The 52035-nt window shown below is 53.1% G+C and carries 74 protein-coding genes (1 of these 74 only partly in view); 59 read left to right on the top strand and 15 right to left on the bottom strand.

Features of this window, described 5'->3' with window-relative positions:
* Together LC417_RS18135 and crp are read right to left on the bottom strand one after the other, a co-directional pair.
* Nucleotides 1–1195: the 5' portion of a YccS/YhfK family putative transporter gene (locus LC417_RS18135; protein ID WP_010253083.1), read on the bottom strand. The gene continues 881 nt to the left of window position 1, outside the view; the window shows 1195 of its 2076 coding nt (coding positions 1–1195); its start codon is at nt 1193–1195; the stop codon falls past the left edge of the window.
* A gap of 57 nt (nt 1196–1252) precedes the next feature.
* The gene (crp, locus tag LC417_RS18130) at nt 1253–1885 is read right to left on the bottom strand and encodes a cAMP-activated global transcriptional regulator CRP (RefSeq protein WP_003852956.1); all 633 of its coding nucleotides are present in this window, start codon (nt 1883–1885) and stop codon (nt 1253–1255) included.
* A 303-nt stretch (nt 1886–2188) separates the two neighbouring features.
* Here crp and LC417_RS18125 point away from each other — a divergent pair, with 303 nt between their 5' ends.
* Complete coding sequence (locus LC417_RS18125) at nt 2189–2593, top strand: OsmC family protein (protein WP_010253071.1); 405 nt, start codon at nt 2189–2191, stop codon at nt 2591–2593.
* A gap of 343 nt (nt 2594–2936) precedes the next feature.
* Here the strand turns inward: LC417_RS18125 and LC417_RS18120 are convergent, their stop codons facing one another.
* From LC417_RS18120 to LC417_RS18110, 3 genes are all read right to left on the bottom strand, one after another.
* Nucleotides 2937–3806, bottom strand: a complete 870-nt coding sequence (locus tag LC417_RS18120; protein WP_010253068.1) for a phosphoribulokinase — start codon at nt 3804–3806, stop codon at nt 2937–2939.
* 61 nt (nt 3807–3867) lie between these two features.
* Nucleotides 3868–4086 carry a YheU family protein gene (locus LC417_RS18115; RefSeq protein WP_010253066.1) on the bottom strand — a complete coding sequence of 73 codons (219 nt, stop codon included), beginning with the start codon at nt 4084–4086 and terminating at the stop codon, nt 3868–3870.
* A gap of 4 nt (nt 4087–4090) precedes the next feature.
* On the bottom strand, nt 4091–5107 hold the full coding sequence (locus LC417_RS18110) for a hydrolase (protein WP_031593717.1): 1017 nt from the start codon (nt 5105–5107) through the stop codon (nt 4091–4093).
* Between the two features lie 57 nt (nt 5108–5164).
* On the opposite strand from LC417_RS18110, the gene LC417_RS18105 reads away from it, so the two are divergent.
* On the top strand, nt 5165–5767 hold the full coding sequence (locus tag LC417_RS18105; protein WP_010671578.1) for a LysE family translocator: 603 nt from the start codon (nt 5165–5167) through the stop codon (nt 5765–5767).
* A gap of 1 nt (nt 5768) precedes the next feature.
* On the opposite strand, the gene LC417_RS18100 is transcribed toward LC417_RS18105, so the two are convergent.
* A complete protein-coding gene (locus LC417_RS18100; RefSeq protein WP_031593718.1) occupies nt 5769–6749 on the bottom strand; it encodes a LacI family DNA-binding transcriptional regulator in 981 nt (326 codons plus the stop codon).
* 236 nt (nt 6750–6985) lie between these two features.
* Here LC417_RS18100 and tauA point away from each other — a divergent pair, with 236 nt between their 5' ends.
* Genes tauA through tauD form a run of 4 tightly spaced genes read left to right on the top strand, consistent with a single transcriptional unit; the run spans nt 6986 to nt 10400 of the window.
* A complete protein-coding gene (gene tauA, locus LC417_RS18095; RefSeq protein ID WP_223566206.1) occupies nt 6986–7963 on the top strand; it encodes a taurine ABC transporter substrate-binding protein in 978 nt (325 codons plus the stop codon).
* Between the two features lie 9 nt (nt 7964–7972).
* Entirely contained in the window at nt 7973–8740 is a 768-nt protein-coding gene (gene tauB / locus LC417_RS18090; RefSeq protein ID WP_010253049.1) for a taurine ABC transporter ATP-binding subunit, read from the top strand.
* Nucleotides 8737–9564 (top strand): taurine ABC transporter permease TauC, encoded by an 828-nt coding sequence (gene tauC, locus LC417_RS18085; protein ID WP_010253046.1) that lies wholly within the window; start codon nt 8737–8739, stop codon nt 9562–9564. Before tauB ends, tauC begins: the two co-directional genes overlap by 4 nt.
* Nucleotides 9561–10400: a taurine dioxygenase gene (tauD, locus tag LC417_RS18080; protein ID WP_033785674.1), complete on the top strand. Its 840-nt coding sequence runs from the start codon at nt 9561–9563 to the stop codon at nt 10398–10400. The genes tauC and tauD overlap by 4 nt, the downstream gene beginning before the upstream one ends.
* Nucleotides 10401–10432: 32 nt before the next feature.
* Here tauD and LC417_RS18075 read toward each other — a convergent pair whose 3' ends face one another.
* Nucleotides 10433–12337, bottom strand: a complete 1905-nt coding sequence (locus tag LC417_RS18075) for an ABC transporter ATP-binding protein (RefSeq protein WP_010671582.1) — start codon at nt 12335–12337, stop codon at nt 10433–10435.
* A 112-nt stretch (nt 12338–12449) separates the two neighbouring features.
* Here LC417_RS18075 and kefG point away from each other — a divergent pair, with 112 nt between their 5' ends.
* The 4 genes from kefG (at nt 12450) to slyD (ending at nt 15789) form a co-directional block, all read left to right on the top strand.
* On the top strand, nt 12450–13001 hold the full coding sequence (kefG, locus tag LC417_RS18070) for a glutathione-regulated potassium-efflux system ancillary protein KefG (RefSeq protein ID WP_010253037.1): 552 nt from the start codon (nt 12450–12452) through the stop codon (nt 12999–13001).
* Nucleotides 13002–14807: a glutathione-regulated potassium-efflux system protein KefB gene (gene kefB / locus LC417_RS18065; RefSeq protein ID WP_010253035.1), complete on the top strand. Its 1806-nt coding sequence runs from the start codon at nt 13002–13004 to the stop codon at nt 14805–14807. It begins immediately after the preceding gene.
* Between the two features lie 23 nt (nt 14808–14830).
* On the top strand, nt 14831–15025 hold the full coding sequence (locus tag LC417_RS18060) for a YheV family putative zinc ribbon protein (protein ID WP_010253033.1): 195 nt from the start codon (nt 14831–14833) through the stop codon (nt 15023–15025).
* 197 nt (nt 15026–15222) lie between these two features.
* Nucleotides 15223–15789, top strand: coding sequence for a peptidylprolyl isomerase (gene slyD, locus LC417_RS18055; RefSeq protein WP_010671583.1), 567 nt, complete (start codon nt 15223–15225; stop codon nt 15787–15789).
* 95 nt (nt 15790–15884) lie between these two features.
* Here slyD and LC417_RS18050 read toward each other — a convergent pair whose 3' ends face one another.
* On the bottom strand, nt 15885–16103 hold the full coding sequence (locus LC417_RS18050; RefSeq protein ID WP_010253031.1) for a SlyX family protein: 219 nt from the start codon (nt 16101–16103) through the stop codon (nt 15885–15887).
* A 269-nt stretch (nt 16104–16372) separates the two neighbouring features.
* On the opposite strand from LC417_RS18050, the gene fkpA reads away from it, so the two are divergent.
* The 11 genes from fkpA to bfr all read left to right on the top strand — a co-directional run bounded on the left by fkpA (nt 16373) and on the right by bfr (nt 24613).
* The gene (gene fkpA, locus LC417_RS18045) at nt 16373–17218 is read left to right on the top strand and encodes an FKBP-type peptidyl-prolyl cis-trans isomerase (RefSeq protein ID WP_010253030.1); all 846 of its coding nucleotides are present in this window, start codon (nt 16373–16375) and stop codon (nt 17216–17218) included.
* Between the two features lie 166 nt (nt 17219–17384).
* Nucleotides 17385–18107 carry a transcriptional regulator gene (locus tag LC417_RS18040; protein WP_010253029.1) on the top strand — a complete coding sequence of 241 codons (723 nt, stop codon included), beginning with the start codon at nt 17385–17387 and terminating at the stop codon, nt 18105–18107.
* The gene (gene tusD / locus LC417_RS18035) at nt 18107–18493 is read left to right on the top strand and encodes a sulfurtransferase complex subunit TusD (protein WP_010671584.1); all 387 of its coding nucleotides are present in this window, start codon (nt 18107–18109) and stop codon (nt 18491–18493) included. Before LC417_RS18040 ends, tusD begins: the two co-directional genes overlap by 1 nt.
* Complete coding sequence (tusC, locus tag LC417_RS18030) at nt 18493–18852, top strand: sulfurtransferase complex subunit TusC (protein WP_010253027.1); 360 nt, start codon at nt 18493–18495, stop codon at nt 18850–18852. Before tusD ends, tusC begins: the two co-directional genes overlap by 1 nt.
* A 9-nt stretch (nt 18853–18861) precedes the next feature.
* Nucleotides 18862–19149, top strand: coding sequence for a sulfurtransferase complex subunit TusB (tusB, locus tag LC417_RS18025; protein ID WP_033768100.1), 288 nt, complete (start codon nt 18862–18864; stop codon nt 19147–19149).
* 124 nt (nt 19150–19273) lie between these two features.
* Entirely contained in the window at nt 19274–19648 is a 375-nt protein-coding gene (gene rpsL / locus LC417_RS18020) for a 30S ribosomal protein S12 (RefSeq protein WP_003852912.1), read from the top strand.
* Nucleotides 19649–19744: 96 nt separating this feature from the next.
* Nucleotides 19745–20215, top strand: a complete 471-nt coding sequence (gene rpsG / locus LC417_RS18015) for a 30S ribosomal protein S7 (protein ID WP_003852909.1) — start codon at nt 19745–19747, stop codon at nt 20213–20215.
* A 90-nt stretch (nt 20216–20305) separates the two neighbouring features.
* Nucleotides 20306–22420: an elongation factor G gene (gene fusA / locus LC417_RS18010; RefSeq protein ID WP_010253020.1), complete on the top strand. Its 2115-nt coding sequence runs from the start codon at nt 20306–20308 to the stop codon at nt 22418–22420.
* 68 nt (nt 22421–22488) lie between these two features.
* The gene (gene tuf / locus LC417_RS18005; protein ID WP_010253018.1) at nt 22489–23673 is read left to right on the top strand and encodes an elongation factor Tu; all 1185 of its coding nucleotides are present in this window, start codon (nt 22489–22491) and stop codon (nt 23671–23673) included.
* A 171-nt stretch (nt 23674–23844) separates the two neighbouring features.
* Nucleotides 23845–24039 (top strand): bacterioferritin-associated ferredoxin, encoded by a 195-nt coding sequence (bfd, locus tag LC417_RS18000; RefSeq protein WP_010671585.1) that lies wholly within the window; start codon nt 23845–23847, stop codon nt 24037–24039.
* Between the two features lie 100 nt (nt 24040–24139).
* Complete coding sequence (bfr, locus tag LC417_RS17995) at nt 24140–24613, top strand: bacterioferritin (protein ID WP_010253012.1); 474 nt, start codon at nt 24140–24142, stop codon at nt 24611–24613.
* Here bfr and LC417_RS17990 read toward each other — a convergent pair.
* Nucleotides 24600–25373, bottom strand: coding sequence for an A24 family peptidase (locus LC417_RS17990; protein ID WP_122890136.1), 774 nt, complete (start codon nt 25371–25373; stop codon nt 24600–24602). The genes bfr and LC417_RS17990 overlap by 14 nt on opposite strands.
* 393 nt (nt 25374–25766) lie before the next feature.
* On the opposite strand from LC417_RS17990, the gene rpsJ reads away from it, so the two are divergent.
* From rpsJ to LC417_RS17830, 32 genes are all read left to right on the top strand, one after another.
* A complete protein-coding gene (gene rpsJ / locus LC417_RS17985; RefSeq protein ID WP_001181005.1) occupies nt 25767–26078 on the top strand; it encodes a 30S ribosomal protein S10 in 312 nt (103 codons plus the stop codon).
* 32 nt (nt 26079–26110) lie between these two features.
* Nucleotides 26111–26740 (top strand): 50S ribosomal protein L3, encoded by a 630-nt coding sequence (gene rplC / locus LC417_RS17980; protein WP_003850712.1) that lies wholly within the window; start codon nt 26111–26113, stop codon nt 26738–26740.
* A gap of 10 nt (nt 26741–26750) precedes the next feature.
* On the top strand, nt 26751–27356 hold the full coding sequence (gene rplD / locus LC417_RS17975; protein ID WP_003850711.1) for a 50S ribosomal protein L4: 606 nt from the start codon (nt 26751–26753) through the stop codon (nt 27354–27356).
* Nucleotides 27353–27655 (top strand): 50S ribosomal protein L23, encoded by a 303-nt coding sequence (gene rplW / locus LC417_RS17970; RefSeq protein ID WP_003850708.1) that lies wholly within the window; start codon nt 27353–27355, stop codon nt 27653–27655. The genes rplD and rplW overlap by 4 nt, the downstream gene beginning before the upstream one ends.
* Before the next feature lie 17 nt (nt 27656–27672).
* Nucleotides 27673–28494: a 50S ribosomal protein L2 gene (rplB, locus tag LC417_RS17965; protein ID WP_008927137.1), complete on the top strand. Its 822-nt coding sequence runs from the start codon at nt 27673–27675 to the stop codon at nt 28492–28494.
* Between the two features lie 16 nt (nt 28495–28510).
* A complete protein-coding gene (rpsS, locus tag LC417_RS17960) occupies nt 28511–28789 on the top strand; it encodes a 30S ribosomal protein S19 (protein WP_001138115.1) in 279 nt (92 codons plus the stop codon).
* A 13-nt stretch (nt 28790–28802) separates the two neighbouring features.
* Nucleotides 28803–29135, top strand: coding sequence for a 50S ribosomal protein L22 (rplV, locus tag LC417_RS17955; protein WP_008927136.1), 333 nt, complete (start codon nt 28803–28805; stop codon nt 29133–29135).
* A 17-nt stretch (nt 29136–29152) separates the two neighbouring features.
* On the top strand, nt 29153–29851 hold the full coding sequence (rpsC, locus tag LC417_RS17950; protein WP_009087585.1) for a 30S ribosomal protein S3: 699 nt from the start codon (nt 29153–29155) through the stop codon (nt 29849–29851).
* Between the two features lie 12 nt (nt 29852–29863).
* Nucleotides 29864–30274 carry a 50S ribosomal protein L16 gene (gene rplP / locus LC417_RS17945; protein WP_008927134.1) on the top strand — a complete coding sequence of 137 codons (411 nt, stop codon included), beginning with the start codon at nt 29864–29866 and terminating at the stop codon, nt 30272–30274.
* Nucleotides 30274–30465: a 50S ribosomal protein L29 gene (gene rpmC, locus LC417_RS17940; protein WP_003850146.1), complete on the top strand. Its 192-nt coding sequence runs from the start codon at nt 30274–30276 to the stop codon at nt 30463–30465. Before rplP ends, rpmC begins: the two co-directional genes overlap by 1 nt.
* Entirely contained in the window at nt 30465–30719 is a 255-nt protein-coding gene (rpsQ, locus tag LC417_RS17935) for a 30S ribosomal protein S17 (RefSeq protein ID WP_003850147.1), read from the top strand. Before rpmC ends, rpsQ begins: the two co-directional genes overlap by 1 nt.
* Nucleotides 30720–31077: 358 nt before the next feature.
* Entirely contained in the window at nt 31078–32430 is a 1353-nt protein-coding gene (locus LC417_RS17930) for an 8-oxoguanine deaminase (protein ID WP_010252814.1), read from the top strand.
* A 248-nt stretch (nt 32431–32678) separates the two neighbouring features.
* Complete coding sequence (gene rplN, locus LC417_RS17925) at nt 32679–33050, top strand: 50S ribosomal protein L14 (protein ID WP_006120590.1); 372 nt, start codon at nt 32679–32681, stop codon at nt 33048–33050.
* 10 nt (nt 33051–33060) lie between these two features.
* On the top strand, nt 33061–33375 hold the full coding sequence (rplX, locus tag LC417_RS17920) for a 50S ribosomal protein L24 (RefSeq protein WP_003850150.1): 315 nt from the start codon (nt 33061–33063) through the stop codon (nt 33373–33375).
* A 14-nt stretch (nt 33376–33389) separates the two neighbouring features.
* A complete protein-coding gene (gene rplE / locus LC417_RS17915; RefSeq protein WP_003850155.1) occupies nt 33390–33929 on the top strand; it encodes a 50S ribosomal protein L5 in 540 nt (179 codons plus the stop codon).
* Nucleotides 33930–33943: 14 nt separating this feature from the next.
* Entirely contained in the window at nt 33944–34249 is a 306-nt protein-coding gene (gene rpsN / locus LC417_RS17910) for a 30S ribosomal protein S14 (protein ID WP_008927132.1), read from the top strand.
* Nucleotides 34250–34281: 32 nt separating this feature from the next.
* Entirely contained in the window at nt 34282–34674 is a 393-nt protein-coding gene (gene rpsH, locus LC417_RS17905) for a 30S ribosomal protein S8 (RefSeq protein WP_003850158.1), read from the top strand.
* Nucleotides 34675–34687: 13 nt separating this feature from the next.
* Entirely contained in the window at nt 34688–35221 is a 534-nt protein-coding gene (gene rplF, locus LC417_RS17900; protein ID WP_003850161.1) for a 50S ribosomal protein L6, read from the top strand.
* A 9-nt stretch (nt 35222–35230) separates the two neighbouring features.
* Nucleotides 35231–35584, top strand: a complete 354-nt coding sequence (gene rplR, locus LC417_RS17895; protein WP_003850163.1) for a 50S ribosomal protein L18 — start codon at nt 35231–35233, stop codon at nt 35582–35584.
* 14 nt (nt 35585–35598) lie between these two features.
* The gene (rpsE, locus tag LC417_RS17890) at nt 35599–36099 is read left to right on the top strand and encodes a 30S ribosomal protein S5 (RefSeq protein ID WP_003850164.1); all 501 of its coding nucleotides are present in this window, start codon (nt 35599–35601) and stop codon (nt 36097–36099) included.
* A 5-nt stretch (nt 36100–36104) separates the two neighbouring features.
* Nucleotides 36105–36284, top strand: a complete 180-nt coding sequence (gene rpmD / locus LC417_RS17885) for a 50S ribosomal protein L30 (RefSeq protein WP_003850166.1) — start codon at nt 36105–36107, stop codon at nt 36282–36284.
* 3 nt (nt 36285–36287) lie between these two features.
* Nucleotides 36288–36722: a 50S ribosomal protein L15 gene (gene rplO, locus LC417_RS17880; RefSeq protein ID WP_003850168.1), complete on the top strand. Its 435-nt coding sequence runs from the start codon at nt 36288–36290 to the stop codon at nt 36720–36722.
* A gap of 7 nt (nt 36723–36729) precedes the next feature.
* On the top strand, nt 36730–38061 hold the full coding sequence (secY, locus tag LC417_RS17875; protein WP_003850175.1) for a preprotein translocase subunit SecY: 1332 nt from the start codon (nt 36730–36732) through the stop codon (nt 38059–38061).
* 32 nt (nt 38062–38093) lie between these two features.
* Nucleotides 38094–38210 carry a 50S ribosomal protein L36 gene (rpmJ, locus tag LC417_RS17870; RefSeq protein ID WP_010252805.1) on the top strand — a complete coding sequence of 39 codons (117 nt, stop codon included), beginning with the start codon at nt 38094–38096 and terminating at the stop codon, nt 38208–38210.
* A 146-nt stretch (nt 38211–38356) separates the two neighbouring features.
* Entirely contained in the window at nt 38357–38713 is a 357-nt protein-coding gene (rpsM, locus tag LC417_RS17865; protein ID WP_003850176.1) for a 30S ribosomal protein S13, read from the top strand.
* A 16-nt stretch (nt 38714–38729) separates the two neighbouring features.
* Nucleotides 38730–39119 carry a 30S ribosomal protein S11 gene (gene rpsK / locus LC417_RS17860; protein ID WP_004160563.1) on the top strand — a complete coding sequence of 130 codons (390 nt, stop codon included), beginning with the start codon at nt 38730–38732 and terminating at the stop codon, nt 39117–39119.
* Nucleotides 39120–39152: 33 nt separating this feature from the next.
* Complete coding sequence (gene rpsD / locus LC417_RS17855; protein WP_008927131.1) at nt 39153–39773, top strand: 30S ribosomal protein S4; 621 nt, start codon at nt 39153–39155, stop codon at nt 39771–39773.
* A gap of 25 nt (nt 39774–39798) precedes the next feature.
* On the top strand, nt 39799–40788 hold the full coding sequence (locus LC417_RS17850; protein ID WP_003850179.1) for a DNA-directed RNA polymerase subunit alpha: 990 nt from the start codon (nt 39799–39801) through the stop codon (nt 40786–40788).
* 40 nt (nt 40789–40828) lie between these two features.
* Entirely contained in the window at nt 40829–41215 is a 387-nt protein-coding gene (rplQ, locus tag LC417_RS17845) for a 50S ribosomal protein L17 (RefSeq protein WP_003850180.1), read from the top strand.
* A gap of 96 nt (nt 41216–41311) precedes the next feature.
* Entirely contained in the window at nt 41312–41683 is a 372-nt protein-coding gene (locus LC417_RS17840; protein WP_223566205.1) for a DUF1992 domain-containing protein, read from the top strand.
* Nucleotides 41684–42100: a Zn(2+)-responsive transcriptional regulator gene (zntR, locus tag LC417_RS17835; protein ID WP_010252765.1), complete on the top strand. Its 417-nt coding sequence runs from the start codon at nt 41684–41686 to the stop codon at nt 42098–42100.
* Nucleotides 42101–42159: 59 nt separating this feature from the next.
* On the top strand, nt 42160–42393 hold the full coding sequence (locus tag LC417_RS17830; RefSeq protein WP_010252762.1) for an alternative ribosome-rescue factor A: 234 nt from the start codon (nt 42160–42162) through the stop codon (nt 42391–42393).
* Here LC417_RS17830 and mscL read toward each other — a convergent pair whose 3' ends face one another.
* The 5 genes from mscL to def form a co-directional block, all read right to left on the bottom strand.
* Nucleotides 42394–42804 carry a large-conductance mechanosensitive channel protein MscL gene (gene mscL, locus LC417_RS17825; RefSeq protein WP_022625142.1) on the bottom strand — a complete coding sequence of 137 codons (411 nt, stop codon included), beginning with the start codon at nt 42802–42804 and terminating at the stop codon, nt 42394–42396.
* A 124-nt stretch (nt 42805–42928) separates the two neighbouring features.
* Nucleotides 42929–44305 carry a Trk system potassium transporter TrkA gene (gene trkA, locus LC417_RS17820; RefSeq protein WP_010252756.1) on the bottom strand — a complete coding sequence of 459 codons (1377 nt, stop codon included), beginning with the start codon at nt 44303–44305 and terminating at the stop codon, nt 42929–42931.
* Nucleotides 44306–44323: 18 nt separating this feature from the next.
* Nucleotides 44324–45625 (bottom strand): 16S rRNA (cytosine(967)-C(5))-methyltransferase RsmB, encoded by a 1302-nt coding sequence (gene rsmB, locus LC417_RS17815; protein ID WP_223566204.1) that lies wholly within the window; start codon nt 45623–45625, stop codon nt 44324–44326.
* Nucleotides 45626–45674: 49 nt separating this feature from the next.
* Complete coding sequence (gene fmt, locus LC417_RS17810; RefSeq protein WP_061704332.1) at nt 45675–46619, bottom strand: methionyl-tRNA formyltransferase; 945 nt, start codon at nt 46617–46619, stop codon at nt 45675–45677.
* A gap of 20 nt (nt 46620–46639) precedes the next feature.
* On the bottom strand, nt 46640–47152 hold the full coding sequence (gene def / locus LC417_RS17805; RefSeq protein WP_010252747.1) for a peptide deformylase: 513 nt from the start codon (nt 47150–47152) through the stop codon (nt 46640–46642).
* Nucleotides 47153–47267: 115 nt separating this feature from the next.
* On the opposite strand from def, the gene dprA reads away from it, so the two are divergent.
* Genes dprA through LC417_RS17775 form a run of 6 tightly spaced genes read left to right on the top strand, consistent with a single transcriptional unit; the run spans nt 47268 to nt 51062 of the window.
* Nucleotides 47268–48392 carry a DNA-protecting protein DprA gene (gene dprA / locus LC417_RS17800; RefSeq protein ID WP_033772964.1) on the top strand — a complete coding sequence of 375 codons (1125 nt, stop codon included), beginning with the start codon at nt 47268–47270 and terminating at the stop codon, nt 48390–48392.
* Nucleotides 48364–48837 carry a DUF494 family protein Smg gene (smg, locus tag LC417_RS17795; RefSeq protein ID WP_010252741.1) on the top strand — a complete coding sequence of 158 codons (474 nt, stop codon included), beginning with the start codon at nt 48364–48366 and terminating at the stop codon, nt 48835–48837. Before dprA ends, smg begins: the two co-directional genes overlap by 29 nt.
* 24 nt (nt 48838–48861) lie before the next feature.
* The gene (locus LC417_RS17790) at nt 48862–49410 is read left to right on the top strand and encodes a topoisomerase DNA-binding C4 zinc finger domain-containing protein (RefSeq protein WP_010252738.1); all 549 of its coding nucleotides are present in this window, start codon (nt 48862–48864) and stop codon (nt 49408–49410) included.
* 3 nt (nt 49411–49413) lie between these two features.
* On the top strand, nt 49414–49986 hold the full coding sequence (tsaC, locus tag LC417_RS17785; protein WP_010252735.1) for an L-threonylcarbamoyladenylate synthase type 1 TsaC: 573 nt from the start codon (nt 49414–49416) through the stop codon (nt 49984–49986).
* A gap of 3 nt (nt 49987–49989) precedes the next feature.
* Nucleotides 49990–50808 carry a shikimate dehydrogenase gene (gene aroE, locus LC417_RS17780; RefSeq protein ID WP_010671594.1) on the top strand — a complete coding sequence of 273 codons (819 nt, stop codon included), beginning with the start codon at nt 49990–49992 and terminating at the stop codon, nt 50806–50808.
* Entirely contained in the window at nt 50805–51062 is a 258-nt protein-coding gene (locus LC417_RS17775; RefSeq protein ID WP_045139580.1) for a DUF1488 domain-containing protein, read from the top strand. Before aroE ends, LC417_RS17775 begins: the two co-directional genes overlap by 4 nt.
* Here LC417_RS17775 and LC417_RS17770 read toward each other — a convergent pair.
* On the bottom strand, nt 51029–51583 hold the full coding sequence (locus LC417_RS17770) for a gamma carbonic anhydrase family protein (protein ID WP_223564769.1): 555 nt from the start codon (nt 51581–51583) through the stop codon (nt 51029–51031). The two genes, LC417_RS17775 and LC417_RS17770, sit on opposite strands and share 34 nt — an antisense overlap.
* Nucleotides 51584–52035: the final 452 nt, after the last annotated feature.

The following is a 52035-nucleotide window of genomic DNA, read 5'->3' as shown; positions in this document are numbered from 1 at the left end:
CGAACATGATGGTCATCAGGATCCAGTAGGGTTTGGGGATGTTGAAGAACAGCGCCAGCGCGCTGCCCAGCATCAGCATCACCGCAAAGCGGCCGGCAGTGCGCAGGGCCGATGAGCGAAACGAGAGATAACTGCGCAGTGCCGGTAACAGCGGCAGACGGCGCTGGCGGTCAGCCATCAGATCGCGCTGATAAAGGGGTTTCTGGGTGCGCAGGACCCGCGCGATGCGGTTGAAGTGGTAAAGGCAGAAGTTACCCACCGGATTGTCGGGATGCTGATGGGCGATTTTCTCCAGCGCGCCGAGCTGTTTATCCATCGCAAAGCGATCGGGTAGCTGGTGATAGAGAATGTTATCCGCCAGCACCCGCAACCGGGCCGAGATGGTTTTGGCATTCCAGCGGATCACCGCTTCGGCGTGGCTCTGTTCGACCAGCTTCTGCACCTCTTCCGGCCGATGCAGGCTGACCGAGATATGTTCCTGCAGATCCAGCGCCACCTGAAAGGCGCGCGTCAGCCGTTTATGGCTGTGATCGCGGCTTGCCGACAGCATATGCATCTGCTGATAACAGGTGTTAATCAGATCGACCACTTTCTGCTGACGAGCCAGCAGCGGCGGCAGCGCCTTTTCCGGATCGGTCAGCTGCGTCAGCAGGGTATATTTTGCGTCGCAGTAGTTAGCCAGCTCGCGGTAGATCAGGCTCAGGCTTTCGCGCATTGGCTGCTCTTTCCACAGCCAGAACCAGAACCAGTTAAAGAGCCCGTACCATAGCGTGCCGCCGATATAGAGCAGCGGGGGAACATAGATTGGCATGCGGCCAATCAGGCTCAGGGTAAAGATGGCGGCAATCAGGGTGCCGGGCAGCAAACGGCCATGCAGCGGGCTGATCTCCCCGGTAACGCCGAGCAATAAGGGCATAGCAAACAGGATCAGCGGCAGCGGAATAGCATGCAGGGTGAGCCACTGCATCAGAAAGCTGCCGAGGGCAAACAGGCTGCCGCCAACAATCAGGCGTTTGAAGAAGCGTTTATGCGGGGTATCCAGACCGGCGATGTTGCAGCAGGCGGGCACTAATGAGAACAGCAGACCTTTTTGCAGGTCGCCAGCCAACCAGCCCAGCGCCACCGGCAGACAGAGCACCAGCGTTTGCCGCAAGGCGTAGTTAACTTCAGGATGGTAAATAATTCGACGCCACATCGGCCCAACACAAACAATAACGGCGTGATGTTGCCATCACGCCGTGGGTGACAGGAATTAGCGGGTGCCGTAAACGACGATGGTTTTGCCGTGTGCGGAGATCAGGTTCTGATCTTCCAGCATCTTCAAAATACGGCCCACGGTTTCACGTGAACAACCAACAATCTGGCCAATTTCCTGACGAGTGATTTTAATTTGCATGCCGTCGGGATGCGTCATGGCATCTGGCTGCTTCGCCAGGTTGAGCAGGGTCTGTGCAATGCGTCCGGTTACGTCGAGGAAAGCGAGGTTACCCACTTTTTCAGACGTCACCTGCAGGCGACGCGCCATCTGCGATGAGAGTCGCATCAGGATGTCAGGGTTAACCTGGATCAGCTGACGGAATTTCTTGTAAGAAATTTCCGCCACTTCGCACGCGCTTTTCGCACGTACCCAGGCGCTGCGCTCCTGGCCTTCTTCGAACAGGCCAAGTTCACCAATAAAATCGCCCTGATTCAGGTAGGAAAGAATCATCTCTTTGCCTTCTTCATCTTTAATCAGAACCGCAACGGAACCTTTCACGATGTAGTAAAGCGTTTCTGCTTTTTCACCTTGGTGAATCAGCGTACTTTTGGATGGATACTTGTGAATATGGCAATGGGACAGGAACCATTCGAGTGTAGGGTCTGTTTGCGGTTTGCCGAGAACCATTCGCTATTATCCTCTGTTGTAATCGTGCCCAAAATACAGGGGGCAGTTTTCCCTGTCAGGCGGTGAAAGCTTCAAGCGTTTCCATTTCAGGAAATTATTCGGGCCGCATCAGGCGCAGTGCGCATCATCCTTCCCGGCTTCGTCATCGGGTGACGAAAAATATTTTCAGCACTGTTTGTAGCACAGCTTTTGCCGACTGTCTTCTGTTGTCTCGCTTCAGCTACGGGCGGATTTCTCTGGATTGCTGTTTACCAGGCGAAAGCGTACTCTGGCGACAAAACAGCGTATTCCGGAGCAAAAATCATGCAGGCAAGAGTGAAATGGGTAGAAGGGCTGACATTCCTCGGAGAATCCTCATCCGGCCATCAGATACTGATGGATGGAAATTCGGGTGATAAAGCGCCCAGCCCAATGGAGATGGTGCTGATGGCGGCGGGCGGATGCAGCGCGATTGACGTGGTATCAATTCTGCAAAAAGGCCGAAACGATGTGGCTGATTGTGAAGTAAAACTGACCTCAGAACGTCGTGAAGAGGCGCCGCGAATCTTTACGCACATCAACCTGCATTTTATCGTGAGTGGCAAAGCCCTCCAGGATAAAGCGGTCTCACGCGCTGTTGATCTTTCTGCTGAAAAATATTGCTCTGTGGCCATCATGCTGGGTAAAGGCGTCAACATTACCCATAGCTATGAAGTGATCGAACTTTAGTAGCCGCAGGGGTTATTGCAGACCTGCTAACTTCACTTCCAGTATCTGATGCAGGTTGCTTTAGGACTGTGCCTGGGCCGGGAATCCGCTTTGATACTGTGCCTGCGTATTGAACAGGGTCAGAGCGGTTTGTGTCGGTCCGCTGTCAGACTGTGCCTGCGCTGGGAACCGGGTCAGATCGGAAAGTCGCTTAAGCCAATCCCTGGCCGCTCGGCCCGCGCCGTCCCTGGCGCGGGACGCTTTCCTCTTCTGACCCGGTTCCCTGCGTGTTAAGCTTTTTCGCTGCTGTCAGATTCATCCTGCATTGGCATTGGCATTAGTCTGGAAAGGCCCTTTTGGCCTCTTACTCTATTCGCTTACCTTCCATCAGCCGCTTCACCAGCGGACCCATGATCAACTCCATCGCCAGACCCATTTTGCCGCCAGGCACTACCAGCGTATTGATGTGCGAGATAAACGAGCCCTGCAGCATCGCCAGCAGGTAGGGGAGGTCGATATCTTCCAGCGCCTGGAAGTGGATCACCACAAAGCTCTCATCCAGTGACGGAATAGCGCGGGCAGCGAACGGGTTTGAGGTATCGACCGTCGGGACGCGCTGAAAGTTGAGGTGAGTGCGTGAGAACTGTGGTGTGATGAAGTTGATGTAATCTTCCATCGAGCGCACCACCGAATCCATGACCGCTTCACGTGAATGGCCGCGCTCGCCAGTGTCGCGCACCAGCTTCTGAATCCACTCCAGGTTCACAATCGGCACCACGCCAACCAGCAGATCAACCTGTTCTGCTACGTTGTGCTGCGCCGTTACCACGCCGCCGTGCAGCCCTTCGTAGAAGAGAATATCGGTGTTCTGCGGCAGCGGTTGCCACGGCGTAAAGGTGCCGGGCACCTGATTCCACGGCACCGCTTCATCGTAGGTGTGCAGATATTTACGCGACTGGCCCTGTCCGCTCTGACCATACTCTTTAAAGCTCTGCTCCAGCAGGCCAAAGTCATTGGCTTCCGGGCCGAAGTAGCTGACATGACGTCCTAAATCGCGCGCCTTACGAATCGCCATATCCATTTCAGGACGGGTAAAGCGGTGAAAGCTGTCACCCTCCAGCTCCGCCGCATGAAGATCGAGCTGCTGAAAGATTTTGCGAAACGCCACGCTGGTGGTGGTGGTCCCTGCGCCGCTGGAACCAGTCACCGCGATAATGGGATGACGTGCAGACATAGAAAAGCTCCCTGTGAGGTCGGGCAATAGGCATTGTTAACACGAAATGCCGTTGGGTGCATCAGCCACGAAATTCTTTGCGCGGCATGATATTGACCGATTCGTGCAGTTCCGACCACACCAGTACCACTTCACCCGTTTCCAGCTGACGTCGCACATCGGCCACCTTGTCGATCAGGCTGCGTTCCTGCTCGCCATAGTCCGTGCCTTCGCGCAGCACAAAGGTTTCAATCAGATTTTCAAGGGTCTCAGGTGAGACCTGTTGCCAGGGAATAATCACGAGTTCAGTTATCCAGAAAAGGGGCGATCCACTGGGGGATACGCTGTTCCAGCCACATTTCAGGCTGGCGTAATGTCCCACCAACAAAACCTACATGGCCGCCGTGTGGTGTCAGTTGATAAGTAATAGTGGCAGATAATTGGCTGCTGTGCGGGATCACCTCATCACTCATAAAAGGATCATCTTTGGCGTGAATGATCAGCAGCGGTTTCTCTGCGTGCTTCAGCCAGGGCATGGCGCTGGCACGATGATAGTAATCGGCCGCATCCAGAAAACCGTGGGCGCGGGCGGTAATGGCATCATCAAAGTCGCGCAGTCGCCGTAGCGCTTTCAGCTGCGCCAGATTGACCGGCAGCGTATCCGGCCAGGCGTGCAGTTTGCGGCGGGCATTTTTCTTGAGCTGCGCCAGCAAATAGTATTGATAGACGCGTGAGAAGCCGCGTTCCAGTTTTACGCTACAGGGCTCCAGCAGCAGCGGAGCGGAGACAATGACGCCCGCGTCTACCTCAGCGGCTGCGCCCTGCTGGCCCAGCAGGCAGCCCAGCATGTTACCGCCCAGCGAGAAACCCACCGCCGCGGTGGGTACGCGGCCCCAGCGGGTGCGCAGCCAGTGCAGAAAAAAACGGGCATCTTCGGTTTCGCCAGAGTGATAGATGCGGTTGAGCCGATTCGGTTCGCCGCTGCAGCCGCGAAAATGCATCACCACCGCCAGCCAGCCGCGCGCGCGGCAGATCGCCATCAGTCCATGAATATAGGGGCTGTGAAAACTGCCCTCCAGCCCATGAAACAGCACCACGCGCGGTTTATGCTGCGCGAACTGCGGATCTTCACTCCAGGCGAGATCGACGAAGTCGCCATCCGGCAGGTCGAGACGCTGCCAGTGGGGATCGCCCGTGATACGACGACGTAGCAGGCGCGGCAGCAGGGTCTGCAGGTGCGCATTACGCAGACTCTCAGGAGGCGTGAAGTGCTCGTTTTCCGGTCCGGTAAATTTCATGTGGTAAAAGCTTGTCTGTTCCATATCACACTGTTAGCTTCGATAAGTTTTTTCTTGCAGGGTAAGGAGTACCCGATTGCCATGGAACTGAGTCTTTTCTTATCAATGTTGGGATTTCTTTGGGTCGCGGCCATTACGCCCGGGCCTAATAATATGTTACTCACCGCCTCGGGCGCTAATTTTGGCTTTATGCGCACCATTCCGCTGATGATTGGCATCATGATCGGAATGCAGGTGATGCTGCTGATGGTGGCCTTTGGCGTCGGCGGGCTGATCCTGCTCTATCCTTCGCTGCACCTGGTGCTGAAAATCGCCGGTAGCCTCTATCTGCTCTGGCTGGCATGGAAAATCGCTACTGCCAGTTATGAGAAGCTGGAAACCGATCAGGCGCCGGATGCGCCGATGCCCTTCTGGCAGGGCGGCTTGTTGCAGTTGATCAATCCCAAGGCCTGGCTGATGGCGCTGGGCGCGGTCGCCAGCTTCAGCCTGGCCGGTGACGCGTATCGCCATTCAGTGATGGCGATAAGCATCGGCATGTTTCTGGTTAATCTGGTATCGGGTGTTATCTGGATGGGATTTGGTGCGATGATCGGCCGCATTCTGCGCAGCCGTCGCGCCTGGAAAATCTTTAACCTCGCCATGGGGCTGCTGACCGCCGCCTGCGTGCTGTTAATCTGGCACTAAGTTAGCTGGATGCGCGTTCAACGCGCGTCCACGGCAGCACCTCGCGGATGACTGGCGCATTAGCATTGCGGATCTTCTGCAGCAGCAATTGCACGCTACGCGCGCCCAGCTGGTTCATCGGCTGCTCGATGGTCGTCAGCGGTGGATTCAGGCTGCGGGTAAACGACACGCCATCAAACCCGACCACCGCCAGATCTTCCGGCACGCGCAGACCCGCTTCCAGCGCCGCATGCACCACGCCTACCGCCAGTACATCTGAAACCGCAAACACCGCATCCGGCGGTTCCGGCAGCGCCATCAACTCCCTCAGCCCCTGACTGCCCGCCTCACAGGAGATTTCGTAAGTGTAAGAGACGCCGGACCACGCATACCCCAGCTCCTCAATCGCCTGCCGGTAGCCCTTTTCACGATGATGTGAGTAAAGGTAACGCATGTCGCCATTGATCAGCCCGATGCGTTTACGCCCTTTACCGGCAAGGTAATGGACGGTGTCGCGCGCGGCTTCAAGGTGATCAATGCTGACCGAGGAGGCGGGGATATCCGGATCAAATTCGCAGCACTGCACCCAGGGCGCCCCGGCAATGAGCGCCTGCAAATCCTGTAAACCGGAGGCCGCATCCATCGTAATCACGCCATCCACCACTTTTCCGGTCAGCAGGGAGAGATAGGCGGCTTCACGCTGGAGCTGCGAGGCGGAGTTACAGAGCAGGATGTGATAGCCGTGCAGTTCCGCTTCGGCCTCGATGCCCTGAACCACGCGTGAACAGAAGGGATTGGTGATATCCGAGATCAGCACCAGCAGCATGTTGCTTTGCGACGTACGCAGCTGACGCGCCAGTAAGTTGGGCTGATAGTCGCAGGCAGAGATTGCCGCCAGAACTTTCTCACGCGTATCGGGCTTCACGCCGGGATGCGCGTTGAGAACCCGCGATACCGTGGCTTTGGAGACGCCAGCCAGCTGAGCGACTTTCTCGATCGACATCGGATTCAGAAACCTTAACAGGCAATAATTGGGAACGCATATGAATAGCACAGGGACAATGTGAGCGCCTGACATTTTTGCTTACTTTAGCTATTTTCAGCATTTGCGATTTTTAACTTTGTTTTGCAGATAGTGATCTAAGAACTTATTTCTATTAGGGATAATTTTTAATTCCTTTATGAAACTATAGCGTGCAGAGACACTGCCTCCACTATAAAAACGGTGGGGTAGTGATCATGGCAGCAACACGTTTAACTTTTTTAGCCGCAGCGCTGGCGCTGCTGGCGTTTCGGGCTGATGCGGTCAATGTCACCGTGGCTTACCAGACCTCGGCTGAGCCGGCGAAAGTGGCGCAGGCTGACAACAGCTTTGCGAAAGAGAGCGGGGCCAGCGTTGACTGGCGCAAGTTTGACAGCGGCGCCGGGGTATTACGTGCGATGGCGTCCGGTGACGTCCAGATTGGCAATATCGGTTCCAGCCCGTTAGCGGTCGCGGCGGCGCAGAAGCTGCCGATTGAAGCCTTTTTACTCGCCTCTCAGCTGGGCAACTCTGAAGCGCTGGTGGTGAAGAAGAACATCACTACGCCCAAAGATTTAATTGGCAAACGCATCGCGGTGCCGTTCATCTCTACCACCCACTACAGCCTGCTGGCTGCGCTGAAACACTGGGGCATCAAACCGTCACAGGTACAGCTGGTCAATCTGCAGCCGCCAGCGATTATTGCTGCCTGGCAGCGTGGCGACATTGATGGCGCTTACGTCTGGGCACCGGCGGTTAATGAGCTGGAAAAAGAGGGCAAGGTGTTAACCGACTCTGCGGAAGTGGGAAGCTGGGGATCGCCGACGCTGGATGTCTGGGTGGTACGCAAAGATTTTGCTCAGCAGCATCCGGAGATCGTGACTGCTTTTGCCCGCAGCGCGCTTGACGCGCAGCAGGCCTACCTGAACAGCCCCGACAGCTGGCTGAAGCAGTCCGATAACCTCAGCAAACTCTCTCGCCTCAGCGGTGTGCCGGAAGCACAGGTGCCCGGTCTGGTGAAGGGCAATACCTATCTCACGGCGCAGAAGCAGGTTGAGCAACTGGGCAAACCGGTCAATAAAGCGATCGTCGATACCGCGCAGTTTCTGAAAGCACAGGGCCGGGTGCCGCAGGCGGATAACGACTACAGCAGCTATGTGACCTCCCGTTTCGTCGAGCCATTAGTTAAACCTTAAGGAGGCACTATGCTGCGCATCGCTCACCTTAATGCCCGTTATGCCGGACAGCCGGTGTTGCAGGATATCAATCTGCAGCTGGATAGCCATGAACTGCTGGTGGTGCTCGGCCCCTCCGGCTGCGGCAAAACCACACTGCTCAATCTGGTTGCCGGTTTCCTGCCGGTGGAGTCGGGCAGCATCACGCTGGATAACCAGCCGGTGACCGGGCCTGGTGCGGAGCGCGGCGTGGTATTTCAGCATGAAGGATTACTGCCGTGGCGCAATGTGCTGGATAACGTCGCCTTTGGCCTGCAGCTGGCGGGGATGTCACGCCCGGATCGCGACACGATTGCCCGCCGGTTAATCAGACAGGTGGGGCTGGAGGGCGCGGAAAAGCGCGCCATCTGGCAGTTGTCCGGCGGTCAGCGTCAGCGGGTGGGCATTGCGCGCGCGCTGGCCACCGATCCACAACTGCTGTTGCTGGATGAGCCTTTCGGCGCACTGGATGCCTTTACCCGCGAGCAGATGCAAACCCTGCTGCTGACGCTATGGCGCGACAGCGGTAAACAGATTCTGTTGATTACGCACGACATAGAAGAGGCGATTTTCCTGGCCAGCGAACTGATTCTGCTGTCGCCAGGACCGGGCCGCATCGTTGAGCGGCTGCGTCCTGGCTTTGGCCAGCGCTTTGCCGCAGGGGAGTCGTGCCGCAGTATCAAATCCGATCCGCAGTTTATCGCCCAGCGCGAGTATGTGCTGAGCCGGGTATTTGATCAGAGGGAGGCGTTTGCATGAGTGCACTCATCAATGACAAGTCTCTGCCGGTGCGCCGTCGTTTGCGCTGGCCGTTTTCAACCGCCTTTACGCTGAGCATGCTGAGTCTCTCTCTGCTGTTGCTGCTCTGGTGGGGCGTGACCGCGCTGGGCCTGATTGCCCCGCTGTTCCTGCCGTCGCCGCAGCAGGTGTTAAGCAAGCTGCTGCTGATTGCCAGCGCGCAGGGCTTTATGGATGCCACGCTGTGGCAGCATCTGGCCGCCAGCCTGACACGAATGCTGATTGCGCTGACTGCCGCTGCCGCCATCGGTATTCCGGTAGGGATCCTGATGGGCCTCAGCCCGGTCGCTCGCGGGTTGCTCGATCCTCTGATTGAACTCTATCGTCCGATTCCGCCACTCGCCTATCTGCCATTAATGGTGATCTGGTTCGGCATTGGAGAGACCTCGAAAATCCTGCTGATCTATCTGGCGATTTTCGCGCCGGTGACGCTCTCCACCCTGGCCGGCGTGCGTAACACGCAGCAGGTCCGACTGCGTGCGGCGCGCTCGCTGGGGGCTAACCGCTGGCAACTGCTGCGCTGGGTGATTCTGCCAGGCGCGTTGCCGGAGATCCTCACCGGTCTGCGCATCGGTCTGGGGGTTGGCTGGTCAACGCTGGTGGCCGCTGAGCTGATTGCCGCCACGCGGGGTCTGGGTTTTATGGTGCAGTCAGCAGGAGAATTCCTCGCCACCGATGTGGTGCTGGCGGGTATCGCGGTAATCGCCTTTATTGCTTTTAGCTTAGAACTCGGGCTCCGCGCGTTGCAGCGCCGTCTGACGCCCTGGAGTGGAGAACAATCATGAACGAACGTCTCAGTTTTACCCCGCTTGGCCCGTACATTGGCGCGCAGGTCTCAAACCTGGATGTGTCTCGCCCATTGAGTGATGCTCAGTTTGAGCAGCTTTATCATGGCCTGCTGCGTCATCAGGTGCTGTTTCTGCGTGACCAGAAAATAACGCCGGAACAGCACCGCGCGCTGGCAATCCGCTTTGGCGATCTGCACATCCATCCGGTCTATCCGCATGCGGAAGGCGTCGAGGAGATTATCGTGCTGGATACCCATCAGGATAATCCGCCGGATAATGACAACTGGCATACCGATGTCACCTTTATTGATACGCCGCCAGCGATCGCCTTGCTGGCCTCGAAGGTGTTACCGGAGTCGGGGGGTGACACGCTCTGGACCAGCGGCATTGCGGCTTACGAAGCGCTCTCTGAACCCTTTAAGCAGCTGCTGGCAGGTCTCCATGCCGAGCATGATTTCAAAAAGTCATTCCAGGAGTATAAGTACCGCAAAACCGAGGACGAGCATCAGCGCTGGCAGCAGGCGGTAGCAAAACATCCGCCGGTGCAGCATCCGGTCATCCGCACCCATCCGGTCAGCGGCAAAAAAGCGCTGTTTGTGAATGAGGGCTTTACCACGCGGATCGTCGATTTAAGCGAGAAAGAGAGTGATGCGGTGCTGGGCTTTCTGTTTGCGCACGCCACCAAACCGGAGTTTCAGGTGCGCTGGCGCTGGCAGCCAGACGATCTGGCTATCTGGGATAATCGGGTCACGCAGCATTATGCCAATGCTGATTACTATCCTGCCCGGCGCATTATGCAGCGGGCAACGGTGCTGGGCGATAAACCCCGTTAAAAGAGAATCTCCCCGCTCGCGGGGAGATTTTTTTATGAGGCCATAATCTGTTCGAGCTGTTCCTGCGCTTCCAGCCACGCCATCTCCACCTCTTCCAGCGCAGATTTGCTCTCCGCCTGACGCTGCAGCGCGGTGGTCAGGTCCGCTTTACGGCTCTGTTCATAGATAGCGCTGTCTGAGAGCTGAGCTTCGGCTTCGGCCAGCTGGCTCTGCCATTTGCTCATCTGCTTTTCCAGCTTCTCTATCTCTTTGCGCAGCGGCTGCGTCTGGGTGCGCAGTTCAGCATCACGACGCTTCTGGTCTTTACGCGCCTGGGCACTGTTGCCGTTATCCTGCTTCGGCGCGGCATCCTGTTGCGCCTGCTGCTTCTGCAGATCGCTCAGCCACTTCTGGTAATCTTCGAGATCGCCTTCAAACACATCCACTTTGCCATCATGCACCAGATAGAGATCGTCTGTGGTCGCGCGCAGCAGATGTCGGTCGTGCGATACCACGACCAGCGCACCTTCGAAGTCGATCAACGCTTCGGTCAGCGCCTGGCGCATATCGAGATCGAGGTGGTTGGTGGGTTCATCCAGCAGCAGCAGGTTAGGGCGCTGCCAGACAATCAGCGCCAGCACCAGTCGCGCTTTCTCTCCGCCGGAGAAGCGCTCAGTGATTTCAGTGACTTTATCGCCGCGGAAATCGAAGCCGCCCAGATAGTCGCGCAGCTGCTGTTCCAGCACCTCAGGCGCAATACGCGACAGATGCTGCAGCGGTGACTCATCGGCTCGCAGATACTCCAGCTGATGCTGGGCGAAGTAACCGAGCTTGATCCCTTTCGCCAGACCCATCTTGCCGTCCATCGCCTCCAGCTCACCCGCCAGCAGCTTAATCAGGGTCGATTTACCGGCACCGTTACGTCCCAGCAGGCCGATGCGCGAGCCGGGGACCAGGTTGAGCTTGATGGCGTCGAGAATAATACGATCGCCATAACCCGCGGTGACCTTCTCCATCTTCATCAGTGGATTAGGCAGGTTCTCCGGCTTGCGGAAAGTGAAGCTGAATGGATTATCGACATGGGCGGGCGCAATCATCTCCATGCGCTCCAGCATCTTGATGCGGCTCTGCGCCTGCTTCGCCTTGGTGGCTTGGGCACGGAAGCGATCAATGTAGCTGTGCAGGTGCGCCACTTTCTCCTGCTGGCTCTCATACAGCGACTGCTGCTGAGCCAGTTTGGCGACGCGCTGCCGCTCAAAGGAGCTGTAGTTGCCGGTATATTCGAACATCGACTCCTGTTCGATATGAATAATTTTGTCGATGACGGGATCGAGGAAGTCACGATCGTGCGAAATCAGAATCAGCGTGCCTTCATAACTCTTCAGCCAGCGCTCCAGCCAGATCACCGCATCGAGATCGAGGTGGTTGGTCGGTTCATCCAGCAGCAGCAGATCGGAACGGCAAATCAGCGCCTGTGCCAGGTTGAGGCGCATGCGCCAGCCACCCGAGAAGTCGCTGACCGGGCGTTGCAGCTGTTCCTGACTGAAGCCCAGACCATGCAGCAGGCTTGAGGCGCGCGCATGGATGCTCCACGCCTGCACCGCGTCCAGCTTGCCATGCAGCAGCGCGATGGCATTGCCATCGTCACGCAGATTGGCGTCCGCCAGTTCTGCTTCAAGCTGGCGAAACTGGCGATCGCCATCAATCACGTACTCCAGCGCGGCTTTATCCAGCGCAGGGGTTTCCTGATTCACCCAGGCCAGCGCCCAGTGAGTGGGGAAAGTGACGGTACCGGCATCGCTGGTGATTTCACCTTTTAACAGCGACAGCAGCGTGGATTTTCCACAGCCGTTTTTACCCACCAGCCCGACCTTCTGGCCGGGATTAATGGTGGCGGTGGCATTGTCGAGCAGGACGCGGATGCCGCGGCGAATTTGTAAGGCTGAGAAGACAATCATGTAAGCGCCGTATCGTCAGAATATGTTAATTTACTGGCAACATAATGAGATTTTGCTGCGTCGTGCATGGTAGCGGAAAACCGCACCAATGACGACGCTTTGGAGGGAAAGGATGTCGCAGCCACCCAGGGTTTTGCTGCTTTATGCTCATCCGGAATCACAGGATTCGATCGCCAATCGGATTCTGCTGCAGCCGGCTCAGGCACTGGAACACGTTACCGTGCACGATCTGTACGCAACCTATCCGGATTTTTTTATCGATATTCACCATGAACAACAGCTGCTGCGTGAACATGATGTCATCATTTTTCAGCATCCGCTCTATACCTATAGCTGTCCGGCGCTGCTGAAAGAGTGGCTGGACAGAGTTCTGTCGCGCGGTTTCGCCAATGGCGTGGATGGCAATGCGCTGGAAGGAAAGTACTGGCGCAGCGTCGTCACCACCGGAGAACCGGAAAGTGCCTTCAGACATCAGGGTCTGAACCGCTATTCGCTCAATGACATTATGCGTCCTTTTGAGCTGACCGCGCAGATGTGCCGTATGCACTGGATGCCGCCGATGATCGTCTACTGGGCGCGTCGTCAGAGTCCTGAATTAATGAAAAATTACGCCCGCGCCTATGGCGACTGGCTGGCGGCACCGCTGCCGAATGGAGGGGTATAGATGGAAGGGCAAACGCTGCTGACCGCCGGGGTGATTTATCTGGTCGCGGCGGTATTGATTGTACCGGTGGCGGCTCGCCTCGGTATTGGTGCAGTTCTGGGCTATCTGGTGGCGGGTATCGCTATCGGCCCGTGGGGATTAGGCTTTATCAGCGACGTCGACGAGATTCTGCACTTCTCTGAGCTCGGCGTGGTGTTCCTGATGTTTATTATCGGGCTGGAGCTGAACCCGGCAAAGCTGTGGGCGCTGCGCCGCTCCATTTTTGGCGTCGGCGCGGCGCAGGTGATCTTCTCAGCGGCGATTCTGGGCGGCTTATTATGGCTGACCAACTTTAGCTGGCAGGCGGCGATCATTGGCGGGATTGGTCTGGCGATGTCCTCGACCGCTATGGCCCTGCAGCTGATGATGGATAAAGGCATGAACCGCAGCGAAGCGGGGCAACTGGGCTTTTCGGTGTTGCTGTTTCAGGATATCGCGGTGATCCCAGCCCTGGCGCTGATCCCGCTGCTGGCCGGAACCGACAGCGGTCATATCGACTGGATGAAGGTCGGCATGAAAGTACTGGCGTTTGCCGGCATGCTGGTAGGCGGACGCTATCTGCTGCGGCCTATCTTCCGTTACATCGCTGCGTCGGGCGTGCGCGAAGTCTTTACCGCCGCTTCGCTGCTGCTGGTGCTGGGCTCCGCGCTGTTTATGGATGCGCTGGGTCTGTCGATGGCGCTGGGGACCTTTATTGCCGGGATCCTGCTGGCGGAGAGCGAGTACCGGCATGAGCTGGAAGTCGCCATCGACCCGTTTAAAGGTTTACTGCTGGGCCTGTTCTTTATTTCGGTTGGCATGGCGCTCAACCTCGGTGTGCTCTATACCCATATTGTGACCATCCTGCTGGGTGTCGTGACGCTGGTGGCGGTGAAAACGCTGGTGCTCTATCTGCTGGCGCGCATTTATGGCTTGCGCAGCTCTGAGCGGCAGCAGTTCGCTGGCGTACTGAGTCAGGGGGGCGAGTTCGCCTTTGTGCTCTTTTCCGCGGCCTCCTCGGCAAAGCTGTTCTCTGGCGATCAACTGCCGATGCTGCTGGTGACGGTAACCCTGTCGATGATGACCACGCCGCTGTTGATGAAGGGAATCGATCGTCTGCTGGCACGCCGCTTCAATGAGCCGGATGACGAGGCAGAGAAACACTTTGTCGAAGACGATCAGCCGCAGGTGATTGTGGTGGGCTTTGGTCGCTTCGGGCAGGTCGTGGGGCGTTTGCTGATGGCGAATAACAAACGCATCACCGTGCTTGAGCGCGATATCAGTGCAGTCAGTCTGATGCGGAAATATGGCTATAAGGTCTATTACGGCGACGCCACCGAACTGGAGTTGCTGCGGGCCGCCGGTGCGGCCAGCGCTCAGGCGATTGTGATCACCTGTAACGAGCCCGAAGATGTGATGACGATTGTACATCTGTGCCAGCAGCATTTTCCGCAGTTGCAGATTCAGGCGCGCGCCCGGGGCCGTGTAGAAGCGCATGAACTGCTTCAGGCGGGCGTCACGCAGTTCTCGCGTGAGACCTTCTCCAGTGCGCTGGAGCTGGGACGTAAAACGCTGATGACGCTGGGGATGCATCCGCATCAGGCGCACCGCGCCCAGCAGTATTTCCGCCATCTTGATATGCGGATGCTGCGCGAGCTGATGCCCAATCTCTCTGAAAGCGCGCAGGCTTCGCGCGTCCGTGAAGCGCGGCGTGAACTGGAAGATATCTTCCAGCGCGAAATGCAGCGCGAAAAGCGGCAGATCGACGGCTGGGACGATGATGAATAACCTCTTTAAACAGGCAGAAGCTAATGCGTAAACGTTTTATTGCTGGTGCGACATGCCCGCACTGCCAGGAGAAGGACACGCTGGCAATGTGGCGTGAAAATAATGTCGATGTGGTGGAGTGCGTGAAGTGTGGTCACCAGATGCGTGAGGCCGATAAGCAGGCGCGCGATCAGGTTCGCACCAATGAGCAGGTTATCGGTATTTTTCATCCTGAGTAGCGGAATGGCGCAGCTTTTTTTACGCCTGGACTTACAGCGGGATTGAATTCCGTTACAATTGTCGCCATTAACGCTGTAGTCGCAAGAGAAAGTGAAAACCCTCTTGTACTCAGCCCCGAACCTTTCTGGTTGGTGTTATTGCACGAAAGAATAGACCAATGAGACGGGATCTCAGCTCTCAACGGTTAGGAGATATCATGAAAGTAGCAAAAGACCTGGTGGTAAGCCTGGCCTATCAGGTACGTACAGAAGACGGCGTGTTAGTTGACGAGTCACCGGTGAGTGCACCGTTAGACTACCTGCACGGTCATGGTTCCCTGATTTCTGGTCTGGAAAATGCGCTGGAAAACCACATTGCCGGCGACAAGTTTGACGTGCATATCCCGGCAAACGATGCCTACGGTCAGTATGACGATAACCTGGTGCAGCGCGTTCCTAAAGACGTCTTCATGGGCGTTGACGAACTGCAGGTTGGCATGCGCTTCCTGGCAGAAACCGATCAGGGCCCGGTACCGGTAGAAATCACCGAAGTGGAAGATGATCACGTCGTGGTTGATGGTAACCACATGCTGGCGGGTCAGAACCTGAACTTCAACGTTGAAGTGGTTGCTATCCGCGAAGCCACGCCGGAAGAACTGGCTCATGGCCACGTTCACGGTGCAGATGGCCATCATCATGACCACGATCACGGCCATGATCACGACCACGACCATGATCAGGGTAAAGGCGGTTGTGGCACTGGCGGCTGCGGCTGCAGCCACTAAGTCTCAACAGACCTTTCAAGGCCACCCTCGGGTGGCCTTTCTTTTGTCGCGTATTCTGGTTCTGCCCGGGTAAGCCGGGGCCAGATAGCCCGCGATCAGTAGTGCGGTGGTGGCGTCTCTTCAGATTGTGAGGCGACGATCGATGGCGCATTCGCTTTGAGCTTGTCGGTTAAAATGCGCATCTGCTCACGCATCTTATTCATCTCCAGCTCGTGCTGAACGACCGCGCTGTTCAGCTGATCGATAGTCATCTCCTGAAAGGCCAGTTTGCTCTCCAGCGTCTCCAGACGCTGTTCCCACTCAGATTGTTGCATGACCTGTTCCTCTGTTAAGGTGCGACTCGGGGCGTGATTCTACGATCTGAATGCCAGGAATCACCTGTTTTTTTCACGCCCGGAGGCGTTGCGCTTGAAAAAAGGCAGCGCGGCATCATCTCTGATGAAACTTCCCGATGTTATAAAGGTCGGAGGTTAACCGGGTAATTACATTGTGGGAGTGTTCGACACTGCCACGTAAAGTTATAGTGTGGACCCTGAAGTCCGCAATGTTTCCCGAGGTTAGACGCTTCGGTTTTGGAGAATGGATGAAATCACTGTTTAAAGTCACATTGTTAGCTACCACCATGGCTGTTGCGCTGAATGCTCCGCTGGCAATGGCGGCAGATACCGCTGCGGCGCCACAGGCTGCACCAGCCGCCGCGCCACAGTCTGCGCCTCAGGCACCGAAAAATGCTGCCTTCAAAGATGAAGACCAGCAGTCTGCCTACGCGCTGGGTGCTTCGCTGGGTCGCTACATGGACAACTCCCTGAAGGAGCAGGAAAAACTGGGCATCAAACTGGATAAGCAGCAGCTGATCGCTGGTGTTCAGGATGCATTTGGTGGCAAGAGCAAACTCTCTGATGAAGAGATTGAGCAGACGCTGCAATCCTTTGAAGGCCGCGTGAAAGGCGCAGCCTCAGCGAAAATGGAAAAAGATGCGAAAGAGAACTCTGAAAAGGGCGAAGCTTACGCAACCAAATTTGCTAAAGAGAGCGGCGTGAAGAAAACCGAAAGCGGCCTGCTGTATAAAGTTGAGAAAGAGGGTACCGGCGACGCACCTAAAGACAGCGACACTGTAGTGGTAAACTACAAAGGGACGCTGATTGACGGTACTGAATTCGACAACTCTTATACCCGTGGCGAGCCACTTTCATTCCGTCTGGATGGTGTCATCCCGGGCTGGACTGAAGGTCTGAAGCACGTGAAGAAAGGCGGTAAGATCAAGCTGGTGATCCCACCAAATCTGGCTTACGGCAAAAATGGCGTTCCGGGCATCCCGGCTAACTCCACCCTGGTATTTGATGTCGAGCTGCTTGATATCAAACCAGCGCCAAAGGCAGATGAAAAAGCACAGGCTCCTGCGCCTGCTGCTGCAGAAAAAGCGCAGTAATCTGCTGACCGCCGCCTCCGGGCGGCGGTTTCATTTCGGCTTCACGACAAACCTCTGGCATAAGCCGACGACATTTGCCAGACTAATGCCTGCCTAATTATCCCAATATTGAGTCTGCCCATAAGCCGCTGTGACAGGCTCCAGCCATTCAGGGTGATACTCTTCAATGTCTAATCCATTCAATCCGGGTGAACTGAGCGACTTCGATCTTCTGGAGCAGCGCCCGTTCGAACAAAGTGATTACGATATTCTGAAATCGTACGAGGCTGTCGTGGATGGCCTGGCGATGTTGATCGGTTCGCATTGTGAAATTGTCCTGCATTCGCTTGAAGATCTTAAGTGTTCGGCCGTGCGTATCGCTAATGGTGAACACACTGGACGTAAAGTCGGTTCGCCTATTACCGATTTAGCCCTGCGTATGCTGCATGATATGCATGGTGCGGACAGTAATGTCTCCCGTGCTTACTTCACACGTGCTAAAAGCGGCGTACTGATGAAATCAGTCACGATTGCGATTCGTAACCGTCAGCAACGGGTCATTGGCTTGCTCTGCATCAACATGAACCTTGATGTGCCGTTCTCACAGATCATGTCGACCTTTATGCCGCCCGAGATGCAGCAGGTTGACTCCAACGTCAACTTCGCCAGTTCGGTAGACGATCTGGTGATGCAGACGCTGGAGTTCACCATTGAAGAGGTGAGTGCTGACCGTAATGTATCGAACAACGCCAAGAATCGTCAGATTGTGCTGAACCTGTATGAGAAGGGGATCTTCGACATCAAGGATGCCATCAACCAGGTGGCCGATCGGCTGAATATTTCCAAACACACCGTCTATCTCTACATCCGTCAGTTCAAAAATGGCGACTTCCAGGGGCAGGAGCGGTAATGCGTTACACCCTGCTGGTCACCGGCCCGGCTTACGGTACGCAACAGGCGACCAGTGCCTGGCTGTTTGCCTGCGCACTGCTGACGGCAGGCCATCAGCTTGACAGTGTTTTCTTCTATCGCGAAGGGGTGCTGAACGCTAACCAACTGACGTCGCCCGCCAGTGATGAGTTTGATCTGGTGCGCGCATGGCAGACATTGCATCAGGAGCAGGGTGTGGCACTGAATATTTGTGTGGCGGCCGCGCTGCGTCGTGGCGTCAGCGACCAGCAGGAAGCGGCACGACTCCAGCTGGCGGGCAGTAACCTGCAGCCGGGCTTTACCCTGAGCGGGCTGGGCGCGCTGGCGGAAGCGGCGCTGAGCTGTGAACGCATGGTGCAGTTCTGATGAATCGGGTCGCGTTTGTCTTTACCCGGGCGCCGCACGGCAGCAGCGCAGGACGTGAGGGGCTGGATGCCGCGCTGGCCACGGGCGCGCTCAGTGAGGATATCGGCCTGTTTTTTATCGGTGATGGCGTGCTGCAGCTTAATCTGCACCAGCAACCTGAGACGATTAAGAGCCGTCACTATGCCGCGACCTTTGGCGTGCTGGCACTGTATGAGATTGAACACTGCTATCTCTGCCGGACATCGCTGATAGCGCGTGGATTAGAGGTTGACGCTGACCGGTTGCTGGATGTTACGCTACTGGACGCGCCGGCACTGCGACAGACGCTGGCCAGCTACGATCGCATTCTTACTTTTTAAGAGACGTTAATGCTGCATACGTTACTGCACTCACCGGCACACTGTGACCTTGAGAGCCTGCTTTTAATGGCGGGTGCTGGTGATGACCTGCTGCTGTTGCAGGATGGCGTGCTGGCCGCTATAGCTGGCAGCCACGCATTGATGCGACTGTCAGAGAGCGAAGCGACGCTCTGGGTGCTGGACGAAGATGTCCAGGCTCGCGGTCTCGCTGGACAAATTTCGACCCGTGTGCAGTCAGTAGACTATACTGGGTTTGTCACGCTAACGATCAGGCATCAGCAACAAATGGTCTGGTAATCGGCTAAAACCTGGTTATTTCTTGACACCCCTTTGACTCAGCCCTAAAATTCTGCCTCCTCGTAATTCTACGAGGCGATTTATTACGTGTTTACGAAGCAAAAGCAAATCCAGGAGCTATTTAATGGCAACAGTTAACCAGCTGGTTCGCAAACCACGCGTCCGCAAAGTTGCAAAGAGCAACGTGCCGGCGCTGGAAGCTTGCCCGCAAAAACGTGGCGTTTGTACTCGTGTGTACACCACCACTCCTAAGAAACCAAACTCCGCACTGCGTAAAGTCTGCCGTGTGCGTTTGACCAACGGTTTTGAAGTTACCTCCTACATTGGTGGTGAAGGTCATAACCTGCAGGAACACTCCGTGATCCTGATCCGTGGCGGTCGTGTAAAAGACCTGCCAGGTGTGCGTTACCACACCGTTCGTGGCGCGCTTGACTGCTCAGGTGTTAAAGACCGTAAGCAGGCTCGCTCCAAGTACGGCGTGAAGAAGCCAAAGGCTTAATGGTTCTCCGTTAAGTAAGGCCAAACGTTTTAAATTAAATGTCATAATAAACTCATAGAGTTTTGGACAATCCTGAATTAACAACGGAGTATTTCCATGCCACGTCGTCGCGTCATTGGTCAGCGTAAAATTCTGCCAGATCCTAAGTTCGGATCAGAGCTGCTGGCCAAATTTGTAAATATCCTGATGGTAGATGGTAAAAAATCTACTGCAGAATCAATCGTTTATACCGCGCTTGAGACCCTGGCTCAGCGTTCAGGTAAAAACGCGCTGGAATCTTTTGAAGTAGCCCTGGAAAACGTGCGTCCGACTGTCGAAGTTAAGTCACGTCGCGTTGGTGGTTCTACTTATCAGGTACCAGTAGAAGTCCGTCCGGTTCGTCGTAATGCTCTGGCAATGCGCTGGATCGTAGATGCTGCTCGTAAACGCGGTGATAAATCAATGGCTCTTCGCCTGGCGAACGAACTTTCTGATGCTGCAGAGAACAAAGGTACAGCAGTTAAGAAACGTGAAGACGTTCACCGCATGGCAGAAGCCAACAAGGCGTTCGCACACTACCGTTGGTAATCACCACGTAGTTGTTAAACCAGCGGGCGCTCAATCAGCCAACCCGCTGGGGTCGACTTACCTTGAACGTCCGAGAATCAGAGGAATCAAATGGCTCGTAAAACACCCATTGCCCGCTACCGTAATATCGGTATCAGTGCGCACATCGACGCCGGTAAGACTACCACTACCGAACGCGTTCTGTTCTACACCGGTGTAAACCACAAAATCGGTGAAGTACATGACGGCGCAGCAACCATGGACTGGATGGAGCAGGAACAGGAACGTGGTATTACCATCACCTCCGCTGCGACCACCTGTTACTGGTCTGGTATGGCCAAGCAGTTTGAACCACACCACGTAAACATTATCGACACCCCAGGACACGTTGACTTCACCATCGAAGTTGAACGTTCTATGCGTGTGCTTGATGGCGCGGTAATGGTTTACTGTGCAGTTGGTGGCGTTCAGCCACAGTCTGAGACCGTATGGCGTCAGGCTAACAAATATAAAGTTCCACGCATTGCGTTCGTTAACAAAATGGACCGCATGGGTGCTAACTTCCTGAAAGTTGTTAAACAGATGGAAGTTCGTCTGGGCGCAACTCCAGTTCCTCTGCAGCTGGCTATCGGCGCAGAAGAGAAATTCACCGGTGTTGTTGACCTGGTGAAAATGAAAGCAATCAACTGGAACGACGCAGACCAGGGTGTAACCTTCGTCTACGAAGATATTCCAGCTGATATGCAGGAACTGGCTGAAGAATGGCATGCGAAGCTGGTTGAAGCCGCTGCTGAAGGCTCTGATGAGCTGATGGAGAAATTCTTCGGTGGTGAAGAACTGACTGAAGAAGAGATCAAAACATCTCTGCGTAAGCGTGTTCTGAACAACGAAATTATCCTGGTAACCTGTGGTTCTGCATTTAAGAACAAAGGTGTTCAGGCGATGCTGGATGCAGTTGTTGAATATCTGCCAGCACCGACTGACGTTACCGCGATCAACGGTATGCTGGACGACGGTAAAGACACGCCGGCTGTTCGTCACTCTGATGACAACGAGCCGTTTGCTGCACTGGCGTTCAAAATCGCTACCGACCCGTTCGTGGGTAACTTAACCTTCTTCCGCGTTTACTCTGGTGTTGTTAACACGGGTGACACCGTGTTCAACCCGGTTAAGTCAAACCGTGAGCGTCTGGGCCGTATCGTTCAGATGCACGCTAACAAGCGTGAAGAGATTAAAGAAGTTCGTGCGGGTGATATCGCAGCTGCGATCGGCCTGAAAGATGTGACCACTGGTGACACCCTGTGTGACCCAGATAACGTCATCATCCTTGAGCGCATGGAGTTCCCGGAGCCGGTAATCTCTATCGCCGTTGAGCCAAAAACCAAAGCTGACCAGGAAAAAATGGGTCTGGCTCTGGGCCGTCTGGCAAAAGAAGACCCATCATTCCGCGTATGGACTGATGAAGAATCTAACCAGACCATCATCGCCGGTATGGGTGAATTGCACCTCGACATCATCGTTGACCGTATGAAGCGTGAGTTCAACGTTGAAGCAAACGTGGGTAAACCACAGGTTGCTTACCGTGAAGCGATTCGCAACAAAGTTACCGATGTTGAAGGTAAACACGCCAAGCAGTCTGGTGGTCGTGGTCAGTATGGTCATGTTGTTATCGACATGTACCCACTGGAGCCAGGTTCGAACCCGAAAGGCTACGAATTTGTCAACGACATCAAAGGTGGTGTGATTCCTGGTGAATACATCCCTGCGGTTGACAAAGGTATCCAGGAGCAGCTGAAATCAGGCCCTCTGGCTGGTTACCCGGTTGTGGATCTGGGCGTGCGTCTGCACTTCGGTTCTTACCACGATGTCGACTCCTCAGAACTGGCGTTTAAACTGGCCGCGTCTCTTGCCTTCAAACAAGGCTTTAAACAAGCGACACCTGTTCTGCTTGAACCTATCATGAAGGTTGAAGTTGAAACGCCAGAAGAGAACACGGGTGATGTCATCGGTGACCTTAGCCGTCGTCGTGGTATGCTCAAAGGGCAGGAATCTAACGCTACTGGCGTTCAGATTCACGCTGAAGTTCCGTTGTCTGAGATGTTCGGATACGCAACTCAGCTGCGTTCTCTGACCAAAGGTCGTGCTTCTTACTCCATGGAGTTCCTGAAGTATGACGATGCGCCAAACAACGTAGCGCAGGCCGTTATTGAAGCTCGTAGCAAATAAGCTACGGTTTAAATTTGAACTGATGCCTTCACCCAGATGGTGAAGGCACAACGTAAGGAATTATCGCCATGGCGAAAGAGCAATTTCAGCGTAACAAACTGCACGTAAACGTGGGCACCATCGGTCACGTCGACCACGGTAAAACCACCCTGACTGCAGCTATCACCACCGTACTGTCTAAAACTTACGGCGGCCAGGCTCGTGCATTCGATCAGATCGATAACGCACCAGAAGAGAAAGCACGTGGTATCACCATCAACACTTCACACGTTGAGTATGAAACCCCGACTCGCCACTATGCGCACGTTGACTGCCCAGGCCACGCCGACTATGTGAAAAACATGATCACCGGTGCTGCGCAGATGGACGGCGCGATCCTGGTTGTTGCTGCGACTGATGGCCCAATGCCACAGACCCGTGAGCACATCCTGCTGGGTCGTCAGGTTGGCGTTCCTTACATCATCGTGTTCCTGAACAAGTGTGACATGGTTGATGATGAAGAGCTGCTGGAACTGGTAGAGATGGAAGTTCGTGACCTGCTGTCAGCATATGACTTCCCAGGCGACGACACTCCAATCGTTCGTGGTTCTGCTCTGAAAGCGCTGGAAGGCAACCCAGAGTGGGAAGCGAAAATCATCGAACTGGCTGAGCATCTGGACAACTACATCCCAGAGCCACAGCGTGCGATCGACATGCCGTTCCTGCTGCCAATCGAAGACGTATTCTCAATCTCTGGCCGTGGTACCGTTGTAACCGGTCGTGTTGAGCGCGGCATCGTTAAAGTCGGCGACGAAGTTGAAATCGTGGGTATCAAAGATACTGTGAAATCAACCTGTACCGGTGTTGAGATGTTCCGTAAGCTGCTGGACCAGGGTCAGGCAGGCGAAAACTGTGGTGTTCTGCTGCGCGGTATCAAGCGTGAAGACATCCAGCGTGGCCAGGTTCTGGCTAAGCCAGGCTCAATCAAGCCGCACACCCAGTTCGAGTCAGAAGTTTACGTTCTGTCTAAAGACGAAGGTGGTCGCCATACTCCGTTCTTCAAAGGCTATCGTCCACAGTTCTACTTCCGTACAACTGACGTAACCGGCTCAGTAGAGCTGCCAGAAGGCGTTGAAATGGTAATGCCAGGCGACAACATCAAAATGGTTGTTACCCTGATCCACCCAATCGCAATGGACGAAGGTCTGCGCTTCGCAATCCGCGAAGGCGGCCGTACCGTTGGCGCGGGTGTTGTTGCTAAAGTTATCGCTTAATTGTGATATCTGCTGTGGCTGTGTAAATGGCCACTGCAACACAGTAAAAAGAGCACTTCGGTGCTCTTTTTTTTTGCTCTGAAAACGCCATAACCCTGCAAAGGGTGGGTTTGAAATAAAAACGATTCGCATTTACACTGTGTACAGAAAATGTACCCGAGTGATGAATCAATGTACGTCTGCCTGTGTAATGCCATCAGTGATAAAACCCTTCGTGAAGTCGTGCGTCGCTATCAGCCCAAATCTATTCAGCAACTGCGCCAGCTTGTGCCGGTCGGCAAGCAATGCGGCAAATGTATTCGTGCTGCGCGTGAAATTATGGATGAAGAGATGCAGCATGCACCACTCTACAAAGAGATAGCCTGACCGACGATCGGTGCGTGAATACCCACAATATCTGTCGCGTTTTTTTGACTTCTTTTTAACCGCATCTACGCTCTAATAAACCAGACGCGGAGGGTTAACAATGAAGGGCGATATCAAAGTTATCAGTCATCTCAATAAACTGCTTGGAAATGAACTGGTTGCTATCAATCAGTACTTTCTTCATGCGCGCATGTTCAAAAACTGGGGTCTGACGCGCCTCAATGATGTGGAATACCATGAATCAATCGATGAGATGAAACATGCCGATAAATATATTGAGCGTATTCTTTTCCTTGAAGGGATCCCAAATCTTCAGGATCTGGGACGGCTCCGTATCGGTGAAGATGTTGAAGAGATGCTGAGTTCAGACCTGAATCTGGAGCTGGAGGGCGCGAAAGACCTTCGTGAAGCTATCTCCTATGCTGACAAAGTGCATGACTATGTCAGCCGTGACATGATGATTGAAATCCTGGCTGATGAGGAACATCACATCGACTGGATTGAGACGGAACTTGAGTTAATCCAGAAGATGGGCATCCAGAACTATCTGCAGGCTCAAATCAAACAAGAGTGAATCGGGTCTGCAGTACTATCGCTACCCAGCCCGCAATGGCCAGGAAAGGGCCAAACGGCAGCGGGCTGTCCCCCTGAATAAAACCCCGCAGTTGCAGCATCACGATCGACGTCAGCGCCATAACGGTGGCACCCAACGCAATCCAGGGTAATGCCTGCCAGCCACAGCAGGCACCTAACGCTGCGAAGAGCTTGATATCGCCATAACCTAATCCCTCGTACCCCCGCATCTGCCGATAGCTCCAGGCGAGCAGCCACAACGCACAGTAGCCCGCCACAGCACCCCATATCGCCGTTGTTTCGGTTCCGGACAGCGTGGCATGGAATAATCCAGACCAGAGCAGCAGATAATTGAGCGGGTCAGGTATACAGAAGTGGCGACGATCGATGGCAGCCACGAGCAGCAAGAGGCCGGAGGCAGTAATAATAAAAATAGCCTCCGCAGAGTGGTCAAAACTCTGCAGCACCAGCAGGCACAGTAGGGCAAACAGCCATTCAATGACAACGCTTTCTGCGCCGAACGCGCGATGACAGAAGCGACACCGCCCTTTTAAGCCAGGCCAGCTTATTAACGGCAGCGCATCTCGCCACAGCAGGCGCTGCTGGCAATGATTACAGTGCGAGCCCGGAAAGCAGAGTAGGGCAAACCATTGAGCGGGTGAGAGGGCGGGGGTGAAGCGCTGGCTGGTCAGCGAAAGAAAGCTTCCCAATGCACCTCCGCCTGCGAGTGCAGCAATGTGAGTTATCAGAGTGGGCGACATGATTATGCTCCGGACGAAAGGTTAGATGCACTCTCGTGGGCAACGGGTTCTGTGTCACCTATGAATGAAGAAGGGCGGAAACAGACTCACAACTGAATAACTGATTTATCAGCGTTACGGCAGTGCAATGCGACGCACGCTTCACGAACCGGCCACAATTTAATGGGTAAAACCTCAACACGGGTTGCTTCCTGAACAGATTTACGTATAATGCGCGGGCCTGCAGATATTGCAGGCGCGATTCGAGCAGAATCGCAGACGGCTGAAATTTAGGCCGCCTGACAATACTCCCAATTGTGGAGTTATATGCTGAACGATTACACTCTCCCATCAATCGTAATGGGCTCGAGTAGTAATTTTTTTCGTCTATAAAAAGTTTGGAGCTCTGGTCTCATGCAGAACCAAAGAATCCGTATCCGTCTTAAAGCGTTTGATCATCGTCTGATCGATCAATCAACCGCGGAAATCGTTGAGACCGCCAAGCGCACTGGTGCGCAGGTTCGTGGTCCAATCCCGCTGCCAACCCGCAAAGAGCGTTTTACTGTTCTGATCTCTCCGCACGTTAACAAAGATGCGCGTGATCAGTACGAAATCCGCACTCACAAGCGTCTGGTAGACATCGTTGAGCCAACTGAAAAAACCGTTGATGCTCTGATGCGTCTGGATCTGGCTGCCGGTGTTGACGTGCAGATCAGCCTGGGTTAATCAGGTCATCGAGCGATTGAGAGGTTGAAACAATGATTGGTTTAGTCGGTAAAAAAGTGGGCATGACCCGCATCTTCACTGAAGATGGCGTTTCTATCCCCGTCACCGTAATCGAAGTTGAAGCGAACCGCGTTACTCAGGTCAAAGGCCTGGAAAACGATGGTTACCAGGCAATTCAGGTTACCACCGGTGCTAAAAAAGCAAACCGTGTGACCAAACCTGAAGCTGGTCATTTTGCTAAAGCTGGCGTTGAAGCTGGCCGTGGCCTGTGGGAATTCCGCACCGCTGAAGGTGAAGAATACTCTGTAGGTCAGAGCATCAGCGTTGAGATTTTCGCTGAAGTTAAGAAAGTTGACGTAACCGGTACCTCTAAAGGTAAAGGTTTCGCCGGTACCGTTAAGCGCTGGAACTTCCGTACCCAGGACGCTACTCACGGTAACTCCTTGTCTCACCGCGTTCCGGGTTCTATCGGTCAGAACCAGACTCCGGGCAAAGTGTTCAAAGGCAAGAAAATGGCAGGTCAGCTGGGTAATGAGCGCGTAACCGTTCAGAGTCTGGACGTAGTACGTGTTGACGCTGAGCGCAACCTGCTGCTGGTTAAAGGTGCAGTTCCCGGTGCTACCGGTAGCGACCTGATCGTTAAACCAGCTGTGAAGGCGTAAGGGGATAGCAATGGAATTAGTATTGAAAGACGCGCAGAGCGCGCTGACTGTTTCCGAAACTACCTTCGGTCGTGATTTCAACGAAGCGCTGGTTCACCAGGTTGTTGTTGCTTACGCATCTGGCGCCCGCCAGGGTACTCGCGCGCAGAAAACTCGCGCCGAAGTAACCGGTTCAGGCAAAAAGCCATGGCGTCAAAAAGGCACCGGCCGTGCGCGTGCAGGTTCTGTAAAGAGCCCAATCTGGCGTTCAGGTGGTGTGACCTTTGCTGCGAAGCCGCAGGACCACAGTCAAAAAGTTAACAAAAAGATGTACCGCGGCGCGCTGAAAAGCATCCTGTCCGAACTGGTACGTCAAGATCGTCTGATCGTTGTCGAATCATTTGCTGTAGAAGCACCGAAAACCAAGCTGCTGGTACAGAAACTGAAAGACATGGCTCTGGAAGACGTGCTGATCATCACCGGTGAACTGGATGAGAATCTGTTCCTGGCTGCGCGCAACCTGTACAAGGTTGACGTACGTGATGCATCCGGTATCGACCCAGTTAGCCTGATCGCCTTCGACAAAGTCGTTATGACTGCTGATGCAGTTAAGCAAGTTGAGGAGATGCTGGCATGATCCGTGAAGAACGTCTGCTGAAAGTACTGCGCGCGCCGCACGTATCTGAAAAAGCATCTAGCGCGATGGAAAAAACCAATACCATCGTTCTCAAAGTTGCTAATGACGCGACCAAAGCAGAGATCGTTGCTGCTGTTGAGAAACTGTTCGAAGTAGAAGTTAAAGACGTAAACACCCTGGTAGTTAAGGGCAAAGTTAAGCGTCAAGGACAGCGTATCGGTCGTCGTAGCGACTGGAAAAAAGCTTACGTCACCCTGAAAGAAGGCCAGAATCTGGACTTCGCTGGCGGCGCTGAGTAAGTCGGAGGAGAAAGACAATGGCAGTTGTTAAATGTAAACCGACATCTCCGGGTCGTCGCCATGTAGTTAAAGTGGTAAACGCGGAGCTGCACAAGGGCAAACCATTTGCCCCGCTGGTAGAAAAAAACAGCAAATCCGGTGGCCGTAACAACAATGGTCGTATCACTACCCGTCATATCGGTGGTGGTCACAAGCAGGCTTATCGTATTGTTGACTTCAAACGCAACAAAGACGGTATCCCGGCAGTTGTTGAACGTCTTGAGTACGATCCGAACCGCTCTGCGAACATCGCACTGGTTCTGTACAAAGACGGCGAGCGCCGTTACATCCTGGCCCCTAAAGGCCTGAAAGCCGGCGACCAGATCCAATCTGGCGTTGATGCTGCGATTAAAGCAGGTAACACTCTGCCGATGCGTAACATCCCGGTGGGTTCAACCGTGCATAACGTAGAAATGAAACCAGGCAAAGGCGGTCAGATTGCTCGCTCAGCCGGTGCTTACGTGCAGATCGTTGCGCGTGAAGGTTCTTACGTTACCCTGCGTCTGCGTTCAGGTGAAATGCGTAAAGTCGAGTCTGACTGCCGCGCAACACTGGGCGAAGTCGGCAACGCTGAGCATATGCTGCGCGTTCTGGGTAAAGCTGGTGCAGCCCGTTGGCGTGGTGTTCGTCCTACCGTTCGTGGTACCGCGATGAACCCAGTTGATCACCCGCACGGTGGTGGTGAAGGTCGTAACTTTGGTAAGCACCCGGTAACTCCGTGGGGCGTTCAGACCAAAGGTAAGAAGACCCGTAGCAACAAGCGTACCGATAAGTTTATCGTACGTCGCCGTAGCAAATAATATTAGAGGATAAGCCATGCCACGTTCTCTCAAGAAAGGTCCTTTTATTGACCTGCACTTGCTGAAGAAGGTAGAGAAAGCGGTGGAAAGCGGTGACAAGAAGCCTTTGCGCACTTGGTCCCGTCGTTCAACGATCTTTCCTAACATGATCGGTTTGACCATCGCTGTCCATAATGGTCGTCAGCACGTTCCTGTCTTTGTTTCCGACGAAATGGTTGGTCACAAACTGGGTGAATTCGCGCCGACACGTACTTATCGCGGTCACGCGGCTGATAAAAAAGCCAAGAAGAAATAAGTAGGAGGAAGAGATGGAAACTTTAGCTCAACATCGCCACGCTCGTTCTTCTGCTCAGAAGGTTCGCCTTGTTGCTGACCTGATTCGCGGTAAGAAAGTGTCGCAGGCACTGGACATTTTGACCTACACCAATAAGAAAGCGGCTGTACTGGTCAAAAAAGTTCTGGAATCTGCCATTGCTAACGCCGAACACAACGATGGCGCTGATATCGACGATCTGAAAATCACGAAAATTTTCGTTGATGAAGGTCCGACCATGAAACGCATTATGCCGCGTGCCAAAGGTCGTGCAGATCGCATCCTGAAGCGCACCAGCCACATTACTGTGGTTGTGTCCGATCGCTGAGACTCTGGAGACTAGCAATGGGTCAGAAAGTACATCCTAATGGTATTCGCCTGGGTATTGTAAAACCATGGAACTCTACCTGGTTTGCGAACACCAAAGAATTCGCTGACAACCTGGACAGCGATTTTAAAGTACGTCAGTTTTTGACTAAAGAACTGGCTAAAGCATCTGTCTCTCGTATCGTTATCGAGCGTCCAGCGAAGAGCATCCGTGTGACTATTCACACCGCTCGTCCGGGCATCGTTATCGGTAAGAAAGGCGAAGATGTAGAAAAACTGCGCACGGTCGTCGCGAATATCGCTGGCGTTCCTGCACAGATTAATATCGCCGAAGTCCGCAAGCCGGAACTGGACGCGAAACTGGTAGCTGACAGCATCACTTCACAGCTGGAGCGTCGTGTGATGTTCCGTCGTGCTATGAAGCGTGCAGTTCAGAACGCCATGCGTCTTGGCGCGAAGGGTATTAAAGTCGAAGTTAGCGGCCGTCTGGGTGGCGCCGAGATCGCACGTACCGAATGGTATCGTGAAGGTCGCGTGCCATTGCACACACTGCGTGCTGACATTGACTACAACACCTCTGAAGCGCACACCACTTATGGTGTAATCGGCGTTAAGGTATGGATCTTCAAAGGTGAGATCCTGGGTGGTATGGCTGCTGTTGAACAACCGGAACCGGCTGCTCAACCTAAAAAGCAGCAGCGTAAAGGCCGTAAGTAAGGAGAGTCGCTGATGTTACAACCAAAGCGTACGAAATTCCGTAAAGTGCACAAAGGCCGTAACCGCGGTCTGGCTGCGGGTACGGATGTCAGCTTCGGTACTTTCGGTCTGAAAGCTGTTGGCCGTGGTCGTCTGACTGCTCGTCAGATCGAAGCAGCACGTCGTGCTATGACCCGTGCAGTTAAGCGTCAAGGTAAGATCTGGATCCGAGTATTCCCGGACAAACCGATCACCGAGAAGCCGCTGGAAGTGCGTATGGGTAAAGGTAAGGGTAACGTAGAGTATTGGGTTGCCCTGATCCAGCCTGGTAAAGTCCTGTATGAAATGGACGGCGTACCAGAAGAGCTGGCCCGTGAAGCATTCAAGCTGGCAGCAGCAAAACTGCCTATCAAAACCACCTTTGTAACTAAGACGGTGATGTAATGAAAGCAACTGAGCTGCGTGAAAAAAGCGTTGAAGAGCTGAACACTGAGCTGCTTAATCTGCTGCGTGAGCAATTTAACCTGCGCATGCAGGCAGCATCTGGCCAACTGCAGCAGACTCATCTGCTGAAACAGGTGCGCCGTGATGTTGCACGCGTTAAGACTTTACTGACTGAGAAGGCGGGTTCGTAATGACCGATAAAATCCGTACTCTGCAGGGTCGTGTAGTAAGTGACAAAATGCAGAAATCTGCAGTTGTTGCTATCGAACGTTTCGTGAAACACCCGATCTACGGCAAATTCATTAAACGTACGACCAAGCTGCACATCCATGACGAGAACAATGAATGTGGAATTGGTGACGTGGTAGAAATCCGCGAATGCCGTCCACTGTCCAAGACTAAATCCTGGACCCTGGTTCGCGTAATCGAGAAAGCTGTTCTGTAATAAGAATCGTTTTTTCTGAGGAAACCCTCTGCTTCGGCAGGGGGTTTTTTTTTGCCTGCGATTCGGGCTTGATCCATTTGTGCCCGTGGCAATACGGATTTGATGGCGCTCACAAATTCAGGGGCTTGCAGGGATTAAGCTGCCTCTCTTCAGGCGACGTGGCCTGAAAACGCCAGGCTATAAACGCCGGGGTTATCATAACTGTACAAGGAAATGTGCCGTGAAAATGGAGAGTCATGACCGCTTACGCCGGTCACTGTTAAAATTGCCACTGTTAGCTGCGTTACCTGCGATTAGCTCTGCCAAAAGCTTGCCGCTATTATCGGGTAACACACAACCACTACCCACAGGCAATAGCATGGAACGAACTCTGTTACTGAAGAATGCTGAATGTGTAGTCTGCATGGATGCAGACCGTCGGGAAATAGGTAACGCCTCTATTCTGATAAAAGGAAATAAGATCGTTGCAGTCGGGGAAGCACGCTCGTTACCTGATAGCGCGGATGAGATCATCGATCTGCGAGGACACATCGTCATCCCTGGCCTGATCAATACGCATCACCACATGTATCAGAGCCTGACCCGCGCTATTCCTGCAGTGCAAAACGGCGAGCTCTTTAACTGGCTGACCCACCTCTATCCACTGTGGCAGAATCTGACGCCTGAGATGATTCATATCTCAACACAGATCTCCATGGCCGAGTTAATGCTCTCCGGCTGCACCACCACCAGTGACCATCTCTACGTCTACCCGAATGGCTGTAAGCTTGATGACAGTATTGAGGCTGCAGCCTTAATGGGCATGCGTTTCCATGCGAGCCGGGGCAGCATGAGCGTCGGTAAGTCCCTGGGTGGCTTACCACCCGATGCACTGGTAGAGGATGAAGCCGCCATTCTTAAAGATACGCAGCGTGTGATTGAGCGCTACCATGATGACAGCCACGGTTCGATGTTACGCATCGTGGTTGCGCCATGTTCGCCGTTTTCAGTCAGCCGTGAGCTGATGAAGCAATCCGCAGCGATGGCACGCAGCTTCAACGTCTCAATGCACACCCATTTGGCGGAGAACGACAGCGATATCCGTTATAGCCGTGAAAAATTCAATATGACGCCAGCACAGTATGTTGAAGACCTCGGCTGGGTAGGACCGGATGTCTGGCATGCACACTGCGTCAAACTGGATCAGCATGGCATAGAACTCTTTGCACGTACCGGTACCGGCGTCGCGCACTGTCCCTGCTCGAACATGCGTCTCGGTTCCGGTATTGCGCCGATACGCCATATGTGTGATGCCGGCGTACACGTGGGTATGGGTGTGGATGGCTCAGCCTCCAATGACAGCTCAGACATGATGGCCGAAGTTCGTCAGGCGATGCTGCTGCAACGCGTTGGCTTCGGCCCGGATGCGATGACGGCACGTCAGGCACTGGAACTGGCGACGCTGGGTGGAGCAAAGGTGCTAAACCGCGATGATGTGGGCACCATTGCGCCGGGCATGATGGCCGATCTGGCCATTTTTGACCTGAATCGAATTGGACTTGCCGGGGCAGGGCACGATCCTGTCGCCGCCCTGGTGTTCTGTAATCCGGGACAGGTTGCCTATAGCATCATTAACGGAAAAGTCCGGGTACGGGACGGACAAGTGGCCGGAATTGAACTGCCAGCCGTGTTGCGTCAGCATAACCAACTGGCCAGGAAACTGGCTGGTTGAGTCAGAAGGGCACTTTATTTGGGAGGCGACGAAAAATAAGGCAGATTACATTTGCTACTGTTCGCACTATTCCCTAGAATACGCCCTCCCTGTCATCAGGGGAAATCAGCGGCTCGATTGAGAGCCGTTTATTTTTTCTACCCATCTGTGAGAACCGGTGTTACAATGCCGCGCCCTCAATTATGGGGCTTTCTAACGACCTGAGGTTTAGGTCCCGAAGTAGTAGTTGACATTAGCGGAGCACTAAAATGATCCAAGAACAGACTATGCTGAACGTCGCCGACAACTCCGGTGCACGTCGCGTAATGTGTATCAAGGTTCTGGGTGGCTCGCACCGTCGCTACGCAGGCGTCGGTGACATCATCAAAGTTACCATCAAGGAAGCAATTCCGCGTGGTAAAGTCAAAAAAGGTGATGTCCTGAAGGCGGTAGTGGTGCGCACCAGGAAGGGTGTTCGTCGCCCGGACGGTTCTGTCATTCGCTTCGATGGTAATGCATGCGTTATTCTGAACAATAACAGTGAGCAGCCTATCGGTACGCGTATTTTTGGGCCGGTAACTCGTGAACTTCGTACTGAAAAGTTCATGAAAATTATCTCTCTGGCACCAGAAGTACTCTAAGGAGCGAACAATGGCAGCTAAAATCCGTCGTAACGACGAAGTTATCGTGTTAACCGGTAAAGATAAAGGTAAGCGCGGTAAAGTTAAGAATGTCCTGTCTTCTGGTAAGGTCATCGTTGAAGGTATCAACCTGGTGAAGAAACATCAGAAGCCGGTTCCGGCTCTGAACCAACCAGGTGGCATCGTTGAAAAAGAAGCTGCTATTCAGGTTTCTAACGTTGCACTGTTCAACGCGGCAACTGGTAAGGCTGACCGTGTAGGCTTTAGATTCGAAGACGGCAAAAAAGTCCGTTTCTTCAAGTCTAACAGCGAAACTATCAAGTAATTTGGAGTAGTACGATGGCGAAACTGCATGATTACTACAAAGACGAAGTAGTCCAGAAACTCATGACAGAGTTTGGCTACAATTCTGTCATGCAAGTCCCTCGGGTCGAGAAGATCACCCTGAACATGGGTGTTGGTGAAGCGATCGCTGACAAGAAACTGCTGGATAACGCAGCAGCTGACCTGGCAGCAATCTCCGGTCAAAAACCGCTGGTCACCAAAGCACGCAAATCAGTTGCAGGCTTCAAAATCCGTCAGGGCTATCCGATCGGCTGTAAAGTAACTCTGCGTGGCGAGCGCATGTGGGAGTTCTTTGAGCGTCTGGTCACCATTGCTGTTCCACGTATCCGTGACTTCCGTGGCTTGTCCGCTAAGTCATTCGATGGTCGTGGCAACTACAGCATGGGTGTACGTGAGCAGATCATCTTCCCAGAAATCGACTACGACAAAGTCGATCGCGTTCGTGGTTTGGATATCACCATTACCACTACTGCGAAATCTGATGATGAAGGCCGTGCTCTGCTGGCTGCCTTTGACTTCCCGTTCCGTAAGTAAGGTAGGGTTACTTAATGGCTAAGCAATCTATGAAAGCACGCGAAGTTAAGCGTGCAAAATTAGCAGACAAATTCTTCGCTAAACGCGCTGAACTGAAAGCGATCATCTCTGATGTGAACGCTTCCGACGAAGATCGTTGGGATGCTGTTCTGAAGCTGCAGAGTCTGCCGCGTGATTCCAGCCCTTCGCGTCAGCGTAACCGCTGCCGTCAAACAGGTCGTCCGCACGGTTTCCTGCGGAAGTTTGGGTTGAGCCGTATCAAGGTCCGCGAAGCCGCCATGCGCGGTGAAATCCCGGGCCTGAAAAAGGCTAGCTGGTAATTGTCACCAATTGAATCACGGGAGTAACACAGATGAGCATGCAAGATCCGATCGCGGATATGCTGACCCGTATCCGTAACGGTCAGGCCGCAAACAAAGTTGCGGTCACCATGCCTTCCTCCAAGCTGAAATTGGCAATTGCCAACGTTCTGAAGGAAGAAGGATATATTGAAGATTTCAAAATCGAAGGCGACATCAAGCTGGAACTGGAACTTACTCTCAAGTATTTCCAGGGCAAAGCTGTTGTAGAAAGCATTCAGCGAGTAAGCCGTCCTGGTCTGCGCATCTATAAGAAAAAAGATGAGCTGCCAAAGGTAATGGCTGGTATGGGCATCGCTGTAGTTTCTACATCTAAAGGTGTCATGACTGATCGTGCAGCGCGCCAGGCAGGTCTTGGTGGCGAAATTATCTGCTACGTAGCGTAATCGGAGGATACATATGTCTCGTGTTGCTAAAGCACCTGTCGTTGTTCCTGCCGGCGTAGAGGTAAAACTCAACGGTCAGGTAATTTCGATTAAAGGTAAAAACGGCGAGCTGACTCGTACTATCAATGATGCTGTTGAAGTTAAGCATGCTGACAACGCTCTGACTTTCGCTCCGCGCGAAGGTTTCGTTGACGGCTGGGCGCAGGCGGGTACTTCTCGCGCGCTGCTGAACGCAATGGTAATCGGTGTTACCGAAGGCTTCACTAAGAAGCTGCAGCTGGTTGGTGTAGGTTATCGTGCAGCCGTTAAAGGCGACGTGGTTAACCTGTCTCTGGGCTTTTCTCATCCAGTCGATCACCAGCTGCCCGCGGGTATCACTGCAGAATGTCCAACTCAGACTGAGATCGTGCTGAAAGGTGCTGATAAACAGCTGATTGGTCAGGTTGCAGCGGACTTGCGCGCCTACCGTCGTCCTGAGCCTTATAAAGGCAAGGGTGTCCGTTACGCCGACGAAGTCGTGCGTACCAAAGAGGCTAAGAAGAAGTAAGGTAACACTATGGATAAGAAATCTGCTCGTATCCGTCGTGCGACCCGTGCACGTCGCAAGCTCAAAGAGCTGGGTGCTACTCGCCTGGTGGTACATCGTACCCCGCGTCATATTTACGCACAGGTAATCGCCCCGAACGGTTCCGAAGTTCTGGTCGCTGCTTCTACTGTAGAAAAAGCTATCACTGAACAACTGAAGTATACCGGTAATAAAGAAGCCGCAGCTGCAGTAGGTAAAGCTATCGCAGAACGCGCAATCGAAAAAGGCATCACTGGTGTTTCTTTCGACCGTTCCGGTTTCCAATATCATGGTCGCGTCCAGGCACTGGCAGATGCTGCCCGTGAAGCTGGCCTTCAGTTCTAAGGTAGAGGTCTAAGATGGCACACATCGAGAAACAAGCTGGCGAACTGCAGGAAAAACTGATCGCGGTAAACCGTGTTTCTAAAACTGTTAAAGGTGGTCGTATCTTCTCCTTCACAGCACTGACTGTGGTAGGCGATGGTAATGGTCGCGTAGGTTTTGGTTACGGTAAAGCGCGTGAAGTTCCAGCAGCGATCCAGAAAGCGATGGAGAAAGCCCGTCGCAACATGGTTAACGTCGCGCTGACCAACGGCACCCTGCAGCACCCAGTTAAAGGTGCACACACGGGTTCCCGCGTGTTCATGCAGCCGGCTTCAGAAGGTACCGGTATTATTGCCGGTGGTGCAATGCGCGCCGTTCTGGAAGTCGCTGGAGTTCATAACGTACTGGCAAAAGCCTATGGTTCTACTAACCCGATTAACGTGGTTCGTGCAACTATCGACGGCCTGGGCAATATGAAATCTCCGGAAATGGTCGCTGCTAAGCGTGGTAAATCCGTTGAAGAAATTCTGGGGTAATCACGATGGCTAAGACTATTAAAATCACTCAAACCCGTAGTTCAATCGGCCGCTTGCCTAAGCATAAAGCCACTCTGGTTGGCCTGGGTCTGCGTCGTATTGGCCACACCGTTGAGCGTGAAGACACGCCTGCAGTACGCGGTATGGTTAACGCGGTTTCCTATATGGTTAAAGTGGAGGAGTAAGAGATGCGTTTAAATACTCTGTCTCCGGCCGAAGGGTCTAAGCACGCTACCAAGCGTCTGGGTCGTGGTATCGGTTCTGGCCTCGGAAAAACCGGTGGTCGTGGTCACAAAGGTCAGAACTCACGTTCTGGCGGTGGCGTACGTCGCGGTTTCGAAGGTGGTCAGATGCCTCTGTACCGTCGTCTGCCGAAGTTCGGTTTCACCTCTCGCAAAGCAATGATCACCACAGAGATTCGTCTGTCTGATCTGGCGAAAGTTGAAGGCGGTATCGTCGACCTGAACGCGCTGAAAGCAGCCAACATTGTCGGTGTTCAGATTGAATTCGTTAAAGTAATTCTGTCTGGTGAAGTTTCTACACCGGTAACGGTTCGCGGTCTGCGTGTCACCAAAGGTGCACGTGCTGCAATCGAAGCTGCTGGCGGTAAAATCGAGGAATAAGTAGCAGATGGCTAAACAACCGGGATTAGATTTTCAAAGTGCCAAGGGTGGCTTTGGTGAGCTGAAACGCAGACTGCTGTTTGTAATCGGCGCACTCATTGTCTTCCGTATTGGCTCTTTTATTCCAATCCCTGGTATTGATGCCACTGTACTTGCCAAACTGCTTGAGCAACAGCGTGGCACCATCATTGAAATGTTTAACATGTTCTCTGGTGGTGCTCTGAGCCGTGCTTCTATTTTCGCACTGGGCATCATGCCGTATATTTCGGCGTCGATTATCATCCAGTTATTAACGGTGGTTCATCCAGCGTTAGCGGAAATTAAGAAAGAAGGGGAGGCTGGCCGTCGTAAGATTAGCCAGTACACCCGATACGGTACGTTGGTATTGGCCATATTTCAGTCGATCGGTATTGCTACCGGTCTGCCGAATATGCCAGGGATGCAAGGCCTGGTAATGAATCCAGGCTTTGCTTTCTACTTTACCGCTGTTGTGAGTCTGGTCTCAGGAACGATGTTCCTGATGTGGCTGGGCGAACAGATTACTGAACGTGGTATCGGTAACGGTATTTCGATCATTATCTTCGCAGGTATCGTTGCGGGTCTCCCGCCGGCCATTGGCCATACCATCGAGCAAGCGCGGCAAGGCGACCTGCACTTCCTTCTGTTGCTGTTGGTTGCAGTACTCGTATTCGCAGTGACCTTCTTTGTTATCTTTGTTGAACGTGGTCAACGCCGCATTGTGGTGAACTACGCAAAACGTCAGCAAGGTCGTCGCGTTTACGCTGCACAGAGCACACATTTACCGTTGAAAGTGAACATGGCAGGCGTCATTCCAGCCATTTTTGCTTCCAGCATTATTCTGTTCCCGGCAACGATTGCATCGTGGTTTGGGGGCGGTACCGGTTGGAACTGGCTGACAACAATTTCGCTGTATTTGCAGCCAGGACAGCCGCTTTATGTGCTACTCTATGCGACTGCAATCATCTTCTTCTGTTTCTTCTATACGGCGTTGGTTTTCAACCCACGTGAAACAGCAGATAACCTGAAGAAGTCTGGTGCATTCGTACCGGGAATTCGTCCGGGAGAGCAAACGGCGAAGTATATTGATAAAGTAATGACGCGATTGACCTTAATCGGCGCTCTCTACATTACGTTTATCTGCCTTATCCCGGAGTTCATGCGTGATGCGATGAAGGTTCCCTTCTACTTTGGCGGTACTTCACTGCTTATCGTAGTTGTCGTCATCATGGACTTTATGGCTCAAGTGCAAACTCTGATGATGTCAAGTCAGTACGAGTCGGCACTGAAGAAAGCTAACCTGAAAGGCTACGGCCGTTAATTCAGTTGGTTGAGAAGTTACGGAGAGTAAAAATGAAAGTTCGTGCTTCCGTCAAGAGATTATGTCGTAACTGCAAAATCATTCGTCGCGACGGTGTCGTCCGTGTGATCTGCAGCGCCGAGCCAAAGCATAAACAGCGCCAAGGCTGATTTTGTCACATATTTTTCTTGCAAAGTCGGGTTGAGCTGGCTAGATTAGCCAGCCAATCTTTTGTATGTCAGTGCGTTTCCATTTGAGTATCCTGAAAACGGGCTTTTCAGCATGGGACGTGCTTGTTTAATTATAGGAGTGCATAGTGGCCCGTATAGCAGGCATTAACATTCCTGATCAAAAACATACCGTTATCGCATTAACTTCGATCTTCGGTATCGGTAAAACTCGTTCTAAAGCCATCTGCGCTTCAACGGGTATTGCTGAAAATGTTAAGATCAGTGAGCTGTCTGAAGAACAAATTGATCAGCTGCGTGATGCAGTTGCGAAATTCGTTGTAGAAGGTGATCTGCGCCGTGAAATCACCCTGAGCATCAAGCGTCTTATGGACCTTGGTTGCTACCGTGGTTTGCGCCATCGTCGTGGTCTTCCGGTTCGCGGTCAGCGTACTAAGACCAACGCACGTACCCGTAAGGGTCCGCGTAAACCGATCAAGAAATAATCGGGGTGAGTAAATAATGGCAAAGGCACCAGTTCGTGCACGTAAGCGTGTAAGAAAACAAGTCTCAGATGGCGTGGCTCATGTCCATGCTTCTTTTAACAACACCATCGTTACCATTACTGATCGTCAGGGTAACGCACTGGGTTGGGCAACCGCCGGTGGTTCCGGTTTCCGCGGTTCACGTAAATCCACTCCGTTTGCTGCTCAGGTCGCTGCAGAGCGCTGTGCAGAAGCGGTAAAAGATTACGGAATTAAGAACCTGGAAGTTATGGTAAAGGGTCCGGGTCCAGGTCGCGAATCTACGATTCGTGCTTTGAACGCCGCTGGTTTCCGCATCACTAATATTACTGATGTGACTCCGATCCCTCATAACGGTTGTCGTCCGCCGAAAAAACGTCGCGTATAACGCCCGTTTTTTTAGGATAGTTGGAGAAAGAAAATGGCAAGATATTTGGGTCCTAAGCTCAAGCTGAGCCGTCGTGAGGGCACTGACTTATTCCTTAAGTCTGGCGTTCGCGCGATTGATTCCAAGTGTAAGATTGAACAAGCCCCTGGTCAGCATGGTGCGCGTAAACCGCGTCTGTCTGATTACGGCGGTCAGTTACGTGAAAAGCAAAAAGTTCGTCGTATCTACGGCGTGCTGGAGCGTCAGTTCCGTAACTATTATAAAGAAGCAGCTCGTCTGAAAGGCAACACCGGTGAAAACCTGTTGGCTCTGCTGGAAGGTCGTCTGGACAACGTAGTTTATCGTATGGGCTTTGGTGCCACTCGTGCAGAAGCACGTCAGCTGGTTAGCCATAAGTCTGTTCTGGTAAATGGCCGCGTTGTTAACATCGCTTCTTATCAGGTATCTCCGAATGATGTCGTTAGCATCCGTGAGAAAGCCAAAAAGCAATCTCGCGTGAAGGCCGCTCTGGAGCTGGCTGAGCAGCGTGAAAAGCCAACCTGGCTGGAAGTTGATGCGACTAAGATGGAAGGTGTGTTCAAGCGTATTCCTGAACGTACTGATCTGTCTGCGGACATTAACGAACACCTGATCGTCGAGCTTTACTCCAAGTAAGGCTTAGTACCAAAGAGAGGACACAATGCAGGGTTCTGTGACAGAGTTTCTAAAACCGCGCCTGGTAGATATCGAGCAAGTGAGTTCGACGCACGCCAAGGTGACCCTTGAGCCTTTAGAGCGTGGCTTTGGCCATACTCTTGGTAACGCACTGCGCCGTATTCTGCTTTCATCCATGCCGGGTTGCGCGGTGACCGAGGTTGAAATTGATGGTGTACTTCATGAGTACAGCACCAAAGAGGGAGTACAGGAAGATATCCTGGAAATCCTGCTCAACCTGAAAGGGCTGGCGGTAAGAGTTCAGGGGAAAGATGAAGTTATTCTGACCTTGAATAAATCTGGCATTGGCCCTGTGACTGCAGCCGACATTACCCATGATGGTGATGTCGAAATCGTCAAGCCTCAGCATGTCATTTGCCATCTGACCGATGAGAACGCTGCTATCAGCATGCGTATCAAAGTTCAGCGTGGTCGTGGCTATGTGCCGGCTTCTGCCCGAATTCATTCGGAAGAAGATGAGCGCCCAATCGGCCGCCTGTTAGTTGACGCTTGCTACAGCCCTGTAGACCGTATCGCCTACAATGTTGAAGCAGCGCGTGTAGAGCAGCGCACCGACCTGGACAAGCTGGTCATCGAAATGGAAACCAACGGCACAATCGATCCTGAAGAGGCGATTCGTCGTGCGGCAACCATTCTGGCAGAACAACTTGAAGCTTTCGTTGACTTACGTGATGTACGTCAGCCGGAAGTTAAAGAAGAGAAACCAGAATTCGATCCGATCCTGCTGCGCCCTGTTGACGATCTGGAATTGACTGTCCGCTCTGCTAACTGCCTTAAGGCAGAAGCTATCCACTACATCGGTGATCTGGTACAGCGTACCGAGGTTGAGCTGCTTAAAACGCCTAACCTTGGTAAAAAATCTCTTACCGAGATTAAAGATGTGCTGGCTTCGCGTGGTCTTTCTCTGGGTATGCGCCTCGAGAACTGGCCGCCAGCAAGCATTGCTGATGAATAATCAGATCACAGGTTAAGGTTTCACTGAGAAGGATAAGGTCATGCGCCATCGTAAGAGTGGTCGTCAACTGAACCGCAACAGCAGCCATCGTCAGGCTATGTTCCGCAACATGGCCGGTTCTCTGGTTCGTCATGAGATCATCAAAACGACTCTGCCGAAAGCCAAAGAACTGCGTCGCGTAGTTGAGCCGCTGATTACTCTTGCCAAGACCGACAGCGTAGCTAATCGTCGTCTGGCATTCGCCCGTACTCGTGATAACGAGATCGTGGCAAAACTGTTTAATGAGCTGGGCCCGCGTTTCGCGAGCCGTGCCGGTGGTTACACTCGTATTCTGAAGTGTGGCTTCCGTGCTGGTGACAACGCTCCGATGGCTTACATCGAGCTGGTTGATCGTCCAGAAGCTCAAGCAGAAGCAGCCGCAGAGTAATCTGTAGCAACGTAAAAAACCCGCTTCGGCGGGTTTTTTATTGCCTGAAATTTACTACCTTAGAACTTACTCTTTACATGTTCAAAGGAGCTAACTATGTGGCTGGTTGATGAACTTGCTGAACAGCACATCAAAGCGGCGCTGGAAAAAGGCGAGCTGAGTAATCTTCCCGGCTCTGGTAAGCCGCTGCAGCTGGATGATGACAGTCATGTTCCGCCTGAGTTAAGAGCGGGCTACCGGTTACTGAAAAATTCGGGCTTTCTGCCGCCGGAGCTTGAGCTCAGACGTGAAGCCATGGAAGTTAACGATCTTATGCGTAACCTCGATCCAGCGGATCAAAATTATCGGGATCATTGCCATCGGCTTCAGGTGCTGGAGCTAAGATTACGCCAGGCGGGTATCAGTACCGATTTTCTTCATGGTAGTTATTCCACTGCTATTCAGCATCGTTTCCGCGAGGAGGAGTAAATGTTTCGCATCGGTCAGTTAGCTAAGCTTGCGGAGGTGACGCCAGACACTATCCGTTTTTATGAAAAGCAGCAGATGATGGATCATGATGGTCGTACGGAAGGTGGCTTTCGCCTTTACAGCGAGGGCGATCTTCAGCGTCTGAAATTTATTCGCTATGGCCGTAAACTGGGTTTCAGCCTTGAAGCGATCAGAGAGCTACTTTCGATCCGGGTTGATCCTGCGCATCACACCTGTCAGGAATCAAAAGCGATCGTTGAAAAACGGCTGAGTGAAGTTGCTCAGATGATCGCAGAGTTAGAAACGATGCAGCGTTCCCTGCGACACCTTTCCGATGCCTGTTGTGGTGACAGTCACAGTAGCATTTCGTGCTCAATTCTTGAGGCGCTGGAGCGGGGAGAGGCTTCGAGCAAATAAGCATATTGTTATTTTGCTGCAAAGGAATAGAGTATCAGACCATCTCAACAGGAGGCGTCATGAGTAAATATCAGCACACCAAAGGGCAAATCCGCGATAACGCGATTCAGGCTCTGTTACACGACCCACTATTTCGGCAACGCATAGAGCAGAAGCAAAAGGGTAAAGGTAGTTTCAAGCGGAAAGAGAAACATGGCAAGGGGACTGGATGGGAGGGCAGTGATAAGAAAGCGTCTTATCACTGCCCTTCTGCTTTTACGGTTAAAAAAACCGCCTGTGCGGCGGCTTATTAACTAGACCCGGGTATTCTGCTGTTTCAGCAGATCGCGGATTTCAGTCAGCAGAACTTCTTCGTTTGACGGTTTAGCAACTGGCTTCTCTACTTCCTTTTTCTTGTACAGACGATTCATTAACTTGATCGCCATAAAGATTGCGAAAGCGATGATGACGAAATCGAAGATGGTCTGAAGGAAGATACCGTACTGCATTACAACGGCTGGAGCATCACCAACTGCAGGCTTAAGTACCCAGGCGAATGATTTAAAATCGACACCACCAATCAGTAAGCCTAAAGGCGGCATAATGATGTTGGCGACTAACGATGAAACAATTTTACCGAATGCAGCACCGATGATGACACCGACGGCTAAATCCATCACATTGCCGCGCATTGCGAAATCGCGAAACTCTTTGATTAAACTCATACTTATCTCCTTGCCCAAGCCAATGCCATAAAGTCTAACAAACCCTACTGGTTTTGCCATCAACACAGCGAATTAAGCGGCAGTTTTGCGTTCCTTGTGTTCTGTTCGCCTATAAACGCGGCATTTACAGGAAAAATGGACTCGGCTGGAAGAGACGTTCCACATCTGATACAAACTTCTTGTCGGTCAGGAACATGATGACATGATCACCTTGTTCAATTCGCAGGTTATCATTGGCAATCATCACATCGTCTCCACGAACCACTGCGCCAATAATGGTGCCTGGCGGTAGTTTGATATCATCAATGGAGCGGCCGACCACGCGTGAAGTTGATTCGTCTCCGTGCGCTATCGCTTCGATCGCTTCTGCAATACCGCGTCGTAGCGATGAAACGCCCACGATATCCGCTTTGCGCACATGACCAAGCAGGGCAGAAATCGTGGCCTGCTGAGGTGAAATAGCGATATCGATAACGCTGCCTTGTACCAGATCGACGTAGGCGCGGCGCTGAATCAGCACCATAACCTTCTTCGCCCCCATCTTTTTTGCCAGCATGGCTGACATAATATTGGCTTCATCATCATTGGTGACGGCGATAAAGAGATCAACCTGATCAACATGTTCTTCAGCGAGAAGTTCCTGATCTGACGCATCGCCATAAAAGACGACTGTGTCGTGAAGATGCTCTGCCAGTTCTGCTGCGCGCTGGGGGTTACGTTCAATCAGCTTCACGCTGTAATTTTTCTCAAGTTTTTGTGCCAGACCGAAACCGATATTACCGCCACCTACCAGCATAATCCGTTTATAAGGTTTCTCCAGCCGCTGCATTTCACTCATTACCGCACGAATGTTCTGACTGGCTGCAATGAAAAAGACTTCATCACCCGCTTCTACGATGGTTGAACCCTGCGGGCGAATGGGGCGATCCTGACGAAATATAGCGGCTACGCGGGTATCAATGTGTGGCATATGCTCACGCATGATCGACAGCGGATTTCCTACCAGTGGCCCGCCATAATAAGCTTTCACCACGGCGAGGCTGACTTTGCCTTCAGCAAAGTTTACGACCTGCAATGCGCCAGGGTACTGAATTAAACGATAGATATTGTCAATTACCAGCTGTTCAGGCGAGATCAGGTGATCGATAGGCACCGCTTCAGGAATAAATAACTTGTCCGCATCACGCAGATAGTCGGCCGCGCGAATACGGGCGATGCGATTCGGCGTATTGAAAAGCGAATAAGCAATCTGACAGGCAATCATGTTGGTTTCATCGGAGTTGGTTACGGCAACCAGCATGTCGGCATCTTCTGCACCCGCCTCACGTAAAATGCGTGGATGAGAACCATGACCCTGCACGACGCGAAGATCGAACTTATCCTGCAGGTGACGCAGGCGTGAAGAGTCGGTATCAACCACCGTGATATCGTTGTTTTCACCCACCAGATTTTCTGCCAGGGTTCCGCCAACCTGTCCTGCGCCCAGAATGATTATTTTCATCGCTTATCAATACTCATTTCAGTTTGTACCCGATTTTTTTATCAGCTTAGCGTAGAAGAAACCATCTCCGCCTTCGGCTTCCGGGAATACCTGTAAGCCGTTCGCGGGCGCATCTCTGAGGGGCTCAGCCTGCGAATCATGCTGGCGCTGCAGGAAAGCATCTATCTGCTGATGATTCTCTTCAGGCAGGATGGAACAGGTGGCATAAATCAGTGTACCGCCAGGTTTCAGGTGCGGCCAGATAGCATCAAGAATTTCACCCTGAAGCTTTGCCAGCTCGGCGATATCCCGATCGCGACGCAGCCACTTAATATCGGGATGGCGTCGGATAACACCGGTAGCAGAGCAGGGCGCATCCAGCAGAATACGGTCAAACTGACGATCGCCGCACCACTGTTGCGGCGTTCGTCCATCACCCTGTTTCACGTCTGCTTTCATACCCAGTCGCTGCAGATTCTCATTTACGCGTTTAAGACGCTGCGCATCCACGTCGACGGCCATAACTTCGGCCTGAGGCGCGATTTCAAGGATATGGGTCGTTTTACCGCCGGGCGCAGCGCATAAATCCAGAATCTGTTCGCCGTTTTGGGGCTCAAGCAGCAAGGCACAGCGCTGAGCAGATAAATCCTGCACGGTAACCCAACCCTGATCAAAGCCTGGTAGCTGGCTGACCGGGGCAGGGGCGTCAAGCCGCAGCGCATCCGGCACATCGACAGCAGGCTGAGCATTCCTGCCGCTTTCGGCCAGCATAGCCAGCCACGTGTCACGATCGTGGTGCTGGCGATTAACCCGCAGCCACATCGGCGGACGCAGATTATTTGCTTCGACAATCTGTTGCCATTGTTCCGGCCAGGCATGCTGTAAACGCTTTAGCAGCCATCCGGGATGCAGATAGCGTTGCGGGCCATCCTGAACAGTGGCGAGCAGCTCTTCCCGCTGACGCTGAAACTGGCGTAATACGCCATTTAATAAGCCTTTCATACTGGTGCGCTTCAGCACTTCGGCGCCCGCGACGGTTTCTGCCAGTGCGGCATGGGCAGGCACACGGGTATATTCCAGCTGATAAAGCCCGACCATGATCAGATAGTGCAGAACCCGCTGTTTGCCGGTAAGTGGACGCTCCATCAGTTTGCCAATCAGCGCTTCCAGCTGCGGTAATGTGCGCAATACGCCAAAACAGATCTCCTGCACTAATGCGCTATCTTTGTCAGAGAGCTTTTTCTGGGCGGCTGGCAGTGCCGTATTCAGGGATTCGCCCTTGTCGACCACACGCTCAATAAGTTGAGCCGAGAGGCTACGCAGGTTGATAGATTTAGTCATAGGGTTTTGTCATCAAACAAAAGGCCCGGTGAGGGACCGGGCCTGAGAGTCAGTCCAGAAGGGTTCCAGGTTCAAACCATTCCCGGCGCGAGTTGAGAAGATCCTGAGCCGACATCGGTTTTTTACCGGCGGGCTGCAACTGGAGCAGGTTCAGTACGCCCTGAGCCGTTGCCACCTGGATGCCATGCTTGTCAGCATGGATAATTTCACCAGGCGCACGATCGCAGTGGGGCAGAACGCTTGCCTGCCAGACTTTAACCGGCTGATCTTCAATGGTGAAAAAGCTCATCGGCCACGGGTTAAAAGCGCGAATACAACGCTCAAGCTGTTCTGCAGAGAGTGTCCAGTCAAGACGTGCTTCCTCTTTACTGAGTTTCTCAGCATAGTTGGCCAGCGTTTCATCCTGTTTTTCAGGTGAAGCCTGCTGAGTGGTCAGTAATGTCAGCGTATCCAGCAGCCCCTGTGGGCCAAGCTGTGCCAGCTTGTCATACAGCGTGGCACTGGTATCCTGGGCAGTAATCGGACAGGCCAGCTTATGCAGCATATCGCCGGTATCCAGTCCCACGTCCATCTGCATGATGGTCACGCCGGTTTCGCTGTCGCCAGCCCAGAGCGCACGTTGAATAGGCGCAGCTCCGCGCCAGCGTGGCAGCAGTGAGCCATGGACATTGATGCATCCCAGACGTGGCATATCAAGCACGGCCTTGGGCAGAATTAATCCGTAGGCTACAACCACCATCACATCGGCCTTGAGGTCAGCAACCAGTTGCTGATTTTCTTCAGGTCGCAGTGACTTAGGCTGATAAACCGGAATGTCATGTGCCATCGCCAGCGTTTTGACCGGGCCTGGCGTTAATTTGTTACCGCGACCAGAAGGACGGTCGGGTTGGGTGAATACGCCGATAACCTGATGTTCAGAAGCAAGCAGCGCGTCAAGATGACGCGCTGCAAAGTCAGGTGTGCCGGCAAAGATGATTTTTAGCGGGGCAGACACGTTTATCCCTTATTAAGATCTCAGGAAGCCTGCGCGTTCTGACGCGCCAGTTTCTCTAATTTATTTTTGATCCGTTGCCGCTTTAAAGGCGACAGATAATCGATAAACAGTTTGCCTTCCAGATGATCGATCTCATGCTGGATACAGATGGCCAGTAACTCGCTGGCTTCCAGTTCGAAACTTTTACCCTCGCGATCCAGTGCACGGACCTTTACCCGCTCGGCACGCGGAACAAATGCGCGCTGTTCCGGAATAGAGAGGCAACCCTCTTCAATGCCGGTTTCACCACTTTTTTCCAGCAGCTCAGGGTTAATCAGCACTAAACGCTCTTCACGACTTTCAGAGACGTCAATCACGATAATGCGCTGATGAATATCGACCTGCGTAGCCGCAAGACCGATACCTTCTTCGGCATACATCGTCTCGAACATATCATCAACGATACGCTGAATGTCTGCGTTAACTTCTTTAACGGGCGCAGCAACTTTGCGAAGACGCTCGTCAGGGAAATGTAATACCTGCAAAACTGACATAAATATCCAGATCTGTATTCGGTTAAGAAAAGATTACTACCTTATATTGTAGACTTTTCGAGGCCTGATTGACAGCATTCTGCGGCAGGAAGCAAGGGCGATCAGGGAGCTGAAGATGGACAAAATAGCGCAGTCTGTACGGCTGGCCGCCGTCACTGGAATGACAGGGAAACGCTGGGTTGATGTGGCGCAGCAAATAGGTGCCGGACAGGCAGACAGGGAGCAGCTTATCCGGCTTGGCTTAGATGAGAGCCAGTGCCAGCAATATGATGATTTTAATGAAAATAATCTCACAGAAGTCTATTCCTGGCTGGCTCAGAGTCCGGCTCATCATCTGGTAACTGCTCTGGACGCGGCCTATCCTGCCCGTCTTAAAGAAACCAACCGCTTTCCGCCGCTGCTCTATATTGATGGCGATCCTGCGCTTATCAGCACACCACAGTTAGCGGTGGTGGGCAGCCGAAACTGTTCACACTATGGCCGCTACTGGTGCGACTGGTTTACCCAGCACTTAAGCCTCAGCGGTCTGACCATTACCAGCGGACTGGCAAGGGGTATTGATGGTGTTGCGCATCAGGCAGCACTCAACGTAGGCGGTAAAACGGTGGCCGTGTTAGGTAGTGGTTTGCAGCGGCTCTATCCCAGCAATCATGCCCATCTTGCCGCAGAGATCGTTGAACAGGGTGGAGCGGTGGTTTCTGAGTTTCCGCTGACGACCCTGCCGCATCCGCTTAATTTTCCGCGCCGTAATCGTATTATCAGCGGCCTGAGCCATGGGGTGCTGGTGGTAGAAGCCTCGCTGAAGAGTGGTTCCCTGGTAACGGCGCGGTATGGGCTGGAGCAAAATCGTAATGTCTATGCCTTACCTGGCGCGCTCGGTAACCCGTTAAGCGAAGGCGTAAACTGGCTGATTCAGCAGGGGGCGCTGCTGGTGGCCCATCCCCATAACATCGTGGAAGATCTGGCAAGTGCACTTAACTGGCTGCCGATGACACCGGCCGGTGAAATTTATTCTGAGGTGAGTGACGATGCTCCATTGCCATTTGCTGATGTGTTGGCTAACGTAGGTGATGATGTTACACCTGTTGACGTTGTCGCTGAACGTGCCGGCCAATCTGTGCCAGTTATCTCAGCTCAGTTGCTGGAACTGGAGTTAGCAGGATGGATCGCAGCTGTACCCGGCGGCTATGTCCGATTGAGGAGGGCATGCCATGTTCGACGTACTGATGTATTTGTTTGAGACATATATCCACAACGAAGCAGAAATGGGTGTTGATCAGGACAGATTGACAGACGACCTGACGGATGCCGGGTTCCATCGTGAAGATATTTACAGTGCGCTGAACTGGTTAGAAAGATTGGCTGACTATCAGGAAGGACTGGTTGCGCCAATTTTACTGACAAATGATCCGCTCTCCATGCGTATTTATACCGATGAAGAGAGCAAACGTTTAGATGCTGACAGCCGTGGTTTCCTGCTGTTCCTGGAGCAGATTCAGGTGCTGAACCTGGAAACGCGTGAAATGGTCATCGAACGCATTATGGCGCTGGATACCTCTGAGTTTGACCTGGAGGATCTCAAATGGGTGGTACTGATGGTGTTGTTCAACATTCCCGGATGTGAAAATGCCTATCAGCAGATGGAAGAACTGCTATTCGACGCCAATGAAGGTATGCTGCATTAAATTTCCTTTCATGCATTGATCGCTATGAGTAAAGCTGCACTCTTCACCGTGCGTAAACAGGATCCCTGCCCCGCTTGCGGGGCAGAACTGGTTATCCGCTCCGGTAAACACGGTCCTTTTCTGGGCTGCGCGAACTACCCGGCATGCGACTACATTCGACCCTTAAAGGGTCAGGCCGATGGTCATGTGGTCAAAGTGCTGGAAGGCCACGCCTGTCCCGAATGCGGTGCGGATAAAGTGTTGCGGCAGGGGCGATTTGGCATGTTCATTGGCTGTAGCCTCTATCCGGAATGCGGATACACCGAAACCATCGACAAACCGGATGAAACCTCGCTGGCCTGTCCACAGTGCCATGAAGGCCGGTTAGTTCAGCGGCGCTCCCGTTACGGCAAAACGTTTCACTCCTGCGACCGCTATCCAGCCTGCCAGTTTGTTGTGAATCTGACACCCGTTGCCGGAATCTGTCCTTATTGCCAGTATCCGCTATTAGTTGAAAAAAAGACGGCCCAAGGGATCAAACGCTTTTGCGCCAGTAAAAGTTGTGGCAAAGCCATTGCTGAAGAGAATTCATAGACCATGGAAAATCAACACCTCGCCGATTCACTTGAAACCTGCTTAGAGCAGCTGAATCGACAGGCGGTCATCGCCTATCCTACTGAAGCCGTATTTGGTCTGGGCTGTGACCCTGACAGTGAATCTGCCGTCATGGCTTTACTGGCGCTGAAACAGCGTCCGGTAGAAAAGGGGCTTATCCTGATTGCGGCTGATTACACCCAGCTGGAACCTTACATCTCCGCTCGGGAACTGTCTGTGATACAGCGTGAGCGGATGTTTGCATGCTGGCCCGGCCCGGTGACCTTTGTCGTACCCGTTCCGCCACAAACGCCTCGCTGGCTTACCGGACAGTTTGATTCACTGGCCATTCGCGTCAGTGACCATCCTGATGTGCAGGCCCTTTGCCGCGCATTTGGTAAACCGCTGGTCTCAACCAGTGCAAATCTGTCAGGCCTGCCTCCCTGCCGAACGGCTGAAGAAGTGAAGCAGCAGTTTGGTGAGCAGTTCCCGGTTCTGTCGGGAAAAACAGGTGGGCGGCTCAATCCCTCTGAAATCCGCGATGTCATCAGCGGCGAACTTATACGTCAGGGCTAATTCATGGATCAATTCGCCGTTTTCGGTAATCCGATCAACCACAGTAAATCTCCGCTGATCCATCAGGCTTTCGCTGAACAGACGGGCGTTGAACATCGCTATGGTCGGATTTGTGCCCCGATAGATGGTTTTCCTCAGGCGCTCTCTGCCTTTTTCGAACAGGGAGGCCGTGGCGCCAACGTGACGTTACCTTTTAAACAGCAGGCATGGGAATTTGCCGATCAGCTCAGCGAACGTGCAGCCCTGTCCGGCGCGGTAAACACGGTGAAAAAACTCAGCGATGGGCAGATCCTGGGTGACAACACGGATGGTATCGGGCTGTTAAGCGATCTTGAACGGCTGAAGATGATCAATGCTGGTGACAAGGTTTTGCTGGTGGGGGCGGGCGGTGCTGCACGTGGGGTCATTCTGCCGCTTCTCTCAGCAGGCGTGACACTCACTGTTGTTAACCGTACCGCCGCGCGGGCGGAAGAGCTGGCTGGCCTGTTTGCAGCGAGCGGCACTATCCGCGCATGTGGTTTTGAGCAGCTGACAGATCAGCACTTTGATCTGATCATTAATGCGACCTCAAGCGGTGTGAATGGCGAAACCCCTCCTTTACCTGCAGCAGTCATTCATGCTGATGTGCGCTGTTATGACATGTTTTATCAAAGCGGGCTGACGCCTTTCCTGCGCTGGTGTCAGGCGCAGGGCACGGCTCATCTGGCAGATGGTTTGGGCATGCTGGTGGGGCAGGCTGCTCATGCCTTCTATCTGTGGCACGGTGTGATGCCGGAAATCGCGCCGGTGATTACCCAGCTTAAACAGGCCATGCAGCCATGAATCAGGCGATACAGTTTCCTGATGATGAAACCTATGATGCTGAACTGAACGCGGTCTGTTTCCCGGTGCTGGTCAACGGCATGCGGCTGACCTGTGCAATCAGCGGGAAGTCGCTGGCTTCACGTTTTGGTGAAGGGGAGGCGATGGCGCTGTTTCAGCACCATCGCTGGGATCTGGAAGATGAGGCTGAAGCGGCTATCCGTCAGGATAATATTGATGCTCAGGGCTGGATCTGGTTATCTCCCGCCAGGTAATCATCTTTCCAGGCGACATAATTATTAGCAGAATAGCGTAAACCTTCCTTCTCATTGTCATTCAGCGGCCTGATCTGCCTGACCGGACTACCCAGATAGAGATAGCCGCTCTCCAGTCTTTTACCTGGCGGCACCAGACTTCCGGCACCAATCATCACCTCTTCTTCTACTATTACGCCATCAAGCAGAATCGATCCCATTCCGACCAGCACGCGATCACCAATGGTACAGCCGTGCAACATCGCTTTATGCCCGACCGTGACATCCTCGCCAATAATAAGAGGGAAGCCTTGCGGGTTAGACGCTGATTTATGCGTAACGTGCAGAACACTGCCGTCCTGTACATTAGTACGGGCACCAATGCGGACCTGATTCACATCACCCCTGATCGCAACCAGCGGCCAGATGCTCACGTCGTCCTCCATTATGACATCACCGACCACAACACTGCTTGGATCGACCATAACGCGCTGGCCGGTTTGCGGGAAAAGGTCTTTATATGGACGTATGGCGGAAGTCATCATGTTCTCCTTTGTTCTGTTTTCAATGCAGCCTGATGCGATTTCAGGCAGCTGACAAGCCAATTCTGGCCTGGATCGCTGGCGATCTCATCAATCTGGATCATTTATAACCGTTCAGATAAAAGATCCAAAAAAAGGGTTGTGCTCTGAAACGGGATCCCTATAATGCGCCTCCATCAACACGGAACACCGGCAACGGAAAACGGGTTGAGAGGCACAGGAGACTGCGCCGCCGGAGAAAAACTTCTGAGAAAGAGGTTGACTCTGCAGGAGGAAAGCGTAATATACGCCACCTCGCGACAGGACGCTAACGCACTGTTCGCACTGCTCTTTAACAATTTATCAGACAATCTGTGTGGGCACTCGCAGGATTGATATCAGCGTCTCCGGACGTAAAAAATATCAAGCCTCACGAGTGAACACATAATGAAATTCATTATGACGTTTTACAG

Origin of the sequence: Pantoea sp. OVA07A (assembly GCF_019969975.1) — a bacterium.
GTDB lineage: Bacteria > Pseudomonadota > Gammaproteobacteria > Enterobacterales > Enterobacteriaceae > Pantoea > Pantoea agglomerans.
This window is presented reverse-complemented; position numbering and strand designations above follow the sequence as displayed.

Coding starts and splice junctions, on each gene's coding strand:
- slyD (WP_010671583.1), top strand. CDS start 15,223: ATGAAAGTAGCAAAAGACCTGGTGGTAAGCCTGGCCTATCAGGTACGT.
- zntR (WP_010252765.1), top strand. CDS start 41,684: ATGTTTCGCATCGGTCAGTTAGCTAAGCTTGCGGAGGTGACGCCAGAC.
- def (WP_010252747.1), bottom strand. CDS start 47,152: ATGTCAGTTTTGCAGGTATTACATTTCCCTGACGAGCGTCTTCGCAAA.
- LC417_RS17770 (WP_223564769.1), bottom strand. CDS start 51,583: ATGACTTCCGCCATACGTCCATATAAAGACCTTTTCCCGCAAACCGGC.
- rpsK (WP_004160563.1), top strand. CDS start 38,730: ATGGCAAAGGCACCAGTTCGTGCACGTAAGCGTGTAAGAAAACAAGTC.
- LC417_RS18120 (WP_010253068.1), bottom strand. CDS start 3,806: ATGTCTGCACGTCATCCCATTATCGCGGTGACTGGTTCCAGCGGCGCA.
- LC417_RS17850 (WP_003850179.1), top strand. CDS start 39,799: ATGCAGGGTTCTGTGACAGAGTTTCTAAAACCGCGCCTGGTAGATATC.
- rplN (WP_006120590.1), top strand. CDS start 32,679: ATGATCCAAGAACAGACTATGCTGAACGTCGCCGACAACTCCGGTGCA.
- tauB (WP_010253049.1), top strand. CDS start 7,973: ATGCTGCGCATCGCTCACCTTAATGCCCGTTATGCCGGACAGCCGGTG.
- LC417_RS17775 (WP_045139580.1), top strand. CDS start 50,805: ATGAATCAGGCGATACAGTTTCCTGATGATGAAACCTATGATGCTGAA.
- fusA (WP_010253020.1), top strand. CDS start 20,306: ATGGCTCGTAAAACACCCATTGCCCGCTACCGTAATATCGGTATCAGT.
- rpmD (WP_003850166.1), top strand. CDS start 36,105: ATGGCTAAGACTATTAAAATCACTCAAACCCGTAGTTCAATCGGCCGC.
- rplF (WP_003850161.1), top strand. CDS start 34,688: ATGTCTCGTGTTGCTAAAGCACCTGTCGTTGTTCCTGCCGGCGTAGAG.
- tauA (WP_223566206.1), top strand. CDS start 6,986: ATGGCAGCAACACGTTTAACTTTTTTAGCCGCAGCGCTGGCGCTGCTG.
- LC417_RS17830 (WP_010252762.1), top strand. CDS start 42,160: ATGAGTAAATATCAGCACACCAAAGGGCAAATCCGCGATAACGCGATT.
- rpmJ (WP_010252805.1), top strand. CDS start 38,094: ATGAAAGTTCGTGCTTCCGTCAAGAGATTATGTCGTAACTGCAAAATC.
- LC417_RS18075 (WP_010671582.1), bottom strand. CDS start 12,337: ATGATTGTCTTCTCAGCCTTACAAATTCGCCGCGGCATCCGCGTCCTG.
- kefG (WP_010253037.1), top strand. CDS start 12,450: ATGTCGCAGCCACCCAGGGTTTTGCTGCTTTATGCTCATCCGGAATCA.
- rplR (WP_003850163.1), top strand. CDS start 35,231: ATGGATAAGAAATCTGCTCGTATCCGTCGTGCGACCCGTGCACGTCGC.
- rplQ (WP_003850180.1), top strand. CDS start 40,829: ATGCGCCATCGTAAGAGTGGTCGTCAACTGAACCGCAACAGCAGCCAT.
- dprA (WP_033772964.1), top strand. CDS start 47,268: ATGGACAAAATAGCGCAGTCTGTACGGCTGGCCGCCGTCACTGGAATG.
- rplB (WP_008927137.1), top strand. CDS start 27,673: ATGGCAGTTGTTAAATGTAAACCGACATCTCCGGGTCGTCGCCATGTA.
- tauC (WP_010253046.1), top strand. CDS start 8,737: ATGAGTGCACTCATCAATGACAAGTCTCTGCCGGTGCGCCGTCGTTTG.
- rplC (WP_003850712.1), top strand. CDS start 26,111: ATGATTGGTTTAGTCGGTAAAAAAGTGGGCATGACCCGCATCTTCACT.
- rpsD (WP_008927131.1), top strand. CDS start 39,153: ATGGCAAGATATTTGGGTCCTAAGCTCAAGCTGAGCCGTCGTGAGGGC.
- rpsJ (WP_001181005.1), top strand. CDS start 25,767: ATGCAGAACCAAAGAATCCGTATCCGTCTTAAAGCGTTTGATCATCGT.
- rpmC (WP_003850146.1), top strand. CDS start 30,274: ATGAAAGCAACTGAGCTGCGTGAAAAAAGCGTTGAAGAGCTGAACACT.
- rplW (WP_003850708.1), top strand. CDS start 27,353: ATGATCCGTGAAGAACGTCTGCTGAAAGTACTGCGCGCGCCGCACGTA.
- LC417_RS18040 (WP_010253029.1), top strand. CDS start 17,385: ATGTCTAATCCATTCAATCCGGGTGAACTGAGCGACTTCGATCTTCTG.
- rplE (WP_003850155.1), top strand. CDS start 33,390: ATGGCGAAACTGCATGATTACTACAAAGACGAAGTAGTCCAGAAACTC.
- secY (WP_003850175.1), top strand. CDS start 36,730: ATGGCTAAACAACCGGGATTAGATTTTCAAAGTGCCAAGGGTGGCTTT.
- rpsS (WP_001138115.1), top strand. CDS start 28,511: ATGCCACGTTCTCTCAAGAAAGGTCCTTTTATTGACCTGCACTTGCTG.
- crp (WP_003852956.1), bottom strand. CDS start 1,885: ATGGTTCTCGGCAAACCGCAAACAGACCCTACACTCGAATGGTTCCTG.
- tusB (WP_033768100.1), top strand. CDS start 18,862: ATGCTGCATACGTTACTGCACTCACCGGCACACTGTGACCTTGAGAGC.
- tsaC (WP_010252735.1), top strand. CDS start 49,414: ATGGAAAATCAACACCTCGCCGATTCACTTGAAACCTGCTTAGAGCAG.
- smg (WP_010252741.1), top strand. CDS start 48,364: ATGTTCGACGTACTGATGTATTTGTTTGAGACATATATCCACAACGAA.
- fkpA (WP_010253030.1), top strand. CDS start 16,373: ATGAAATCACTGTTTAAAGTCACATTGTTAGCTACCACCATGGCTGTT.
- rsmB (WP_223566204.1), bottom strand. CDS start 45,625: ATGACTAAATCTATCAACCTGCGTAGCCTCTCGGCTCAACTTATTGAG.
- rplP (WP_008927134.1), top strand. CDS start 29,864: ATGTTACAACCAAAGCGTACGAAATTCCGTAAAGTGCACAAAGGCCGT.
- bfr (WP_010253012.1), top strand. CDS start 24,140: ATGAAGGGCGATATCAAAGTTATCAGTCATCTCAATAAACTGCTTGGA.
- LC417_RS18060 (WP_010253033.1), top strand. CDS start 14,831: ATGCGTAAACGTTTTATTGCTGGTGCGACATGCCCGCACTGCCAGGAG.
- LC417_RS18105 (WP_010671578.1), top strand. CDS start 5,165: ATGGAACTGAGTCTTTTCTTATCAATGTTGGGATTTCTTTGGGTCGCG.
- rpsE (WP_003850164.1), top strand. CDS start 35,599: ATGGCACACATCGAGAAACAAGCTGGCGAACTGCAGGAAAAACTGATC.
- rpsC (WP_009087585.1), top strand. CDS start 29,153: ATGGGTCAGAAAGTACATCCTAATGGTATTCGCCTGGGTATTGTAAAA.
- LC417_RS17990 (WP_122890136.1), bottom strand. CDS start 25,373: ATGTCGCCCACTCTGATAACTCACATTGCTGCACTCGCAGGCGGAGGT.
- LC417_RS18110 (WP_031593717.1), bottom strand. CDS start 5,107: ATGGAACAGACAAGCTTTTACCACATGAAATTTACCGGACCGGAAAAC.
- LC417_RS18100 (WP_031593718.1), bottom strand. CDS start 6,749: ATGTCGATCGAGAAAGTCGCTCAGCTGGCTGGCGTCTCCAAAGCCACG.
- rpsH (WP_003850158.1), top strand. CDS start 34,282: ATGAGCATGCAAGATCCGATCGCGGATATGCTGACCCGTATCCGTAAC.
- rplO (WP_003850168.1), top strand. CDS start 36,288: ATGCGTTTAAATACTCTGTCTCCGGCCGAAGGGTCTAAGCACGCTACC.
- LC417_RS18050 (WP_010253031.1), bottom strand. CDS start 16,103: ATGCAACAATCTGAGTGGGAACAGCGTCTGGAGACGCTGGAGAGCAAA.
- rpsL (WP_003852912.1), top strand. CDS start 19,274: ATGGCAACAGTTAACCAGCTGGTTCGCAAACCACGCGTCCGCAAAGTT.
- aroE (WP_010671594.1), top strand. CDS start 49,990: ATGGATCAATTCGCCGTTTTCGGTAATCCGATCAACCACAGTAAATCT.
- rplD (WP_003850711.1), top strand. CDS start 26,751: ATGGAATTAGTATTGAAAGACGCGCAGAGCGCGCTGACTGTTTCCGAA.
- tusD (WP_010671584.1), top strand. CDS start 18,107: ATGCGTTACACCCTGCTGGTCACCGGCCCGGCTTACGGTACGCAACAG.
- rplV (WP_008927136.1), top strand. CDS start 28,803: ATGGAAACTTTAGCTCAACATCGCCACGCTCGTTCTTCTGCTCAGAAG.
- LC417_RS17840 (WP_223566205.1), top strand. CDS start 41,312: ATGTGGCTGGTTGATGAACTTGCTGAACAGCACATCAAAGCGGCGCTG.
- LC417_RS17930 (WP_010252814.1), top strand. CDS start 31,078: ATGGAACGAACTCTGTTACTGAAGAATGCTGAATGTGTAGTCTGCATG.
- LC417_RS17790 (WP_010252738.1), top strand. CDS start 48,862: ATGAGTAAAGCTGCACTCTTCACCGTGCGTAAACAGGATCCCTGCCCC.
- bfd (WP_010671585.1), top strand. CDS start 23,845: ATGTACGTCTGCCTGTGTAATGCCATCAGTGATAAAACCCTTCGTGAA.
- rpsN (WP_008927132.1), top strand. CDS start 33,944: ATGGCTAAGCAATCTATGAAAGCACGCGAAGTTAAGCGTGCAAAATTA.
- LC417_RS18125 (WP_010253071.1), top strand. CDS start 2,189: ATGCAGGCAAGAGTGAAATGGGTAGAAGGGCTGACATTCCTCGGAGAA.
- kefB (WP_010253035.1), top strand. CDS start 13,002: ATGGAAGGGCAAACGCTGCTGACCGCCGGGGTGATTTATCTGGTCGCG.
- tusC (WP_010253027.1), top strand. CDS start 18,493: ATGAATCGGGTCGCGTTTGTCTTTACCCGGGCGCCGCACGGCAGCAGC.
- rpsQ (WP_003850147.1), top strand. CDS start 30,465: ATGACCGATAAAATCCGTACTCTGCAGGGTCGTGTAGTAAGTGACAAA.
- rplX (WP_003850150.1), top strand. CDS start 33,061: ATGGCAGCTAAAATCCGTCGTAACGACGAAGTTATCGTGTTAACCGGT.
- trkA (WP_010252756.1), bottom strand. CDS start 44,305: ATGAAAATAATCATTCTGGGCGCAGGACAGGTTGGCGGAACCCTGGCA.
- mscL (WP_022625142.1), bottom strand. CDS start 42,804: ATGAGTTTAATCAAAGAGTTTCGCGATTTCGCAATGCGCGGCAATGTG.
- rpsG (WP_003852909.1), top strand. CDS start 19,745: ATGCCACGTCGTCGCGTCATTGGTCAGCGTAAAATTCTGCCAGATCCT.
- tauD (WP_033785674.1), top strand. CDS start 9,561: ATGAACGAACGTCTCAGTTTTACCCCGCTTGGCCCGTACATTGGCGCG.
- tuf (WP_010253018.1), top strand. CDS start 22,489: ATGGCGAAAGAGCAATTTCAGCGTAACAAACTGCACGTAAACGTGGGC.